The organism is Mesorhizobium sp. WSM3864 (assembly GCF_002294955.1).
In the GTDB taxonomy this organism is placed as follows: domain Bacteria; phylum Pseudomonadota; class Alphaproteobacteria; order Rhizobiales; family Rhizobiaceae; genus Mesorhizobium.
On the sequence record NZ_NSGD01000027.1, the window covers coordinates 1 to 49,126 of the forward strand.

Genomic DNA, 49,126 nt, shown 5'->3' on the forward strand with positions numbered 1-49,126 from the left:
CGTCTTGCCATGATCGACGTGGCCGATCGTGCCAATGTTCACATGCGGCTTGGTGCGCTCGAATTTACCTTTTGCCATAGTCTCTTTCCTTGGGCGGCCTTGACCTTCAGTTCAGTCGAATGCGGGGCGATTAGCGACAACGGCCGCAAAACACAAGTGCCTTGTGGTTGAGCGTTCTCTCGCTCGAGCCGAACCAATGATCTGATTTCAGGGGTATGGCGCGGATATAGGATCGCGACAGGCGAATTCAAATCCGCGCGTCTTGGCGCCTCGGCTAGCTCATTGGCGCCTCGGCTAGCTCATCGACAAGTTTCGCGCGGGTAGACGCCCGATCGGCCGGAACTGGCCCATTGCCGCCCCGATCCGGCTCTGATTTCTTCAGCCAATGCAATTCATTCCGGCAAATATCCGCGGTCCGCTGTTCATGATCGTCTCGACGGGCTCCTACCTCGTCAATGACACGATGATGAAGCTCGCGACCGCAGGGCTGCCGCCCTATGAGGTGCTGCTGCTGCGTGGCGCGGCCGCCACACTGTGGGGCATGCCGCTGCTTTTCATGCTGGGCTATGGCAGGTAGATCCCGCTGCTGTTCGAACGCAAGGTGCTGCGCCGGAACCTTTGCGAGCTGGCGGCGATCCTCTGCTACGTCGTGGCGTTGGCCAACATGCCGATCGCCGATTCGACGGCGCTCGGGCAGATCACGCCGCTCATCGTGCTGGTCGGGTCCTCGCTCCTTTTCGGCGAGAAGATCGGTGCGGTGCGAATGGCGCTGATCAGCCTAGGCTTTGTCGGCGCCGTCATGGTGGCGCAACCGACGATGCAGGGCATTTCCATCTATGCCTTGCTGGCGCTGGGCAACGCGGCCCTGGCCGCGACGCGCGACCTCGCCGGACGTAAGGTGGGCGCCGAGGTGCCCGGCATGATCGTTGCCATCTCCGCCGTGGTTGTCGTGCTGCTCGGCTCAGGTGTCGCACACCTTGTCTCGGAACAGTGGGTGATGCCGGAGGGCCGTCATCTCCTTTTGCTTGCCGGCGCCGGCCTGTTCCTGATCTTCGGTCACTTCTTCATCTTCATGGCCTATCGCGTCGGACCGACAAGCGCGGTGGCGCCCTTCTATTATTGCTTCACCGTCTGGGCGGTGATTTCCGGCCTTTTGGTGTTCGGGCAGCTCCCCAACGCGCTCGCCGTCTGCGGCATTCTCCTGGTGATCGGCAGCGGCCTCGCCATCGTCTCGCTCGACGAGCGAAGGAGGCGCTTGAGCATTGTGGCCTGAGGTCGTCCGGACTGAAAAGCTGAACGCTACAGCCCCACCCTTTTCTTCAGCGGACGTTTGGCAAGGAAACCGACGAGGTTGCGCAGCGTCCGCGCGTAGACCAGACGGCCGTTGCGAAAAGCCGTCAGATCGCCGGCGACATGCAGCGAGGACGTCTCATCGGGATCGCCTTGGGGGATGCCTCCCCATCGTGCCGGATCGTAATAGTCGACAAGGAAACCGTAGTCGTAGCGGCAGAAGCGCATCGCCCTTCTGAACGCCGCGGGGGAAAGATCCGAGGGACTGACCTTGCCCCGGGCTGCCTGCAGCCGCGGCATAGAGACTGTCTTGCCGCTGACCGTGGACAGGAAGGCGCCGACCTTGTCCATGTCCTCGAATTTGAAGACGTGCTCGAACAGGAACAGGCTGGAACCGATGAAGCGGCGTGGCGAGGCGACGTGAAAGTGGATGTCCCCTGAGCACGCGCAGTATTTTTCGATGTTGAGGATGAAGGTATCGGGATCCGGGTTGGTCGGCAGCCCAAAGCTTTCGAGCAACTCGAGGTTGGGCGAGCGTGACCGTAGGACATCGGTGTCCAATATCCTGCTGGAATAAGCCGAGAGCAGCCGCTCCAGCGGATCACGAACGATCGTGAATTTACCGCCGAGACCGTCATAGACCGGCTCGAACGGATCGGCCCAATTGGTTGCAATTTGACTGTGGACGTCGTTGTCCGGGTCAAGCAGAGTGGCTTCCTTGCCGCCGAGCGCCATCAGCGCATATTTGACGCTGCTGGTGCCGCTTTTCGGGATTGGATAATAGGTGACTGGAAGGCCTTGAATCTGGACCGCCATCGCCGTTCCGCCCCACGCCATCCAATGCCAATACGCAGCGCGGTCGCGTTCGACGACCAGCGCTCGGCTGACGATCCCACCACGGCGATCGAGCCGTGGTTTCGCCGATCGTTCGACCGTTCTACAGCGTGCGCCTGCCGGAGAACTGGTGATAAGCCCAGAGCACGACGACCGAGCCGATGACGGCGACAATCAGGCTCCAGATGTTGAGGCCGGTGACGCCCGATGCGCCGAAGGCGCTGAAGATCACGCCACCGACGATCGCGCCGACGATGCCGAGCACGATGTCCATGATCAAGCCCTGACCGGTCTTGTTGACGATCTTGCTGCCGATGAAGCCGGCGATCGCGCCGAGAATGATCCAGCTGATGATGCCCATTTCTTCCCTCCAATCCCCCCGCTGCCAATCATTTTCATATGATTGTCAAAAGCTCAAGACAGCTTGAAAATTCCCCCGGTTGAGCCATTCTGGCGCCGGGTGGACTTGGTTGATAGGAGATCCATGATGGGCCTTTTTGACAACGCCGTTCCCGGCGGCAACATCACCAAACCCCTGATGATCGCGCTCGGCGCGCTGTTGGTCGGCAAGATGCTGAGCGGCAGAAGCGAGGAACAGCCAGCCGAAGCTCAGGCCCCCGCCCCAACTCCCGCCGGAACCTCCGCCGATGGCGGCCTGCTCGGCGGACTGGGCGGGCTGCTCGACAGACTGCGAGACGCCGGCCACGGCAACGTTGCCGATTCCTGGGTCGGCACCGGCCAGAACCGGCCGATCAACGCCAACGATCTCGGCTCGGCGCTGGGGCCGGCGGTGATCCGCGAGATCGCGCAACGTACCGGTATGAACGAGCAGGAGCTGCTGCAGCAATTGTCCACGGCGCTGCCCGGCGTTGTCGACAAGCTGACGCCGAATGGCCAAGTCCCGCCACAACATCAGGTGACATCGGCTTTCAACAGCTAAGCACAAGGCGGGCCGAACACGCCGCGCGCCACGGGTGCTCGGCGTCTTTCATTTGAGGCATACGAGGAGAAAGATCTGGAGCGGGTAGCGGGAATCGAACCCGCATATTCAGCTTGGAAGGCTGCTGCTCTACCACTGAGCTATACCCGCCTGCGCTAGCATCGGAAAACAGTGGCACACTTCCGGTGCTTTTCGTTTCAGGGCTTCCGGGCCGGCAGTGGTGGAGAGGGTTGGATTCGAACCAACGTAGGCTAAGCCAACGGATTTACAGTCCGTCCCCTTTAACCACTCGGGCACCTCTCCAGTCTGCCGCCGGAGCCATGCAACGAGGCATTTCAGCCGACCCGGAGCCCGAGTAAGGATCTTCTCCGAAATCAGCGATGCGCCTTATGGCGGCAAGGCCGGTGGGTGTCAACCGGCGCGGCCAGGGTTTTTCGAGGATGTTCGGCATTCGTCGCCGCAGCCCGTATCCTTAGCCGGCCGGGACGGTTATAGAGGCCGGCATGAGCGACAACAAAAGCAGCAAACCGGGCACCCCGAAGGATACCCACTACGCCAAGCTGAGGCGCGCGCATCGCGACCAGAAGGCGGGCGGCGCGCCGGCATTCCGGCCGCGCCAACCGGTGCCGCCAGGCGAAGGCCCCGCCGACGGACTGGTGCGGCTTTACGGCCTGCACACGGTGCGGGCCGCGCTCGACAATCCGCGACGCAAGATCAGAAAGATGCTAGTGACCCGCAATGCCGCCGAGAGGCTGGCGATCGGCGATCTTTCCGCCCTGTCCTTCAAGACCGAGTTGGTCGAGCCCAAAGATATCGACAAAATCACCGGCTCGGACGCCGTGCATCAGGGCGTGTTGATCGAGGCGGAACCGCTTAAACCCAAGCGCCTTGACACGCTCGGCGACACAAAGCTGGTGCTGGTGCTCGACCAGGTCACCGACCCGCACAATGTCGGCGCTATCCTGCGCTCCGCGGTTGCTTTCGGCGCCGGCGCGCTGATCACGACGGCCCGCCACAGCCCGCAGGAATCGGGCGTGCTGGCGAAATCGGCCTCGGGCGCGCTGGAGCACATCGACCAGATCGAGGTGAAGAACCTGGCCGACGCGCTGGGTCAACTGCACGATGCCGGCTTCCAGACGATCGGGCTCGATTCCGAGGGATCGGCGGAGCTGGAAAAGAGCTTCGCCGGAGGAAAAATTGCGCTGGTTCTGGGCGCCGAGGGCAAGGGCTTGCGCCAGAAGACGCGCGAGACGGTGACGGCGCTTGCCCGCCTGGACATGCCCGGCGCCATCCGCTCGCTCAACGTGTCGAATGCCGCGGCGGTGAGCCTTTATGCGGCGCGAAAATTCATAGCGAATAGCGAATAGCGAATAGCGAATAGCGAATAGCGAAACACGGCGGCCCGTCGGCCTGCAATCCCTATTCGCTACTCCCTATTCGCTATTCGCTTCTAGGCCACTTCGTGTCCCGCCATCCGCTCTAGCGCCCTGACCAGCGCCGAGTGATCCTCCTTCGCCCCGCCGTTGGCGGCGCAGGAATTGAACAGTTGCTGCGTGGTCGAGGTGTTGGGGAGCGCAACGCCGAGCGCCTTGGCGCCTTCCAGCGCGAGGTTGAGGTCCTTCTGGTGCAGTTCGATGCGGAAACCGGGCGCGAAGGTGCGCTTGATCATGCGCTCGCCATGCACTTCGAGGATGCGCGAGGCGGCGAGACCGCCCATCAGGGCTTGGCGAACCTTTGCAGGATCGGCGCCGGCCTTTGATGCAAAGACCAGGGCTTCGCCGACCGCCTCGATGGTGAGCGCCACGACGATCTGGTTGGCGACCTTGGTGGTCTGGCCGACGCCGTTCGGCCCGACCAGCGTGATGTTCTTGCCCATCTTTTCGAACACCGGCCTGGCGCGCTCGAACGCTTTGTCCTCGCCGCCGACCATGATGGTAAGCGAGGCTGCCTTGGCGCCGACCTCGCCGCCGGATACCGGCGCGTCGAGATAGTCGCAGCCGAGATCGTTAATTTTCTTGGCGAAGTCCTTGGTGGCGATCGGCGAGATCGAGCTCATGTCGATGACGAGCTTGCCTTTCGACAGAGCTGAAGCGACGCCGTTTTCGCCGAACAGCACATCCGCCACCTGCGGCGTGTCGGGCACCATGGTGATGATGATGTCGGCGGCGCTGGCCACCGCATCGTGGCCGGTGACGGTCTTCAGCCCCTTGGCCGCGAGATCGGCCGGCGGCTTCGAGCGATGGTCGCTGGCGATGATCGGATAGCCGGCGTCGAGCAGATGGCCCGCCATCGGCCCGCCCATGATGCCGAGGCCAATGAAGCCGATGGTTTCCATTTTGCGGTCTCCTGAAGGTCTTTGTCCGAATGGATCGAAGGCTGGCGCCGCCCCTCATCCGCCTGCCGGCACCTTCTCCCCGTGAAGGACGGGGAGATAAGACAAGCTCCAGCGCTGGCGACCCCTCTCCCCGTTTTTCACGGGGAGAGGGTAAGGGTGAGGGGCAGGGGCGACGCTGGTTGAGAAGCGCCTAAGCCGCCGCACTCCCCTGCCCGGCGAACTGACGGAACCAACCGAGTCCCACCTCCGTGCCGGCCTTCGGCTTGTATTCGGCACCGATCCAGCCGGGATAGCCGAGCCGGTCGATATGGTCGTAGAGGAAGGGATAGTTGATCTCGCCGGTCCCCGGCTCGTGACGGCCGGGATTGTCCGCAAGCTGGATATGCGCGATGCGGCCAAGGTTTGCCTCGATGGTACGGGCGAGATCCCCCTCCATGATCTGCATGTGATAAATGTCGTATTGCAGGAACAGGTTCTTCGAGCCGATGCGGTCGATCAGCGCCAGCGCCTGATCGGTGTAATTCAGGAAGAAGCCCGGAATGTCGCGAGTGTTGATCGGCTCGATCAGCAGCTTGATGCTGGCCTGCTCCAGCTTTTCGGCCGCGAAAGCGAGGTTTTCGGCAAAGACGTTTTCCAAAGTAGTGCGATCGGCACCCTGCGGCGCGATGCCGGCGAGGCAGTTGACCTGCTCGCAGCCAAGCGCGTGCGCATAAGTGATCGCCTTGGCGACGCCCTGGCGAAATTCAGGCACGCGGTCGGGCAGCACGGCAATGCCGCGCTCGCCCTTTGCCCAGTCGCCGGCCGGCAGGTTGAAGAGAACCTGCGTCAGGCCGTTCTTCTTGAGGCGAGCGGCAACAACGTCCGGCGCATGGTCGTACGGCCCGATATATTCGACGCCCTTGAAGCCGGCGCGGGCAGCGGCATCGAAACGATCTAGGAATTCGTGCTCCCCGAAGAGCATCGAAAGATTGGCTGAAAAACGCGGCATTCTTTTGCTCCTTCTTTCCGCCGGACCTCAATCGAGCATCACGATCGCCGTCGGCGCATCCTCGTGGCTTTCGGCAAGCTCCTCGAATTCGGTGATCTTGTCGATTTCGGTGCCCATGGAAATGTTGGTGACACGTTCAAGGATGAATTCGAGAACGACCGGGACCTGGTGTTCCTTCATCAGCCGCTCAGCGTCTTTGAAGGCGCCGGCGAACTCTTCCGGCTTGCGCACACGAACCGCCTTGCAGCCCATCGCCTCGGCGACCGCGACATGGTCGACGCCGTAGCCGGCCTCGGGATCGTTTGCCCGGTTGACGTTCTCGAAGGCGAGGCTCACCTCGTAGTCCATCGAGAAGCCGCGCTGCGCCTGGCGGATCAGCCCGAGATAGGCGTTGTTCACGACGACGTGGATGTAAGGCAGCTTGTACTGCGCGCCGACCGCCAGCTCCTCGATCATGAACTGGAAGTCGTAGTCGCCGGAGAGCGCGACGATGGCGCGATCGGGATCCGCGGCGCGCACGCCGAGCGCGGCCGGCAGCGTCCAGCCGAGCGGGCCGGCCTGGCCGCAGTTGATCCAGTTGCGCGGCTTGTAGACATGCAGGAATTGCGCACCGGCGATCTGCGACAGGCCGATCGTGGTGACATAGGTGGTGTCGCGGGCAAAAGCCTTGTTCATCTCCTCATAGACGCGCTGCGGCTTCAGCGGCACCTGCTCGAAATGCGTCTTGCGCTTCATGGTTTTCTTGCGCTGCTGGCATTCCTTCGCCCAGCCCGACCAGTCGCGCAGCTTGCCGGCCGTACGCCACTCGGTGGCGACGTCGAGCAGCATCTTCAGCGCCGCGCCCGCATCCGAGACGATGCCGAGATCCGGCGCGAAGACGCGGCCGATCTGAGTGGGCTCGATGTCGACATGGATGAATTTCTTGCCCTTGGTGTAGACGTCGACCGACCCGGTGTGGCGATTGGCCCAGCGGTTGCCGATGCCAAAGACGAAGTCGGCTTCAAGCATTGTCGCGTTGCCGTAACGGTGCGAGGTCTGCAGGCCGCACATGCCGGCCATCAGCCGGTGATCGTCGGGGATCGCGCCCCAGCCCATCAACGTCGGAACGACCGGCACGCCGGTGACTTCGGCGAACTCGATCAGCAAATCGGAAGCATCGGCGTTGATGATGCCGCCGCCGGCGACGATCAGCGGCTTTTGCGCCTGGTTGAGCATCGCCAAAGCCTTCTCGGCCTGGGCGCGCGTCATTGCCGGCCTGAAGGGAACCAGCGGCTCATAGGCGTCGATGTCGAATTCGATCTCGGCAAGCTGCACATCGAGCGGCAGGTCGATCAGCACCGGGCCCGGTCGCGAGGAGCGCATCAGGTGGAACGCCTTCTGCAGCGCCATCGGCACCAGATAGGGTTCCATGACGGTGACGGCCCATTTGGCGACGGGTGCTGCGATCGAAGCGATGTCGACGGCCTGGAAATCCTCCTTGTTGAGGCGAGCGCGCGGCGCCTGCCCGGTGATGCAGAGGATGGGAATGGAATCCGCCGAGGCGGAATAGAGCCCGGTGATCATATCGGTGCCGGCCGGACCTGAGGTGCCGATGCAGAGCCCGATATTGCCGGCCTTGGCGCGGGTAAAACCTTCAGCCATGTGCGAGGCGCCCTCGACATGGCGCGCGAGAACGTGGCGGATGGTACCGCGCGCCTTCAGCGCCGAATAGAGCGGGTTGATCGCCGCGCCCGGCACGCCGAAGGCATTGGTGATGCCTTCCTTTTCTAGAACGAGAACCGCCGCGTCGACAGCGCGCATCCTGGCCATGTTCAGCCTCCACTTGGTTGGTTGGCTTTAGAATGCCAGCGCGTTCTCGATTTTTCAATTTTTTCAGAATATTTTTTCATTTCGATAAAAATGTTGTACCTAGCTGAATTCACTGATCTTTTCCTTTTTCAGAAAATCGCCACGGGGGGCCAGTGAAAAACTTTTTCATTGTGCTCCGCGCAAAATTGCGGAGAATGCGTGCATGGAAACCACGGAAAAACGCCAGCGCGGCCGGCCGCGTGCCTTCAACGGCCCGCAGGAAGCGGCTTCGGTGCAGTCGCTCGACCGCGCGCTGCGCATCCTGGCGATCGTCGCGGACGCCAGCGGCTTGTCCTTGAGCGAGATCGCGGAGCGCAGCGGCATCGCCGCCTCAACGGCCTACCGCATGCTGACGACGCTGGAGAACCACGGCATGGTCGACTTCGACTCGACCGACCAGCTCTGGTCGATCGGCGTCGAGACCTACCGCATGGGCGCCGCCTTCCTGCGCCGCCGCAAGCTGGTCGACCGCGCCCGCATCGTCATGCAGGAACTGATGGAAAAGACCGGCGAGACCGCCAATCTGGGCGTCGCCGAAGACGATTGCGTGGTTTTCGTAAGTCAGGTCGAGACGCATCAGGCGATCCGCGCCTTCTTCCGGCCGGGCACGCGCAGTTCCTTCCATGCGTCGGGCATCGGCAAGGCGGTGCTGGCGCATCTCGAGCCGGAGCGGGTCGCCGCCATCCTGCGCAAGGCCGGCCTGCAACGCTACACCGACAAGACGCTGTCCGACATCTCGGCGCTGGCTCACGATCTGGCGACCATCAAGCATCGCGGCTGGTCGGTCGACGACGAGGAACGCCATCCCGGCATGCGCTGCGTCGCCGCCGCCATCTTCAACGAGTTCGGCGAGCCGATCGGCGGCGTTTCCGTGTCCGGCCCGACGGTGCGGGTCACGCCGGAGCGCCTGGCAGAGATCGGCCCGCTGGTGCGCGAAGCCGCGGCCGAGGTGACGAAGATGATTGGCGGCGTGAAAGCCTACTGACTACGACAGCTTTTGTTTGCGCATGACCCCGGCGTCATGCGCCGGGCAGCGCGCTCTTGGCCGCTATCTCGAAGCGGGCCAGACTAAACGTATCGCTGTACACCGTCGGCTGATAGGCCCTGCCATCTTGCCGCGGCGTTCGAATGCATGCGAAAGGGCGGGGATGCTGAAAACGGTTCAACTCTTGCTCGCCGCTTCACTTTGCGGATGCGCCGCCACGACACCGGTGCCGGACTCCAGCGGGCAACGCGTGGATTCCATACCGGTGTCGCTCGCCCTCGAGGAGATCATTACCGCCGGCGTCCGCCAGCACTTGAAGGATCCAGTCTCGGCGAAGTTCGGGACGATGCTTGCCGGTGAGCGGACGTTGAATGGCCGCCAGGAGATCGTGGTTTGCGGCTTTGTCGACGACAAGCGCTCGGCCGGCGGCTCCAGGGACGGCAAAGCCTTCATTGCCAAGGTCTACCCGGATGCTGGAAACAGCTTCGAACTTGTCGCGATGAGCGGTGAATCGCCGAATGCCGGGCTTGCTGTTGCCGGCGCCTGCCGCAGCGCGGGATTGGCGATCGAGGCCAAGACCTCCTAGCACCAGGCGAAAAAGGGGCCGCGAAGCCCCCTTTCCGGTTGCCGAGACGGTGGCTCTCCTCTGTTTACGCAGTTCCGGACGGAAAACCGCTATGCGCTTTTCCTGGAATTGCTCAGAGGCGACAGTAATGCGGATAGCCGTCGTAGCCGATGTAGGTGTTCGAGCCCGGATCGTAGCTGGCATAGCGGGCCATGCAGCGGCGAACATGCCAGGAACCGGCGTAGCCATCCTCGACATAGACCGTGCGCGGCTGCTGAGCGAGCAGGTTGCCCAGGACGAAGCCGCCAACGCCGGCGGCGATGCCGATGCCGAGCTCGCGGCGGTGATGATGGTCGTGAGCGGCCGAAGGCTGGACGGTGCCGGCCAGCGTGCCGGCGGCGACAGAGGTGGCGATAAGGGTCGAAACGAGCGTGCGCTTGAACATGATGATCTCCTTGGTTTCCTGACCGAGGCGATCGATCCGCCTCTTGATCATCTGTCGTTGCAGCGCGGAAAAGGTTCGAAGTTTTTTTCTGATTTTTTTGAGTGGCCGGAAGCGGCTCAAATCTTTCGGAACTGCCCCTATCCTTGATTGAGGCGACCATTCGCCTCTGGCGATCAGTTGTGGCGGAGCGGCGGCAAAAGGTTCGATGGATGGGTGGATGAGTGAATGGTCGAGAAAACGCCGCCTTTCACCATTCACCATTCACTCCCCTTCACCCCATCCCCGTCACGTGCCGCAGCCAGAGGGCCAGCACGATGAAGCCGATGATCGTGGTGACGCCCGTCCAGTCGATGTTGGCCTTCTTCAGATCGCTGACGGCCTTCATCAGGAGAAGCCAGGTCACGACGATGAGCGGTAGGATGATGACGAATCTGATCATGCGACACCCCGTTCGATGCCATTGCACCCGACAGAGATGTAGGAAGCGGCGCGCCGCTTTTCAGCATGCCGACTAAGCCAAGCGGTCCATTAGCAACCCAAAACGGAGTTTTGTCTTTACTGGCGCACGAAATGTGCTACCGGAGCGCCGTGCCCTTGTAGCTCAGCTGGTAGAGCAGCGGTTTTGTAAACCGAAGGTCGCGGGTTCGATCCCTGCCGGGGGCACCATCCTTCGCTCTGCCAGCTTTCGAGCATCACTATATTCTGGCAATGCGCTATTTCCGGCAGGTGCTGCCATGTCGCGAACTCTGATCGTCATTGGCCTCAGCATAGTTGCCGCTGGCCTGCTGTGGCCATGGGTAACCAGGATCGGCCTCGGCAGGTTGCCCGGTGATATCGTGATCGAGCGCGAGAATTTCAGGCTCTACGTTCCCATCACCACGGGAATTCTGATCAGTGTCGTTCTCTCGACCATTCTGTGGCTGATCAACCGTCAGTGAGTACGTTCGGCCGCGACGCTTTGCTGAAAGCCCTCTACCTGCTCGCTCTTGATCTTCTATACGCCGATCGCAGCCACCAAGATCCGGTTCTGCCGCCTTATCGCCGCGCGCAGCTCCGGGATTTTCGCCTGGTCGCGCTTCACGAACTCGATGAACATCATGTTCATGTTGTTGAAGATCAACTCGCCCACCGCCGGGCCATCGATGTCTGACCGCACCAGGCCGATCTCCTGCAGGCGGGCGATCAGCGCCCGGATCTGTTCGGTCAAGGCGCGGTCGAGCGCGGTATAGGCCTGGCCGAAAGGGCTGTCGGGCAATTGGGTCGAGATTGCCATCGCCTGCCGCCACATCTCCTTGCTCAGGTAATTGAGCGAGTGCTCGATATAGATGCCGATCAGCCTGTCGAGCGCGTCGCCGACCTCGGCCGGCGGGCTGCCGACCACGCCTTGCCCGGCATTCAGCACCTCGCTGACCTCCATAGCGACGATGGCGCCGAGGATGTCACCCTTGTTCTGGTAGTAATTGTAGATCGTGCCGATCGAGACTTCGGCCTGCGCAGCTATGGCCTCGATCTTGGCGCCTTCATAGCCGGCCTCACGGAAAAGCTCCGTCGCCGCATCGATGATGCGGCGGTGCCTGTCCGCCTTCTGCCGTGCGCGCAATCCGCTCATATCGGCCTCTCTGCCACAAAATCATAATTGACTCAATTTTAGAATTGGTTCAACTTTTCCTCAACAAGCCAGCAAGGCAGGGAGAACACTCGATGACTGTCCGGAATCCGCTTTCCAGCCTGAAGTCCCGTCTCGGAGCCGCCTGCGCTGCTGTGGCACTGCTCGCCGCTGGCGGCGCTCAGGCCGCCGATCTCAACGCGCTGATCTGGTGCGACCACTCCGATCCGGCGCTGCTGCAGCCCTTCGAGGAGGCCAACAACGTCAAGGTCAACGTCAAGGAATTCGAGGGCACAGGCGCAGGGCTCGCGATCGTCGATCAGTCGCAGCCGGGCGATTGGGACGTGATGGTGATCGATTCCATCGACGTACAGCGCGGTGTCGAGAAAGGCCTGTTCGAGCCGCTGCCGGAGGACAAGCTGCCTTTCGCCGACCTCTTTCCGGAAGTGAAGATGGACAAGTCCACCGTGGTCGACGGCAAGCGCTACGGCATCACCGAAAAGTTCGGCTACAACACGATCGGCTTCAACAAGACCAAGGTCGATCCGGCCGACATGCAGTCGCTGGCTTCGCTGACCAGCGACAAATACAAGGGCAAGATCGCGATCTACGACTATTACCTGCCGGTCATCGGCATGGCGGCTCTGGCGATCGGCAAGAAGACCGCCGACCTCACCGAGGCAGACCTGCCCGCTCTCAAGGCCGAGCTGCTCAAGATGAAGGCCAACGCCAAGCTGGTCGGGGAAGTCACCGCCAGCCAGACCGCGCTTGCGACCGGCGAGGTGGACGTCCTTGTCGGCGGCGGCGAGTGGGTGACTGCGGGGCTCGCCAAGGAAAACCCGGCGCTCGACTTCTCGATCCCCAAGGAAGGCGCGGTGCTGTGGTCGCAGTCGCTCGCCATGTTCAAGGATTCCAAGAACAAGGACATGGCGCTAAAATTCATTCAGTACATTCTGAGCCCGGAAGGCCAGGCGCGCCTTGCCACCTCCTCCTGCTACTGGGGCATGCCGTCCAACAAGAAGGCAGCGCTCACCGACGAGCAGAAGAAGATCCTGCGCTTCGACGAGCAGCCCGGCTTCCTTGCCCGCGCCCAGGCCTATCCGGCGCCGAACGCCGATCTCGACAAGAAGATGCAGGACATGTGGACCGAAATGCTGCAGGCGCAGTAATCGGCCAATGAGCGGTTCCGGAGGCAGCCCGCGTGCCCTGCCCTGGGCGCTGGTCACGCCGGCGCTGGCGTGGACGCTTCTGTTCTTCGTGCTGCCCTTCGTCGCCATGGGATTGTCGAGCCTGACGGCGCATGAAGGCGGCGGCTTCACTTTGGCCAATTACAGCCAGTTCTTCACCGATCCATCCTATTGGCGGGCGATGGTGAACTCGCTGCAGGTGACCGCAATCGTCACCGTGATTTCGATCCTGCTCGCCTATCCCTTCGCCTGGATCCTCGCCGAGCAAGTACCGGAGCGCTGGCAGCGGTTGGCACTGATGCTCGCCGTACTGCCGTTCTGGACGTCTTACGTCGTACGCTCCTATTCCTGGCTGCTCGTGCTGGCGCAGAACGGCGTCATCAATCGGGCGCTCACCGGCATCGGCTTGGTCACCGAGCCGCTGCAGCTTGCGAACACTCGGCTCGCCACCGTCACCGGCTTCGTGCACTTCTTCGTCATGCTGCTGACGCTCACCATCTTCGCCAATCTGAAACAACTCAGCCCGAGCTATCGCAAGGCGGCCGCCGACCTCGGTGCCGGGCCGGTGCGGACCTTCCTGCATGTCGTGCTGCCGCTGACCCTGCCCGGCATCATGGTCGGGGCTTTCCTCACCTTCGTGCTTTGCATCGGCGACTACATCACGCCGCAGATCCTCGGCGGCAACAACGAGTTGGTCATGCCGCAGCTGGTCATGATGCAGATCGGCCGGCGCGGCGATTTTCCGCTGGCCTCGGCGCTTTCGATCATCCTGATGGCCGTCGTCACCGTCGCCTATCTCGCCTGCGCCCGCTGGCTGAAGATCGAGCGGGCTTGACCATGCGTGCTGCCGTCCGCCTCGCTGCCTGGCTCTACGCGATCGCCGTCTACGGCTTCATCTTCCTGCCGGTGGTCGTGCTGATACTGTTCTCGCTGCAGGCGACCTCTTTCCCCATCCCGCCTTTCACCGGCCCGTCGCTGCGCTGGTACCAGGCGGTGCTGTCCGATGCGCGGCTGACGTCCGCGCTGGTCAATTCGCTGCTGGTGGCGGTGCTGTCCTCGCTCGCATCCGTCACGCTCGGCTTCCTTTCCGCCTGGGGTTTCGCGCGCTTCGTGCTGCCGGGCTCGGCCCTGCTGCGCGGGCTGATCACGCTGCCGCTCACCGTCAGCTATCTGATCATCGGCATGGGGCTGCTGGTGCTGTTCAACTGGGCCGGCGTGCCGAAATCGCTCATCGCCGTCGGCATCGGTCATGTGGTGATCAACCTGCCGCTCTGCTTCGCCATCATCTACAGCCAGATGGGCGACCACCAGATCAACATCGAGCGCGCCGCGCGCGACCTCGGCGCTGCCGAATGGAAGGTGCTGCTGATGATCACGGTGCCGGTCATGGCGCCGGCGATCTTCGCCGGCTTCTTCCTGTCGATGACCTTCTCCTGGGACGAGTTCGTCATCTCCTTCCTGCTCACCCGATTCGAGACGACGCTCCCGGTCGAGATCTGGAACCTCTTGCGCTCCGGCCTCAATCCCAAGACCAATGCCGTCGGCTCGCTGGTCTTTGCGGTTTCCATTGTGCTCGTGGTGCTGTTCGAATTGACCCTGCTGCGGAGAAAGCCGGCATGAGCGCCCCATTGGTCGACATCCGCAACGTCTCGCATCATTTCGGCCACCTTCGCGTTTTGAAGAACGTCTCGCTCGCGATCGAGCCCGGCAGCTACACGATCCTCCTCGGCCCGTCCGGCTCCGGCAAGACGACGCTGCTTTCGATCCTTGGCGGCTTCGTCACCCCCAGCGAAGGCAAGGTGTTCATTCGCGGCGCGGATTGCACCGCCGTGCCGCCGGCCAAGCGCCCGACGACGACCGTCTTCCAGGACTACGCGCTGTTCCCGCATATGAGCGTCGGTAAGAATGTCGGCTTCGGGCTGCGCATGCAGGGCGTCGATGGCGCGACGCGGACGGCAAAGGCACGCGAAGCGCTCGCCCTCGTCGGGCTTGCAGACTCCTTCGACAAGAAGCCGCACCAGCTCTCCGGTGGCCAGCGCCAGCGCGTGGCGTTGGCGCGTGCGCTGGTCATCGAGCCGGCGGTGCTGTTGCTCGACGAGCCGCTCGGCGCGCTGGATCTTAAGCTGCGCCGGCAGATGCAGGACGAGTTGAAAGCGATCCAGAAGCGGGTCGGCACCGCTTTCGTCCATGTCACGCACGACCAGGAAGAAGCGATGGCCCTGGCCGGCCATTGCGTGGTGATGAATGATGGGCGCATCGAGGACGAAGGACCGCCCGAGCGAGTCTATGCGCGGCCGAAGACTCGCTTCTCGGCGACCTTCATGGGCGAAAGCACGATTCTTGCCGGCAAAGCCGGCGAAACACAGGATGGACGCGTCGCAGTGGCGACCAGGCTCGGGCCGATCTCGCTGCCCGGCACGGCGCCGGCTGGCGCGGCTGTGGCGCTTGCCATCCGGCCCGAGCACCTCATCCTTGCGGGAGCGAAAGGCGACGTTGCGCTCGGCACCGCCAGAGTGAGCGACGTCGTCTTCCAAGGGAGCTTCAAGCGGGTGCTCGCTACCTCGGTGCAGGATCCTGCATTGCAGTTCATCGCCAAGGCACCAGCTCCCGCGACCGTCCAGGCCGGCGACACGGTCGCGGTTTCATGCGACGCTCAAGACATCATCCTGCTGGCGGACTGATCCAATGAGCATGCTTCCGGTCATCGAGGCTCCGGACTGGTACGAGAGCATCCGCATGAGCGACGACGTCACGCTCATCCATGAGCCATGGATAAAGCCGTTCTTCCGCTGCAACATCTGGCATGTGCGCGGCCGCGACGGCGATCTTTTGTTCGATACCGGCCTCGGCCATTTCAGCCTGCGGCGCCATGTGCCGCTGGTCACCGAACGCAAGCTTGTCTGCGTCGCCAGCCACACGCATTTCGACCACATCGGCTGCCACCACGAATTTCCGGATCGCTGCGTGCATTCGGCTGAAGCCCAGATCCTCGCCGATCCGCGCAACGAGCGGACGGTCGCCGACCGCTACGCGACTGACGATATGTTCGACGGCATGCCCGACGGATGGGATACGGCCAGCTACCGCATCCCGCCTGCGCCGGCCAACCGGCTGCTTGAGCATGGCGACGTTGTCGATCTCGGCGATCGTGCCTTCGAGGTCATCCACACGCCTGGCCACTCACCCGGCGGCATCGCGCTCTACGAGCGAAAGACCCGCATCCTCTTGTCCGGCGACATCGTCTATGACGGGCCGCTGATCGACGACGTCTACCACTCCGATATCGGCGACTATGTCGAGACGCTGCTTGCCATGCGCGACCTCGACGTCTCGGTCGTGCATGGCGGCCATTTCCCGAGCTTCGGCAAGGTGCGCTACCGCCAGTTGATCGACGAGTATCTTGCGCAGAAGCGGCAGGCGGGCTGTCACCTGCTGCAGAACCGCTAGCGCTTCAAAGCGCCCTTTGCGGACAAGGCATCCCGGCGGCGTCGCCGCAGCGGGAGGCCGTCGGATGCGGCCGCTGGCTCATCTCCTCCGAGTGGCGCACAAGCTCGGCGAACATGAGGGCGAAACTTCCCATCATCAGGAAGACTATGATCAGACGCGTCACTGGCAATAGATAGGTCTCTCGACTGGCCAGCCCCCGCCAACCCATCCACTGCCGGCTAACATGATCGATCCGGCTTTACGAGTGTTTAAGCCTGGTCTTAACCATTGCAGCCATCACATTCGTTGCATGGCTGTCACGAAGCGCGAGCGCCAACGCCTATCCGCATGGCGGGGCGCACCGCCCTTTGCAGATGCGGTCGGCGCATGCTACGCCGTCGCCTGCGCGACCGGCAGGCGGTAGCGGTCGCCGTTCGGGATCCATGAGCAAAGAAACCAGCCGTTTCGCCTTCGTCTCTTCCGACACCGACGACGCCCGCGCGGCGCTGGAAACCCTGTCGGCGCGCTATGGGCAAATACCTGTCGCCGAGGCGGAGATCATCATCGCGCTCGGCGGTGACGGCTTCCTGCTGCAGACGCTGCGCGACACGATGAGCACGGGCAAGAAGGTCTACGGGATGAACCGTGGCACCATCGGCTTCCTGATGAACGAATATCGCGCCGGCGGTCTCGATGAACGCATTTCGAAAGCGGTATCCGAGACGATCCGCCCACTGGAAATGCAGGCGGTGACTCACGAGGGCGAAACGATCTCGGCGCTGGCGATCAACGAAGTGGCGCTTTGGCGCCAATCCTATCAGACCGCGAAAATACGCATCACCGTCGACGAGCAGGTGCGGCTGGAGGAATTGAACTGCGACGGCGTCATGATCGCGACACCCGCTGGTTCGACAGCCTACAATCTGTCGGCGCACGGGCCGATCCTACCGCTCGACGCGCCGCTTTTGGCGCTGACGCCGGTGAGCCCCTTCCGGCCCCGGCGCTGGCGCGGCGCGCTGCTCTCCAACAAAGCGATCGTGCGCTTCGACATATTGGAGTCGGAAAAGCGCCCGGTGAACGCCGCCGCCGACCACACCGAGGTCAAGGCGATCGCCTCTGTCACGGTGCGGGAATCGCCGACCGCGACGGCGACGTTGCTGTTCGATCCCAATCATTCATGGAACGAGCGTATTCTTGCCGAGCAATTCCGCTATTGAGCCGGTAGAAGACAATAACCCCGATTAAGCATCGCAATTAAGGTTACGTGTTCACAATCCGCCGGATTCCCGGCCGTTTCTGTTGACAAATCGCGGACTTGCGCCTAACTGCAACCCGATCTTGCAGGCGCGCGGCGCCCGCCGCAACGCGTGTTGCGATTTTTCCCGAACCAGCCAAAGACAGCCACAACTTGTCCGCAGACACTCAGACCGCTCAAGAAGCGTTGACGTTCACAGACCTCGGCCTGTCGCCGAAGGTCCTCTCCGCAGTCACCGATGCCGGCTACACCAAGCCTACCCCGATCCAGTCCGGCGCCATTCCGCATGCGCTGCTTGGCAAGGATGTGTTGGGCATTGCCCAGACAGGCACCGGCAAGACCGCTTCCTTCGTGCTGCCGATGCTGACCCGGCTGGAAAAGGGCCGTGCGCGTGCCCGCATGCCGCGCACGCTGATCCTCGAGCCGACACGCGAGCTCGCCGCCCAGGTCGAGGAAAACTTCGTCAAATACGGCAAGAACCACAAGCTCAACATCGCGCTGCTGATCGGCGGCGTCTCCTTCGAGGAGCAGGACAAGAAGCTGGAGCGCGGCGCCGATGTGCTGATCGCCACGCCCGGCCGGCTGCTCGACCACCGCGAGCGCGGCAAGCTCTTGCTCAACGGCGTCGAGATCCTCGTCATCGACGAGGCCGACCGCATGCTCGATATGGGCTTCATCCCCGATATCGAGCGCATCTGCGAGATGATCCCGTTCACGCGCCAGACGCTGTTCTTCTCGGCGACCATGCCGCCGGAAATCACCAAGCTCACCGAAAAATTCCTGCATGCGCCGGTGCGCGTCGAGGTATCCAGAGCCGCTTCCACCGCGACCAGCATCACGCAGCGCCTGGTGAAGTCAGGCTCCAAGCCGTGGGACAAGCGCGAGACGCTTCGCAATCTCATGCGGGCCGAAGAGACCGATCTGAAGAACGCCATCATCTTCTGCAACCGCAAGGTCGAAGTGTCGGAGCTTTTCCGCTCGCTGCTGAAGCATGATTTCGACGCCGGCGCGCTGCATGGCGACATGGATCAGCGCGCCCGCATGCAGATGCTTGCCAATTTCCGCGATGGCAAGCTGCGCTACCTCGTGGCCTCGGACGTCGCCGCCCGCGGCCTCGATATTCCAGACGTCAGCCACGTCTTCAACTACGACGTGCCGATCCATGCAGAGGATTATGTCCACCGTATCGGGCGCACCGGCCGGGCCGGCCGCTCCGGAAAATCCTTCACCATCGCGACGCGCTCCGACACCAAACATGTCGACGCCATCGAAAAGCTGATTGGCACCAAGATCGAATGGCATGACGGCGACCTGTCGACGGTCGCCGAGAGCGAAGGCGAAGAAGCGCCTCGCCGTGGCCGCGGCGCGCCGGTCGCAAGGACGAGGACCGCAAGGGCCGTGGCGAGCGCAAGAAAAGCGCGGACCGCCACGCCAGGCACCGCGACGACGAGACGCCGGAGACACCACGCGAAGAGCAGCCGGTGGCCGAGATTGCCGATATTGCCGAGCGCCGCGCCCGCAAGGATGCGATCCGTTCCGAGAACGACCGCAAGGGTTCCGACAACCGCAACGAGCAGCGCGGGGCTTCCCGTCCTCAGCGCGACCACAGCCGCCCTGGCCGCCACCGCCATGAAGAGGACGACGCGACCGTCGGCTTCGGCGATGACGTGCCCGCCTTCATGCGCATCGTCGCGAAGGTCTGACCTCAATACAGCGTCGGCAACAACGAGGCGGCCCCGAATGGGGCCGTTCCTCTACTGCCGGTTCGCTCGAAGGAAGCGCTTTGCCGGGATTGTCCTGCTGCCGCTTACATCGGCCCGGGCATCATCTTGGTCGGCTTCTCCAGCATCGGAAACTCGGCGTCGCTGCATTTCACCTTCGGGTTCGTCGGGCTGAACATGCCGTTCGGATTGTCCCTGAACAGCCAGGCGTGAAGATCGTAATGGACGAACTCCTTCGGGATGAGCGGATAATGCCCCTCCATCGGACCCATGAATTTCTGGCCAAATAGGCTCGGTGGTTCCTTGACATCCGGGGTCAAGGGCACCAGCCATTCTACGGCGACCAGCTTCAAGCCTTTCTTGGTCGGTTCGTAAATGAGCACGTTGGGCTTCATCGGGTCGAGCTTCTGGCCGACGCTCGGAACGTTGACGAAATGGATGCCCATGGCGCCCTTCGGATATTCCATGGTGCCCGGAATCTTCTCGCCCGAGTAATAGACGCAGCCGACGGTCGACAGATAGAGGTCGCGAACGGCGGCCGTGTAGTCCTCATATTTGGCCAGCGATTTTTTCAGAGCTTCGATGTCGGCCTTGTTGGCGTCTTCGGCCCGGGCCGTGGCGGCTCCAACCCATGCGCCCAAGAGGCCAGTCAAAACGAGGACGCCGCAGCGCCCAAGACGAGTCGTTCTTGTCATGCATTCCTCCCAGATTCTTGAACTGGCCGTGCAAGACCGAGGCGGAAAAATGCTGATTGCGCGGCCGGTTGTACCGCCTCGTCCCCGCTGGACAGCGTCGATGCTAGTCCTTTCCAAGGCGATGGAAAGGCATCAATTAGAACTAGCTAAGGCCCCGATGCCTTTTCCCATCTCGAGGTCAAAAACAAAACGGCCCTCGCGGGGCCGTTTTGCATAGTAGAGTAGTTCTCCTGGCAGCAGCTTCTATCAGGTCAGCGGCGACAGCTGGATCTCGACGCGACGGTTCTGGGCGCGACCGGCAGCCGTCGCGTTGGAAGCAACCGGACGTGTCTTGCCGAAGCCGGTGACGGCGAAGCGGCGGGAATCGACGCCCTGGCCCGACAGGTAGTTGGCGACGGCCAGCGCACGGCGCTGTGACAGGTCGAAATTGTGCTCGTCGCCGCCGGTCGAGTCGGTGTGGCCGAAGACGTCGACGGTCGTCTGGCGGAACTTGTTCAGCACCAGCGCCACCGAGTTCAGCACCGGATAAAAGCCCGGCTTCACCGCGTCCTGGTCGACGTTGAAGGTGATGTCGGACGGCATGTTGAGAATGATCTGGTCGCCGCTGCGGGTGACGCTGACGCCGGTGCCCTGCAGCTGACGGCGAAGCTCGGCCTCGTTCTGGTCCATCGTCGCGCCGATCGCGCCGCCGGCAAGGGCGCCAATGCCCGCACCGATCAGCGCGTTGCGGCGGTCGTTGCCGCCGGCCAGCAGACCAAGGCTGGCACCCGCCAACGCGCCGAGGCCGGCGCCGGCCGCGGTGTTGGAGATCTTCTGGTCGCCGGTATACGGATCGGTGGTGGTGCAGGCGCTCACGAGCACAGCCGTCGCCACGGCGACGAGCACGGTCTTCTTCATAAGATTGTCCCTCTCCAAATCGCGGCCGTTGCAGCCGCGCCAAATCAGCCCTTCCGCACGCGTTGTACCATGAATTGCGGCAAAAAGCGGAACGGCAAAGCTACCAGAGGTTCTTGCCGTCGATCACCACCACTTCGACGCTGTCCAGGTCGAAGTCGTCGAACAGGCGAGAGTTGACGCTGATCCTCGGGTTGTCGAAGTCGGGCTGGCCCGTCGACCAGTCCGGCGTTTCGGTGAAGGTGCCGCAGCCGCAGGTCGAGCAGAAACCATGCTTTATAGTTTTCGAGCCCCAGCGGTAGAAGGAGACGTTCTCAGGCGGGCTGGTGAGCTTGAATTGCGACGGGACGTAATAGGCCCAGAGCGACCCGCGCTTGGAGCAGAATGAGCACGTGCATTGCGTCACCGTCTGCGGCGCCTCGGAGACTTCGAAAGTCGTGGCCTTGCAGTGGCAGCTTCCCTTGATGATCATGGATCTCTCCGTTGTCCGCCGCCCGCCCCGCACAGTTCCGTGCGGAAGACGCCGCGGAACTTCCGTGGCAGCAAGGCAACATAAAGACGTCGTCCTGACAACCGTTCGTCAGCAGGCGCAGTAGCGCCCGGTCGAGAGGCTCACATGCTTTCGGCACTGCCTGGCCGCGGCAATCCTAGTAAGAGGGCGGCGGCACGAACAGGCAGATGGTCTTGCCGGCGTCCAATCCGGCCTGGTGCGCGCACCAGTGATATTCGCCATCAGGCGAATCCTTGACCCGCTTGTCGCTGTAGGCGACCACCTCGCCCGTGCCTTTTATCACATAGCCTTCCGGCCGCTCGCCGATCGATGTCTGTGGCACCTCCTTGCAGTCGTAGTTGGCGCAGCAGGCAAAGGGATAGCTCCAGGCTTGCGGAAGCACCGCCGTAGGTTTGGCGTCGTGCGCGACGGCAGTAGCGGTCAGCATCATGGTCCCGAAGGTGGCGAACAGGGAAAACAGGAGCCGGCCGGCCGGGCGAACGGCTCGGGCCGATCTTGACTTGGCAGCAGACATCGAAGCGTTCCTTTCGAGCATCAAGCGTTTTGTCGCTTGCCCGTTCCCGGAACGTGTCTTCCCAGTGGCCGGATCGTCAGTCGCAGATATGCCGCGTCCGGCCATACATGCTTCTATACCCAGCCCGAATGCTGGGCTGATTCCTTGGCCGGCGCAAGAACTGGGCGTGCCCTCGGAATCGCACCGGGGTTCAGCAGCGGCCGCAGAAAAGGGTGCGCCGACTTGGTTAACAATAACTACGACAAGCCTGCGACCAGGGGTGCCTAAGAACGAAATTCTGCCGACGGAAGTTCCGACCGTCAGCCGGTGACATGTTCACGATATTGCGGCAGGTCGTCCGTAATCGTGAACCATTGCGCCTTGGAACCGACGAAGATATGTGCACTTGGGCGAATGCTCGGATCGCCCGTCAGGGTCCCCATGGCAACATGGACGTAGGCACCCTCCCGCACCAAGGAGTAGAGCAGGGAGCCGCACTGCCCGCAATGCGCGTCGTGGCCGCCGGCATCGCCATAGATCAGCAGCCTGTCGTCGCCCGCGGTGAGATGAAACTTGTCGCGCGCGATGCCGGCAATGGGCTTGAAAGCCGACCCTGTGGTACGGCGGCAGTTCGAGCAATGGCAATTCACCGCGTAGGCGAATTCATCGGTCACCTCGTAGCGGACGGTGCCGCAGAAGCATTGCCCGGCAAGCGTACGAGCACCTGCCTTTTCCGGATTTGCCAAGGTCTCACCCCCTGCCAGCCGCCACCCGGCGGAAAGTTTTCGGAATACCTAGTCGAGGTCCGCCACCGCCTCACCTGCACCGCCCTCGATGCGATGCGACAGCGAGGCCTCCATGAATTCGTCGAGATCGCCGTCGAGCACGCTTGACGGGCTGGTGTTTTCGACGCCGGTGCGCAGATCCTTCACCAGCTGATAGGGCTGGAGGACGTAAGAACGGATCTGGTGGCCCCAGCCGATATCGCTCTTCGACGCCTCGGTGGCGTTCGCCACGGCCTCGCGCTTTTTCAGCTCTTCCTCGTAGAGCCGCGAGCGCAGCATCTCCCAGGCCTTGGCCCGGTTTTTGTGCTGCGAGCGTTCGGCTTGGCAAGCAACTGCGATGCCGGTCGCGAGGTGGGTGATACGCACCGCCGAGTCGGTGGTGTTGACGTGCTGGCCGCCCGACCCGGACGAACGGTAGGTGTCGATGCGCACGTCGGATTCCGAAACGTTGATCTCGATCGTGTCGTCGATGACGGGATAGACCCAGACGCTGGCGAAGGAGGTATGGCGGCGCGCATTGCTGTCGTAAGGCGAGATGCGCACCAGGCGGTGAACGCCGGATTCCGTCTTCAGCCAGCCATAGGCGTTGTGCCCCTTGATAAGCACGGTGGCCGACTTGATGCCGGCCTCTTCGCCTTCATGGACTTCCAGCACCTCGACCTTGAAGCGGCGCCGCTCGGCCCAGCGCGTGTACATGCGCAAGAGCATCGACGCCCAGTCCTGGCTCTCGGTGCCGCCGGCTCCGGCATGGATTTCAAGATAAGTGTCGTTGGCGTCCGCCTCGCCCGACAGCAGGGTCTCGACCTGACGGGCCTTGGCCTCGCCCTGCATCGAACGCAGCGCCGCTTCGGCTTCCGCGACGACGCCCTCGTCGCCCTCTTCCTCGCCGAGTTCGATCAGGCCGATATTGTCCTCGAGCGCCTGGGTCAGGCCTTTGACCGCCGCGATTCCCTCATCGAGGCTCTGGCGCTCCCGCATCAGCTTCTGCGCTTCCGCGGGGTCGTTCCAGAGGCTGGAATCCTCCGCGCGCGAGTTCAGATATTCAAGCCGCTTGAGGGCCGGATCCCAGTCAAAGATGCCTCCTCAGCAGGGTTATCGCCTGCCTGATCTCGTCGACAATGTTCTGCGTTTCCGCGCGCATGGCTCTTCGTTCTGTCCTGTTCTTGTCGTTTTTTGGAATCGGCGCGATACATAGGCACGGCACCGCCGCCTGTAAAGCGAAATGGGCCGGCGTTAAGCTGCCGGCCCATTCGAAACCTGGGGAAGTCAGTAAAGGCCGCCGCCACCGTCCTGGATGGCCTGATTGGCCTGCGGCGACAGCGCGCCGCCGGCACCATTGGAGCCGTCCGCGCCCATGCCGATGACCCAATAGCTGTCGGCCGGGCCGGTGCCGGGCTTGAACGCCTCGATGATGGTGTTGGGGTCGCCTTCGGCCGCGCGCATGCCGGTCTTGCGGTTGATGGCGATCAGCTTCATGCCTTCCGGAACCTGGAAGTCGACATTGGGCGTGCCGTCGAGCGCGACGCGCATGAAGTCCTTGAAGATCGGCGCGGCGAGGCCACCACCCGTGGCCCCCTTGCCCAGGCCGCGCGGCGTATCGTAGCCCATATAGAGGCCGACGACGAGGTTCGGCGTGAAGCCGATGAACCAGGCGTCCTTCTCATCATTGGTGGTTCCGGTCTTGCCGGCGATATGGCGGCCGAGTTCGGCGATGGTGGCGCCGGTGCCGCGCTGCACCACGCCCTCCATCATGGAGGTGATCTGGTAGGCGGTCATCGGATCGAGCACCTGCTCGGAATTGTCGACCAGTTCCGGCTCGGGCTGGTTCTTCCATTCGGCGGCGTTGCAGCCCTCGCAGCCGCGTTCGTCCTGCTTGAACACGGTCTTGCCGTAGCGATCCTGGATGCGGTCGATCAGCGACGGTTTGATCGACTTGCCGCCATTGGCCATGATCGAATAGGCCGACACCATGCGCATGACCGTCGTCTCGCCGGAGCCTAGAGCCATCGGCAGATAGGGCGCAAGATGATCGTAGACGCCGAAGCGCTCGGCATATTCGACGACCAGCTTCATGCCCATGTCGTTGGCCAGCCGCACCGTCATCAGGTTGCGCGACTTCTCGATGCCCGAGCGCAAGGTGGCCGGGCCGGCGGCCGTGCCGTCATAGTTCTTCGGCGTCCAGGTCGTGTTGCCGCTCTGGATGGTGATCGGCCCGTCCATGATCACGGAAGCCGGCGTGTAGCCGTTGTCGAGCGCCGCCGAATAGACGATCGGCTTGAACGAGGAGCCCGGCTGGCGCATCGCCTGGGTAGCGCGGTTGAACTCCGACTGCGCGTAGGAGAAGCCGCCGACCATGGCCAACACACGCCCGGTATGCGGATCCATGGCAACCAGGCCGCCTTCGACCTCGGGCACCTGGCGCAGGCTATAGGCGTTGTCGGAGCCCTCGTTCTTCTGCACGAAGATGACGTCGCCGGGTTCAAGCACTTCCGCCGGAGATTTCGCCCTGACGGACTTGCCGTTGACGAAATGGCGCATGGCGAAGCCCATGTCGTCCTTGCTGACGGTGCCCTCGACGCGGTCCTTGACGAGGTCGCCGGAGACCTGACGCGCCGGCTGAATGCCGATCGTCAGCCCGTCGGCAGAACTGTCGAGCACGACGGCGAGCGTCCACTCCGGCACGTCCTCCAGCCCCTTGACCGCGCCGAGCGGCACGCCCCAGTCGCCGGAAACGTCGATATGGGTCACCGGTCCGCGATAGCCGCGCAGCGTGTCGTATTTCAGCAATCCGTTCTGCATCGCCTTGCGGGCGATGAGCTGGATTTTCGGATCGAGCGTGGTGCGCACCGACAGGCCGCCCTCATAGAGCGCATTCTCGCCGTAGCGGGCGATGATCTGGCGGCGCACCTCCTCGGTGAAATACTCGCCCGCGAACAGGTAGGAGCCGTTGCGGCGCGGCTTCACGCCGAGCGGCTCGGCCTTGGCCTTGTCGCCCTCCTCGCGCGTGACGTAGCCGTTCTCGACCATCTGGTCGATGACCCAATTGCGGCGCTCGATCGCCCGGTCGGCATGCTTGAAGGGATGATAGTTGTTGGGGCCCTTGGGCAGCGAAGCAAGGTAAGCGGCTTCAGCGACGGTGAGTTCGTTGACCGACTTGTCGAAATAGGTCAGCGCAGCGCCGGCAACGCCATAGGCGCCGAAGCCGAAGAAGATCTCGTTGAGATAGAGCTCGAGGATGCGGTCCTTCGAATAGGCCTGCTCGATGCGGAAGGCCAGGATCATCTCCTTGATCTTGCGCTCATAGGTCTGGTCGGAGGTCAGCAGGAAGTTCTTTGCAACCTGCTGCGTGATCGTCGAGGCGCCGACCTGACGCCTGCCCGAGCCGAAGTTCTGCAGATTGACGATGATGGCGCGGCCGAGGCCGGTGATGTCGATGCCGGGATGGTTATAGAAGTTCTTGTCCTCGGCCGACATGAAGGCAGCCTTGACGCGGTCCGGGATCGCCTGGATCGGCAGGTAAAGGCGCCGCTCGCGAGCATATTCGGCCATCAGCGAGCCATCCGAGGCATGGATGCGCGTCGTCACCGGCGGCTCATATTTGGCCAGAACCTCGTAGTCGGGCAGATCCTTCGTCAGATGGCCGATGTAGATGGCAAGGCCCGCAGCGACCAGCAGCGCCAGCGTCGTGCCGATGCCGAAGAAATAGCCGATGAGACGAATCATGCCCGCTCCAGTCCGAGGTCCGGGATTTCCTAAACGAAGCCGACAGTCGCGCAAGCTTCAGGGGCGGTCCCAATCCGCAATGGAAACCCATTGTCGCGACCATGTGGACAAAATACGGCAGCACGAAGTTTCAGGAACTCCGTCCGTCAAATAATAACGCCACGTGTTGTCGTCGCGCAACGCTGCTTGCGGTTGTAGGACGGCTCAAGGTTGTGGGCGGGTTCGGTCCCCGTCAGCCCCCAGCCCTGGCTCCCGCTTTCGCCGCGGCAAACAGGGCAACGGCATTGGTTATGCTCTGAGCCGCCTTGCCGCGCCAGTCGGCGCTGAGCAATTGCGCCTCGTCCTTGCTGTTGGAGAGGTAACCAAGCTCGACCAGAACCGAGGGCACGTCGGGCGCCTTCAGCACCTTGAAGCCGGCCGAGCGCTGCGGATTGTTGATCAGACCGACGCTGGTCGACAACTGGCCGACCAGCGTGTGCGCAAAGCTCATCGAAAAGCCGTGGGTCTCGCGGCGGATCAGGTCGATCAGGATGTCGGTGACCTCCTTGTTGTCGTCCTCGATCTTTAGGCCGGCGAACTGGTCGGAGAGGTTTTCACGATCGGCGAGCGCCTGAGCCTCGGGATCGGAAGCCTTGTCCGAGAGCGTGTAGACCGTGGCGCCGCGGAGACCTCTGACGGCGATCGTATCGGCATGGATGGAGATCAAGAGATCGGCTTCGTGCTGGCGGGCGATGCGCACGCGCTCGTCGAGCGGCAGGTACACGTCACTATCCCGTGTCATATAGACATCATAGCTGCCGACCGCGGCCAGCTTGTCACGTAGTTCGGTCGCAAAGGCGAGCGTGACGTTCTTCTCGACCGTGCCGCCGGCGCTCTCCGCGCCGCCGTCGACGCCGCCATGACCCGGATCGATGACCACTGTGAAGCGGTGCCCAGGCGCCGAAATCGGCCCTGTGCCGACACGGCCGCCCTTGTCGGTAGAAACGGTCGAGCCGGTCGTCAGCGATTGGTTGGCCAAAGCCTCGTCGAATTCTCTTTCCGATGCGGCCGACATGTCGATGGTGACGCGATAGCCGCTGCCATCGTCATTCTTCAGCACCTCGAGCTTGTCGACGGCAAACGGTCCCTTGCCGGTCAGGATCAGCCGCGAGCCTTTGCCCTGATCGCCGTAGCGAACGGCGCGCACCAGCCCGCGCGGCTTCACGTCCTTGGCGTTGAGGGCGAATCGCGTGCGCGGCAGGTCGACGACAAGGCGGCTGGGACCGCGCAGCAGGAACCACTTCACGTCCGGTTCTCGGTCGAAGGTCACGACGATGCGCATCTTGGTCGCGTCGCCGGCCATCTTGTAGCCGGTGGCGCCAAGCAACCCGTCGGCCCGCGAGGCGGCGGTCGCGCCAAGCAGGATCACCAGCAGGAAAACAGTCCTTGCCATGAGCCGCAGATATCCGGCGGCGCCACGCTCCTTGTCTGCGGTGCCTGCCAGTCCCATCTCTATTCCAGTCGCTCCCCGTTAGGCGCCTCGCGCCGGCCTGTTTGGCAGAACGGCCTGTCTGGCGGCCAACCCGATTAACGATTGGTATCCAGAGAAGGTTAACCAAGCCTTTCATGCAGCAGGTGGAGCGCCACCTTCCCCTGCGGAAGCGCTTTTTGCCGGCATCCGAAATCGGGGTTGCCTTCCAACCCGCCAAATCATAAAAGCGACATTGGATCACTGCAATCCTGGAACCGCCCGCCCTGCAGCTTCCCGCCAGGGTAAGATGTGCAAGGCGCTTCCGGGTTTCAGATGATCGCGACGATTTTCGCAGGCGTGCTCCCGTGGCGGGGGAATCGCTTGCGCGATGAAAACGGCCGGGATCTCCCGCGCCGGCTCTGTGCGAGCAAACAAGCTGGTCCGGCCAAGCCCGGGCTTTGGTTCAAAAGGTTCTGCTGGGTGCCGATGGCTTCAAGCGCAATCATGGAAAGGTCCGCATCGAACCGCGCCATTGTGGCTGCGGGCGGCACCGCCATCGCGCTCAAGCTCCGGCCGGCGGACATTCAATTATCCGGCAGCCACACAAATCCAGGCACACAGCGGCGGGGTCTGCCTCGCCAGCTGCGGCTGATGGCTGCCGGGAGGAAACGAAATAATGCCCAACAAGATGCTGATAGACGCCTCCCACCCGGAGGAAACACGCGTTGTTGTCGTTCGCGGTAACCGCATCGAAGAATTCGACTTTGAATCCCAGGACAAGAAGCAGCTCAAAGGAAACATCTATCTCGCCCGCGTAACCCGCGTCGAACCTTCCCTTCAGGCAGCCTTTGTCGAATATGGCGGCAACCGTCACGGTTTTCTCGCCTTCAGTGAAATTCACCCCGACTATTACCAGATCCCGGTCGCCGACCGTCAGGCCCTGCTGCGCGCCGAAGCGCAGGAGGCGGACGACGAAGAGGACGAGGAGGCCGAGACCGGCGAGGAACAGCAGGCGCGCGATCGCGGCGGCCGCCGCAACCGCCGGCGCGGCGGCAAGAACCGCGACCGGGCCGAGCAAAAGCGCGGTTCCGATGCTGCCGGTGCCGACGAAGGCGGCGAAAGCGCCGATGAGGTCGCAGCTTCCAGCGCTTCCGCTGATGAGCCCGGCGATGCGGCCGATACCTCGACCGAAGCCACCGAAGGCTCCGAAACCGTTGAGACCGTAGCCGAGGCAGCCGGCGAAGAGGAGAACAAGGCCCCCGAAGCCGGCAGCGACACCGAAGAAGCCGATGCGACCGACAGCGAGAATCGCCAGCCTTCCGAGGGCGGCCCCACTTCGATCGCCGCGAGCATCGATGCGGATGTGATTTCGGAACCGGTGCCGGCCGAATCCACCAGCGAGGTCGCTCCGGCCGAGGAAGCCGCTCCAAGCGACGATGATCGCGGCATGCTCGAAGAGGTTTCGTCCGCGCATTCGGACGAACACGAAATCGAATCGGTCGGCGCCGAGGATGCGCTTGAAGAGGTCCGCAACCGCCGCAAGCCGGTGCGCCGCCAGTACAAGATCCAGGAAGTCATCAAGCGGCGCCAGATCCTGCTGGTCCAGGTCGTCAAGGAAGAGCGCGGCAACAAGGGCGCGGCGCTGACCACCTATCTGTCGCTCGCCGGCCGCTATTCGGTCTTGATGCCGAACACGGCGCGCGGCGGCGGCATCTCGCGCAAGATCACCAATGCCCAGGACCGCAAACGGCTGAAGGAGGTCGTCGCCGATCTCGAGGTGCCGCAGGGCATGGGAGTCATCCTGCGCACCGCCGGCGAAAGCCGCACCAAGGCCGAGATCAAGCGCGACTACGAATATCTGATGCGGCTTTGGGAGAATGTCCGCAACCTCACGCTGCAGTCCACGGCCCCTGCCCTGGTCTATGAGGAAGGCAGCCTGATCAAGCGCTCGGTTCGCGACCTCTACAACAAGGATATCGACGAGATCCTGGTCTCCGGCGAGGACGGCTACCGCGAGGCCAAGGACTTCATGCGCATGCTGATGCCGAGCCATGCCAAGGTGGTGCAGCCCTACCGCGACACCACGCCGATCTTCGTGCGCAACGGCATCGAGGCGCAGCTCGACCGGATGCTGCAGCCGCAAGTGACGCTGAAGAGCGGCGGCTACATCATCATCAACCAGACCGAGGCGCTGGTCTCGATCGACGTCAACTCCGGCCGCTCCACCAAGGAGCATTCGATCGAGGACACCGCGCTCCACACCAATCTGGAGGCCGCCGAGGAAGTCGCGCGGCAGCTCAGGCTGCGCGACCTTGCCGGCCTGATCGTCATCGACTTCATCGACATGGAGGAGAACCGCAACAACCGCGCGGTCGAGAAGCGGCTGAAGGATCACCTCAAGAACGATCGCGCCCGCATCCAGGTCGGCCGCATCTCGCATTTCGGCCTGATGGAGATGTCGCGCCAGCGCATCCGTGCCAGCGTGCTGGAATCGACGATGAAGCCCTGCCCGCATTGCGGCGGCACGGGCCATGTGAGATCGGACTCCTCGGTGGCGCTGATGGTGGTGCGGGCAATCGAGGAATTCCTGCTCAAGGATTCGCGCAGCCACATCACAGTGCGCACGCCGGCGGCGACCGCGCTTTATGTGCTCAACCACAAGCGCGCCAATCTGGTCGAGCTCGAGGCCCGGTTCGGCCTGAGCATCACGCTCGAAGCCGACGAGACGCTGGGCGCGCAACACTACGCGATCTTCCGCGGCGCGGTGGCTGAGAAGCCGGAAGGCTTCGTCGAGGTGCGCAGCCTGCCGACCTATGTCGAGCCGGAAGAACCCGAGGACGAGATCGTCGTCGAGGAGGAAGAAGAGGTATCGGTCCAGGCCGAACAGCCGCGCCATCCACAGCAGGGACAGCATCCGCAGCGGTCCGAGGACGGCGAAGGCGGCCGCAAGCGCCGCAAACGCCGTCGGCGGCGCGGCGGTAAGGATCGCGACCGCGAGCATCAAGGCCATGGCGATGCCGTCTCGGCCCCCGGGCCGGCGGATGCCACAGCGACGACAGGCGAAGCAGCCGAGATAACGGCTGAAGCGCCGGCCGGGGCAGAAGCAGCCGAAGAGGGGCAGGGCAAGAAGCGCCGTCGCGGCAAGCGCGGCGGCAAGCGCAATCGCCGCGAGGAAGGCGAAATCGCTGCCGATGCCGATGCCGGCGATGGTCTCGAAGGCGAAGAAGCGGAAGTCGAAGCTCCCGACGGCGCGCCGCCGGTCGCTGCAGCCGAAGAGCAGGCCGCGCCCTCGCCCGCCAATGACGATGTCGCGGAGACCGAGAAGCCGAAGAAGCGACGTGCGTCGCGATCGAAGAAGGCCGCCGAGGAAACCGTCTCCGAAAAAGCGCCCGAGCCGGCGGCGGAACTTCCCGCTGAACCTGTGGCGGCCGAACCGGAGCTGGCAGCGGCCGCTGCTGCTCCGAGCGAGGCTGAAGCATCCGTCAATGCCCATCCAACGCGGCGCAAACCGCAGTCGATCGACACGCCGGCTGTCCCCGTCGTTTCGTCCAACGTCAGCGAGGAAGCCAAGACCGAAGAAAAGCCGAAGCGTGCCGGCTGGTGGCAGCGGAAGGGTTTTTTCTAAGCTCTGTCAGCTCATTAGGCTTAGTTGTTAAACAGAAGATCCCGTGCCGCCCGGCGCGGGATTTTCGTTTTCTGGCCTTCCAATCTTGCGCCCCAGCACCTGCTAAGGCGCGAAGATCGACCAGTTCATCATCCTGGCGAGCTTCTCAAGCGCTATGGAGCCGAGCTTGGAATTGCCGTTCTCGTTGAGGCCGGGGGACCAGACGGCGAGCGAGGCGACGCCCGGCACGATGCCAAGAATACCGCCGCCGACGCCACTCTTACCCGGAATGCCGACACGGAAGGCGAAATCGCCGGAGCCGTCATAGTGGCCGCAGGTCAGCATCAGCGCGCCGATGCGGCGCGCACGCTCGGTCGACACTACCGACAGCCCGGTCGCCGGGTTCCGACCGCCATTGGCGAGGAAGCGGCCGGCCATGGCGAGCTGCCGGCAGCTCATGGCGATGGCGCAATGATGGAAGTAGACGCCCAGCGCCAGCTCCGGCTCATGGTCAAGATTGCCAAAGGACTTCATGTAATTGGCCAGAGCGAAGTTGCGGTAGCCGGTAGCGCGTTCCGAGGCTGCGACCTCGCGGTCGATGATGATCGTGTCGTCGTCGGCCAGGAATTGGACGAAGCGCAGGATCTCGCCGATCGCCTCGCGCGGCTGGTGGCCGGCAAGCAGGATGTCGGATACGACGATGGCGCCGGCGTTGATGAACGGATTGCGCGGAATGCCGCTCTCATGCTCGAGCTGGACGATCGAGTTGAACGGATTGCCCGACGGCTCGCGGCCGACACGCTGCCACAACGCATCGCCGACCTTGCCCAGCGCCAGGGTCAGCGTGAACACCTTCGAGACGCTCTGGATCGAAAAGGGCTGATCGGCATCGCCGGCAAGGATGATGCGCCCGTCATTGGTCACGGCGGCAATGCCGAATTTCTTCGGATCGACCTTGCCGAGCTGCGGGATATAGGTGGCGACATCGCCGCGATCGCTGCGCTCGGTCATTTCGGCGGCCACTTCCGCCAGCGCCTGTTCAAGCTCGGGCATAGCGTCTATTTCAGCCAACTTTCGATGCGCGCCAGCGCCTCGACCATGTCGTCATGGCTGCCGGCATAGGAAAAGCGCATGGTGCGATGGCCCTGGAGCGGATCGAAATCACGGCCGGGCGTGGCCGCCACATGCGCCTCGGCCAGCATCTTGCGCGCGAAGGCCATGCTGTCATTGGTGTGCCGCGTGACATCGCAGAAGGCGTAGAACGCGCCGTCCATGGGCGCCGCGAGCGGGAAGCCCAGCTCCGGCAGACGCTTCATCAGCAGGTCGCGGTTCCAGGCATAGCGCGCCTTCACCGCTTCCAGCTCTTGCGTGGCATTGAAGGCCTCGACCGCCGCGACCTGCGACAGTTCCGGCGGCGAGATGTAGAGGCTCTGCGCGATGCGCTCGACCGGCCGCACCAGTTCGTCCGGCAGCACCATCCAGCCGATGCGCCAGCCGGTCATGCAATAGTATTTCGAGAAGGAGTTGATCACCGTGACGCCGGCGCCACAGGCAAGTGCAGTGACGTCGGGCGCGGCATAGGCCAACCGGTGATAGATTTCGTCCGAGATCACCGCGATGCCAAGCTCGTCCGCGGTCTTCACCAACGCGGAAAGCTCGTCGGCTGGAATGACCGCGCCGGTCGGATTGGCTGGACTGGCAAACAGCACGCCTTTCAACGGCTTCTCGCGGTGTGCGCTCTTCAGGTGGTCGGCATGCAGATAGGCGTCCGAGCCAAGCTCGATCTCGACGATTTCGATGCCAAGCGCGGCCATGATGTTGCGGTAGGCCGGATAGCCGGGCGCGGCGATGGCGACGCGGTCGCCGGGATCGAACATCGCCAGGAAAGCCAGGTTGAAGGCGGCCGACGAGCCGGTAGTGACGGCGATACGGGCGGGCGCGACATCGATTCCGTAATGCTCGCCATAGTGCGCGGCGATCGCCTTGCGCAGCTCCGCCAGGCCAAGAGCATCGGTGTAGCCGATGCGGCCGTGCTTCAGCGCGAGAGCGGCGGCTTCACGGACGCCGACCGGCGCCGGGTCCGACGGCTGGCCGACCGCCATCGACACCACGGGAATCCCGGTCGCCTTCAGCCGGTTGGCCTCGGCCAGGATATCCATGGCGTGGAACGGCTCGACCTCGCCGCGGCGTGAAAGCGAAACGACCATCTGACTCTTCAGCCTGCCTTTGGTTGGCAAATCCACAGGCAAACCATCGCTCGCTTGCCCTGGAACTGCCGGGAGTTCGACGGCAGCGCCGCACAAATGCCCGATTGGTGTGGGGATCACAAGCGCGCAGGAAGTTATCGGCGCCGACTTTTCATCCTTCGCCCGCTCGTCTACCAGTGGACCTGTCATGTTGAGCCGACCCGAACGATGATCGATAGATCGACCGCAATAGGGCGAACCGCGCGCGGGTTCGCGACGCTCCTGCTTGCCGCCGCCGTCGCGGTGTCCACTTCGCTGAGCGCCTTCGCGCAAGGCGTGCCGGTGGTGCGCGACGCCGAGATCGAGGCGCTGGTGCGCGACTATGCCCGACCGATTTTCAAGGCGGCGGGCCTTGCCAATGACGGGATCGACATCGTTCTCGTCAACGACCAGAGCTTCAATGCGTTCGTGACCGGCCGCCGCCTGTTCATCAACACCGGCGCGCTGGTGACGGCCGAGACGCCGAACGAGATCATCGGCGTCATCGCGCACGAGGCCGGCCATATTGCCGGCGGCCACCAGCAGAAGCTGCGCGATCAACTCGATCGCGCCAAGACCATGGCCATCATCGCCACGCTGCTCGGGGCGGGCGCGATCGTGGCCGGCGCCACCACCAACAGCCGCGGCCTTGCCGGCGCCGGCATGGGCGTCGCGGCCGGCGGCGGCGAGATGGCGCAGCGCAGCATCCTTGCCTATCAGCGGGGCGAAGAAATCACCGCCGACCGCTCGGCGATCACCTACCTGAATGCCACCGGCCAGTCCGGCATGGGCATGCTGAAGACCTTCGGGCGATTCCAGAGCGCGCTTTCGCTGTCGGGCACCCAGCTCGATCCTTACCGGATCAGCCATCCGATGCCCCGGGAGCGCATCGCCAATCTCGAGGTGCTGGTCAAGGCGAGCCCTTATGTCAGCCAGGTCGACGCGCCGGCGCTGCAGCAGCGGCATGACATGATGCGCATCAAGATCGCGGCCTATATGCAAGGCCAGGCGGCGGTGGCGCGGCTGATGCGCAAGAACCCGACCAGTCTGGCCTCGCGCTACGGCGACGCGCAGCAGACCTATCTCTACGGCAACCCTGGCACCGCGCTGACGAAAACCGCGGCGCTGATCAAGGAACAGCCGAAAAACCCCTATTTCCAGGAACTTCGCGGCGACATCCTGATGAAGGCCAACAGGCCCAAGGACGCCGCGGATGCCTATGCCAAAGCGGCGAGCCTCGACGCGGCGCGGTCCGGCTTGCTGCTGGTCTCGCTCGGCCAGGCGCTGATGGCGGTCGGCACGCCGGACTCAATCAACAAAGCGGTGGCGCAGCTCAACAACGGGATCGGGCGCGACAAGGAAAACGCCGTAGCCTACCGCTATCTGGCTCAAGCCTATGGCGAATTGGGGCAAATCCCGGCCGCCGACCTTGCGACGGCGGAGGGCCATTTCTATTCGGCCGACTATAAGAACGCGAAGATCTTCGCCATGCGCGCTCAACAGAAATTGAAGCGCGGCGAGCCCCGCTGGCTTCGCGCGCAGGATATCATAAACTACACGCCATCTAACAAACTCAAGTGAACCTCCCGGGCGCGCGCGGCGACCAGGTTGGACCGGGACAGGCAGAAGGAACTGATCATGAACAAGGCAATCCTGCTCGGCAGCGCCGGCGTGGCGGTGGCGCTCGGCATGCTGGCATTCGGCTTCGTGGCAGGAAGCCCGCAGGCCGCTAGGGCCGACACGACGCAAGCCATCCAGGTGGCCTCGGCGGACAGCAAGATCGACCGCAAGGAGGTCGAAGGCATCATCCGCGACTATCTGTTGAAAAACCCCGAGGTCCTGCTCGAGGTCCAGGACGCGCTCGAGGCCAAGCAGAAGGAAGAGCAGCGGCTCGCCGCACTCGGCGTCATCAAGGACGCGAAGGACGAGATCTTCAACTCCACCTTCGACGGCGTGGTCGGCAACCCTAAGGGCAAAGTCACCATCGTCGAGTTCTACGACTACAATTGCGGCTTCTGCAAACGCGCCATTGAGGACATGAAGGCGCTGACCAAGGCCGATCCGGACCTGCGCTTCGTGCTCAAGGAGTTTCCAATCCTCAGCCCGGATTCGCAAAAGGCCAGCGTGGTCTCGATGGCCTTCCATCTGATGATGCCGGAGAAGTACAGCGAGTTCCACACTGCGTTGCTCGGCAGCCAGGGCCGTGCCACCGAATCCACCGCCATGAAGGTCGCTGTTTCGCTCGGTGCCGACGAGGCGAAGCTGCGCGAGAAGATGAAGGATCCGAGCATCAACGAAGCGCTCTCGCGCACCTACGATCTCGCCACCAAGCTGTCGATCACCGGCACGCCGTCCTATGTGGTCGGAAATGAGGTGGTGTTCGGCGCGCTCGGACAGCAGGTTCTGGCGGAGAAGATCGAGCAGGCCAAGAGCGCGCTCTAGGCTTTGAGCATGATCTTTTCCGAAACCGCTGCACAGTTTTCGGGATCATGCTCTAAGCGATTGCGGGTCGCGATCACAGGCGGTTTTCCGCCGGTTGTGGACAGCGAAAGAACGTACTTGCGCTCTTTTCGCGGGCGGCTATGCCCATTATAGAGGTCCGGCGCGCCGGCTTGAGGCCGGCGCCGAAGAGGTCGGCATATTTGAAAACGATTTTCGTCCTGAACGGTCCCAATCTCAATGCACTCGGCAAGCGCGAGCCGGGGATCTATGGCGGCAAGACGCTCGCCGCCATTGCCGAGGATTGCAAGGCCGCTGGCACGGCGCTCGGGCTCGAGATCGATTTTCGTCAGTCCAATCACGAAGGTGATCTCGTCGACTGGATCCAGGAAGCCGGTGAAAAGGCCGCAGGCATCGTCATCAATCCCGGCGCCTACAGCCATACCTCGATTGCCATTCACGACGCCATCCGCGCGATCGCGCCGCTGCCCGTCGCTGAAGTCCATCTTTCCAATATCCACGCGCGGGAGCCTTTCCGTCACGTCTCCATGGTCGCGCCGGTCGCTGTCGGCATAATCTGCGGGTTCGGGCCACTCGGCTACACGCTTGCGCTGCAGGCACTGGCGGCGCGCCTGTGACCGGCTCCCAAACAGAAGGCTCGAAAATGTCGATAAAGAAGAACGGTGTTGACCAGCAGCTGATCCGCGACCTGGCGGGCATACTGAACGACACCAACCTGACCGAGATCGAGGTCGAGCTCGGCGACCTGAAGGTGCGCGTGTCGCGTCAGTCGCAGGCCGTCCACGCGGTCGCTGCTCCGCTTCCTATGCCGTCCGCGGCGGTTGCCGCGCCGGCTCAGGCGGCAGCGGCCGCGCCCGCGACGGCAGCCGATCCTTCCAAGAACGCCGTGCCCTCGCCGATGGTCGGCACCGCCTATCTCGCGCCCTCGCCCGACGCCAAGGCGTTCATCGAGATCGGCCAGAAGGTCAAGGAAGGCCAGACGCTGCTCATCATCGAAGCGATGAAGACGATGAACCAGATTCCCTCGCCGCGCGCCGGCACGGTGACGGCGATCCTGATCGAGGACGCCCAGCCGGTCGAATACGGCATGCCGCTCGTGGTCATCGAGTAGAGCCGGGAACAGCGGGCAGATGTTCCAAAAAATCCTCATCGCCAATCGCGGCGAAATCGCGCTTCGGGTGCTGCGCGCCTGCAAGGAGCTCGGCATCCAGACGGTGGTGGTCCATTCGACGGCCGATTCCGATGCCATGCATGTGCGGCTTGCCGACGAAAGCGTCTGCATCGGCCCGCCGCCGTCACGCGAAAGCTATCTCAACATTCACCAGATCGTCGCCGCGTGCGAGATCACCGGCGCCGACGCCGTGCATCCGGGCTACGGCTTCCTGTCGGAAAACGCCAAGTTCGCCGATATCCTCGCCGCCCATAACATCACCTTCATCGGCCCTTCGGGCGACCATATCCGCATCATGGGCGACAAGATCGAAGCCAAGCGCACGGCAAAGCGCCTCGGCATCCCGGTGGTGCCTGGGTCGGACGGCGCGATCAGCGACGAGAAGGAAGCAAAGCGCATTGCCGCCGCGATCGGCTATCCGGTGATCATCAAGGCTTCGGCCGGCGGCGGCGGCCGCGGCATGAAGGTGGCCCGCATCGAGGCCGACCTCGAAGTGGCGCTGCAGACGGCCAGATCCGAAGCCGGCGCCGCCTTCGGCGACGACGCCGTTTACATCGAGAAATATCTGGAAAAGCCGCGCCATATCGAATTGCAGGTATTCGGCGACGGCGCCGGACGCGGCGTGCATTTCGGCGAGCGCGACTGCTCGCTGCAACGCCGCCACCAGAAGGTGTGGGAGGAAGCGAACTCACCGGCCCTCAACGCCGAGGAACGTGCGCGCATCGGCGGCATCTGCGCCAAGGCGATCGCCGATCTTGGCTATTCCGGCGCCGGCACGATCGAATTCCTCTACGAGAACGGTGAATTCTATTTCATCGAGATGAACACACGCCTGCAGGTCGAGCATCCGGTGACCGAAGCGATCACCGGCATCGACCTCGTGCATGAACAGATCCGTGTCGCCTCCGGCGGCGGACTGTCGGTCAAGCAGGAAGACATCAAGTTCAACGGCCACGCCATCGAGTGCCGCATCAACGCCGAGGATCCGCGCACGTTCACGCCGTCGCCCGGTACGATCACGCATTTCCACACGCCGGGCGGCCTCGGCATCCGCGTCGATTCCGGCGTCTATTCCGGCTACCGGATCCCGCCCTATTACGACAGCCTGATCGGTAAGCTGATCGTGCATGGGCGCAACCGCGTCGAATGCATGATGCGGCTGCGCCGGGCGCTCGACGAATTCGTCGTCGACGGCATCAAGACGACGCTGCCGCTGTTCCGCGACCTCGTCGGCAATCCGGATATCGCCAACGGCGACTACGACATCCACTGGCTCGAGAAATATTTGGCCAAGGAGGAATAGGATCTTGCGGTTATAATGGCGCAATGACTCGTCCCTACGCGCCCGGCTACCGCATCCCAACCGACCTGCTGCTGAAAGCCTATGCCTCGGGCGTGTTCCCGATGGCAGAGAGCGCCACCGACCCGGAAGTGTTCTGGGTGCGGCCGGAGACGCGCGGCATCATCCCGCTCGACGGATTCCACACGCCACGCAGTCTGAAGAAGACGATCCGCAGGCACCCTTTCGACATCCGCTACGATTTCGACTTCGAGGCGACGATCGACGGCTGCGCGGAAAGGCGCGACGAGCGCCGCTCGACCTGGATCAATGCGCCGATCCGCGAAGCCTATGTCGAGCTCTATCGGCTGGGCCACTGCCATTCCGTCGAGGCGTGGCGCGAGGGCCGGCTGGCCGGCGGTCTCTATGGGGTGTCACTCGGGCGCGTCTTCTTCGGCGAAAGCATGTTCGCCCGGGAAACCGACGCCTCGAAGACTTGCCTCTATTATCTGGTCGAGCGGCTGAACGAACGCCGTTTCGCGCTGCTCGACACGCAGTTCACCACCGAGCACCTGAAGCGCTTCGGCGCCATCGACGTGCCGCGCAGCCGCTACGAAAAAATGCTGGCCGAGGCCCTGAAGGGCGACGCGGTCTTTTATCCCTGAGGTAAGCGGTCACCCGCTCGCAGTTTCGATTGGCGTCTGGGAATGAAACATCATCTTCCAGCCATCGGCGCGATGAACATAGCCGGTGCTGACGAGAGCGGCATAGCGCTCGCCGTTTTCCCGCGTCGCGCGCGCCTCGTAGGTTAGCATGACGATATCGCTGCCGGGTTCGACCATGCCTTTCAGCCGAATGTCGAGATCGCGCCAGCGATTGGGCTTGGTGGCGGTCTTGGCCAGATCGGCATTGGTCATCGCCTGCGCCATCTCCGGAAAGGCGACGAGGCAATCCACATCGGCGTGGGCCGCGAAATAGGCGGAATCGCCAGTCCAGAAGCCTTTCTCGATATCGAGAAGCTCTTTCTTGCTGGCAGTGATCGGCCTGATCGTTGCCATGGAAATCTCCCGTCGCCATCACCGTTTATCCAACGGATTGCGAAAAAGAGGGTTCCGAGAGTTCCGAGATCAGTTCGTGTCTGTGGTGTCGGCGCCATCCGGCGCGGGCGCCGCGTCCGACGGCTCAGGCGCTGCCTCGGCAGGCGGCTTCGGCTTGGCGGTATTCGTCTTCGGCTTGCCCGTATCGGCCTTGGCGGCGGTCGGCGGCGGCACGTCCGATTTTTGCTTGCAGCCCTTCAGCCAGACGTCATAGACGGCGTGCTCGACCGCGTTGAGACCGGGGCTTTCGGCGAACATCCAGCCGGTAAAGATACGGCGGATCTTGCGATCGAGCGTGATCTCGTCGACCTCGACGAAGGAATCGGTCTTCGGCTGTTCGGTCTCGGGCCGAGAGTAGCAGACGCGCGGCGTCACCTGCAGGGCGCCGAACTGCACCGTCTCGTCGATATAGACGTCGAAGGTGATGATGCGGCCGGTGATCTTGTCGATGCCGGCGAATTCGGCGACCGGATTGGTGATGCGGTCGGAAACCGCAGGCGCCGCCGGTGTCTGCGCGGCGGCGAACCCTGCCGTCGAGGCAGCCAGAACGGACGCTGCCGCAAACAGTCCCGTCGAGAGTCGGCCGAAAGAGTTCATGCAGGGATACCGGTGGTTGCGCCCGGGTGATTCTCTCAATCGCCCAAGGCTAGTCAGGGCTGCGCTATCAGCAAGCAGCTAAACGCCAATTGTGGCGACAAAAGACCGAAAACGCGTTTACGAACCGGGCGTCCAAGCGTCGTAGTCGCCAGTGACCTGCGGGCGCTGCTGGTTGGTCAGAATGGAACCTTGCGGGCGATAGGCGCCCGGCGTTCCTGTGAGGTTGGGCCGGTGCGGCTTCTGCCAATCACGAGCCTTATAGCTTTCGCTAGACGGAGGCGTGTCGACGCGATGATGCATCCAGCCATGCCAGCCCGGAGGGATCTTCGAGGCTTCGGAATAGTCACGATAGATGACCCAGCGGCGGGTGCGACCTTCCGAATCGATGCCGCCCTCGTAATAGACGTTGCCGACCTCGTCCTCGCCGACCTTGTTGCCGAAGCGCCAGGTGTGGAAGCGCGTGCCAAGTGTCTGGCTGTTCCACCAGGTGAAAAACTGCAGCAGGAAAGTCTTCATCCAGATCCTCGTTGCGGCTGCGGCCGCGCGGTTTCCTGCTTATGGCGTCACGTCAACGCGAAGGCAAGGGTTTTGCCCTGCCTGCGATGTAAATGCTTCGTGCGCTAAATCGATACACGCGTGGAGATATCGCCACCTCGGCTTGCCAAGCGTTTGCGCAGTTTCTAAAGCTCGCACGCCCGGCAAGCGGGCGGCCGGCCCGCGCCGGTTGAGGGAGGTGACGATTGGCCCCAGAACGGTCCACCGGCAATCGGATCGGCGCCGAAGACATTCGCCGCCGCAAGGGCGGCGTGCCGATCGTCTGTCTCACCGCCTATACCTATCCGATAGCCCGCATGCTCGATCCGCATGTTGACCTGCTTCTGGTCGGCGACAGCGTCGCCATGGTGCTGCATGGCCATGCCACGACGCTCGGCGCTTCGCCGGAGATGATGATCGCGCACGGACAAGCGGTGATGCGTGGCTCCGCAAAGGCCTGTGTGGTGGTCGACATGCCGGCAGGCAGCTACGAGGCCTCGGTGGCGCAAGCTGTTGCCTCGGCAAGGCTCATCGTCGGCGAGACGGGCTGCCAGGCGGTCAAGCTCGAGGGTGGGGTCGACATGGCCGCGCAGATCGCGGCAATCGTCGCGGAAGGCATCCCGGTCATGGGCCATATCGGCCTGCAGCCGCAGTCGGTGGACAAGGACGGCGGCTACAAGATCAAGGGCAGGAGCAGGGAAAACATCGCCGCCCTTTTTCGCGACGCCGAAGCGGTTGAAAAGGCCGGCGCCTTCTCGGTCGTCATCGAGGGCACGGTCGAGGCGGTGGCTTCGGATCTCACCCGCCGGATCGCGATCCCGACCATCGGCATCGGCGCCAGCGGCGACTGCGACGGCCAGATCCTGGTGGTAGACGACATGATCGGCATGACCGTCGACCGCGTGCCGAAATTCGTCAAGGAATACGCAAAGCTGCGCGACACCATTGCGGATGCGGCGGCGCGTTACGCCGACGAGGTGCGCAGCCGCGCATTTCCCGGACCTGACCACGTTTTTTCGGCGGCATCGGGCAAGGACCAGGCATGAGCGGGCCAATCGTCGTCGAGAGCGTTGCGGCCCTTCGCGCGCAGATCCGGGATTGGCGCCGGGCTGGCCTCAAGATCGCCATGGTGCCGACCATGGGCGCGCTGCATGACGGCCACATCTCGCTGGTCAGGATCGCGCTCAAAAAGGCGGAGCGCTGCGTCGTCTCCGTCTTCGTCAATCCGACCCAGTTCGCGCCGACCGAGGACCTGGACAAATATCCGCGCCAATTGGCCCGCGATCTCGACCAACTGCGGGAAGCAGGCGTGCATCTGGCCTTCACGCCAGGCGTGGCGGAAATGTACCCGGCCGGCTTCGCCAGCAAAATCTCGGTCGGAGGCCCCTCCTCCGGCCTGGAGACGGATTTTCGGCCCGCCTTCTTCGACGGCGTCGCCACTGTCGTGGCCAAGCTTTTCCTGCAGGCAGCGCCCGACTGTGCCGTGTTCGGTGAGAAGGACTACCAGCAGCTTTGCGTTGTCAGGCAGCTGTGCCGTGATCTCGATCTGCCGGTCGAGATCGTCGGCGCGCCGACCGTGCGTGATTCCCACGGCCTCGCCATGTCGTCGCGCAACGCCTATCTGGGCGCGGCCGAGCTCGAGATCGCGCGCAAATTCAACGTGGTTCTGCGTCAGACCGCGGCCGAGCTCGCATCCGGCGCGGATGAGGCACGTGCGGTGAATGCGGCTGCCGAAGCGCTCGTCAGCGCGGGCTTTCGGAAGGTCGACTACATCGCCGCGCGGGAGGCCGCAGCGCTCGCGCCCTGGCGGCGGGACCGCGACGGGCGCTTGCTCGCGGCGGCCTGGCTCGGCACCACCAGGCTGATCGACAATGTGGAAATCCCTGCCGCTCCGCCGGCGCTTTAGCCGAGCCGCTTCTCCAGGATGAGCGCGGGCCATCCCGAACTGCCGCCGCAATCCGCTGTCCTGCCTGCCGTCCGAAATCCGTTCGCCTCGTAGAAGGCGATCGCCACCGCATTCGCCTGCTCAACCTCCAGACGCAGCGTCCGCATCTGCGGAAAACTGGCCTCGACTTCGTCGAGCAGCGCCTGGCCGATCCTTTGCCGCTGACAATCCGGAGATACGTAGAGCTGGTTCAGAAGGACGATCCTCGGGTCGGCAGTCGCGGCCGCGAAAGCCATGCCGCCAAGCCGCTTGCCATCGTCAGCGACCAGGAATTCGGAATTCGGCCGGGCCAGTTGCGCCTTGAGCGAAGCAAGAGAATGCCAATCGTCGGTGATCGCCGTTACATCCTCGGCGCCGTAGATGGCGTCATAGGTCGCATGCCACGTCTCAACCAGCAGCGCGCGGATCGCAACAAGATCGCGCTCGCTGGCGGTGCGGACGAACATCGCTCTATTCGATGCCGAGCTTGGCCTTGACCAGCTCGTTGACCGCCTGCGGGTTCGCCTTGCCGCCGGTGGCCTTCATCACCTGGCCGACGAACCAGCCGGCCATGGTCGGCTTGGCGCGCGCCTGCTCGGCCTTGTCCGGATTGGCGGCGATGACCTCGTCGACCGCCTTCTCGATGGCGCCGGTGTCGGTCACCTGCTTCATGCCGCGGCTTTCGACGAGGTGGCGCGGATCACCGCCCTCGTTCCAGACGATCTCGAACAGATCCTTGGCGATCTTGCCGGAGATCGTGCCTTCCTTGATCAGGTCGACGACGGTACCGAGCTGCTCAGGCGAAAGCGGAGCGTTTTCAATATCTTTGCCAGCCTTGTTGAGAGCCCCCAGCAGGTCGTTGATGACCCAGTTGGCGGCAAGCTTGCCGTCGCGCCCCGAGGCCACCTGCTCGAAATAGTCGGCGATCGGCTTTTCCGAGACCAGCACCGAGGCGTCGTAGGGCGATAGGCCTAGCGAGCCGATCAGCCGCGCCTTCTTCTCGTCCGGGAGTTCCGGCAGATGCTGTGCCAGATCATCGACATAGGCCTGGTCGAACTCCAGCGGCAGAAGGTCGGGGTCGGGGAAATAGCGGTAGTCATGCGCCTCTTCCTTGGAGCGCATCGAGCGCGTCTCGCCCTTGTTGGGGTCGAATAGGCGCGTCTCCTGCTCGATCGAGCCGCCGTCTTCGAGGATGGCGATCTGACGGCGCGCTTCGGACTCGATGGCCTGGCCGATGAAGCGGATCGAGTTGACGTTCTTGATCTCGCAGCGCGTGCCGAACGCGTCGCCCGGGCGGCGCACCGAGACATTGACGTCGGCGCGCAGCGAACCCTCGTCCATGTTGCCGTCGCAGGTACCGAGATAGCGCATTATGGTGCGCAGTTTGCTGACATAGGCCTTGGCCTCGTCGGCAGAGCGCATGTCCGGCTTGGAGACGATCTCCATCAGCGCAACGCCGGACCGGTTGAGGTCGACATAGGACATTGTCGGATGCTGGTCGTGCATAGACTTGCCGGCATCCTGCTCCAGATGCAGGCGCTCGATGCCGACCTCGATGTCCTCGAACTCGCCCTGCCGGTCCGGTCCGACCGAGACGATCACCTTGCCTTCGCCGACGATCGGCTGCTTGTACTGCGAGATCTGATAGCCCTGCGGCAGGTCCGGGTAGAAATAGTTCTTCCGATCGAAGACCGACTTGTGGTTGATCGCGGCCTTCAAGCCCAGCCCAGTGCGGATCGCCTGCTTGACGCATTCCTCGTTGATCACCGGCAGCATGCCGGGCATCGCCGCGTCGACCAGGCTGACATTGGCGTTGGGCGCCGCGCCGAAAGAGGTCGAGGCGCCGGAGAACAGCTTTGCCTCGGACGTCACTTGCGCATGCACTTCGAGCCCGATGATGATTTCCCAGTCGCCGGTGGCGCCGGAGATCAGGCGTTTCGGGTCGGGCGTGCGGGTATCGATGATGCTCATGGAGGCCTATGGGTCGCATTCGTTGGCTGGCGCGATTTTGCTATCGCGTCGCGAAAATCGCATCACTCGCTAGTGCAAACCGTTCCTTGAGACAAGTCCAAAGCCGCGCGCAGGCCTCCAGGCAGCTTGCGCTTGTAAGCCCACGGGCTGTGCTGGCGGCACCTTCCCGCCTGTATCAGGCGGTGGCGATGTAGGCCCGGATCTCCTCAGCCTCGCGCTCGACATCCTCGATCCGGCGCTTGACCACATCGCCGATCGACACGATGCCGTCGAGCATCCCGTCCTTCTCCACCGGCAGGTGGCGGAAGCGACCCTTCGTCATGATCTCCATGACCTCGTTGACCGTGTGGTTCTCGTTGCAGATCTTGACCTTCGGCGTCATGGCCGATCGGACCGGAATATCGAGCGCGGCCGCGCCCTCCCTGGCCAGCACTCGCACGATGTCACGCTCGGAAAGGATGCCGACGATCTTGCGGTCGCCATTGGTGATGACCAGCGCGCCGATCCTATGCTCGGTCAGGATGCGAATAGCTTCGCTCAGCTTTTCATTAGGCCCGAGTGTGAACACGTCATGGCCTTTTTGCTCAAGAATTGCCTTCACAGTCATGGCGTCCTCCTGTGCCTTGCCCGCCGGCTCCTGCCCTGACCGGCATTCACGTTCCGGTGAACATGGTGCGCCGTGATTGGTTGCATTTCAAGTGCGCCGCAGGGCTACTCGGACGGCTGGGGCCGATCGAAAAAACGCACGCCGAAAAAGCCTGCGACAAAGCCGCCGATATGGGCTTCCCAGGCGATCTGTCCTTCGATCCCCGGCGCAAAGCCGAGAAGGCCGGTCGCGAGGTTGATCACCATCCAGACGCCGAGGAACGTCATGACGCCGCGCGAACGCAGCACGATTGCGATCGGCAACGGCTCGCCGGCGAAGGCCGCCTGGCCTGACGAGCGATCGATCCGGAAGCCGTAGCGCGCCGCCGCTCCCATCATGCCCGAGATCGCGCCCGAAGCGCCGACCAGCGGCATCTCGCCATAAGGGTGCATGGCCCAGAACAGCGCGACCGAAGCCAGCCCGGTCACGGCGTAGAACACCGCAAATCGGGCCGCGCCGAAACGATTGGCGAGCGGTGAGCCGAAAGCGGCAAGCCAGACCATGTTGACGGCAATGTGGGCGAGGCCCCCATGCATGAAGGCATAGGTGAAGGGGCGCGTGAACAAGAACCAGTCGAAGCCGTATTGACCGGTGTAGAGCACCGGAATGAAGGCTCCGTCGTAGAGCAGCGTTATTTGCTGGTCGTCGTTCAGCACATATCGCTCCAGCAGGAAGACGATCCCGCAGATCCCCATCACCGCCAGCACAATTGGCGGCAAGTTGAACACCGGCTCGCGGCGCGGCTCCGGCGCTTCGTCGTCTGGTTGCATTTCGGATTCGGTCGGTGTTACCGGCTCGCTCATGGCCTCTTCGCAGCTGGCTGGAGACTCGATTTCGGCCGAGCATGTAGTTCACGCCTGATCGAATCACAAATCGCGAATCGCTCAAGCTGAATCGGATAGGGCTTGGATCGGCGACGCGAATCAAAAGAAAGCCGTCCAGGTTTCCCTGAACGGCCGCTCGAGTCCCCTGCTCCCCGAAAACTGACTGAAGTGCTGCCGATCGCTGCTGAAACGACCGTTTTGGAGTGTTTTTGATGTGCCACAGGCCCCAACGGCGTGCAACGTAAACCACTTGTTAACCTTAACGACCCCGAGACGTGAACAAACGTTAACGATGCTGGCACGCATCCTGCTCCGCACCGCATGAAAGTCATCGGAGGGCGCCCTGTCTGTTCGCCGATGGGACAACAAGAAAGACAGATTGCCGGAGCGGAATGGAAATGAATCAGAACGGATCAATCGCGCTGTTCCAATATTGGAACCGGCTGCGTGATGGCCGCCCGGCTCCGAAACGCTCGGAAGTGGAGCCGGCGGACATCAAGACGCTCCTGGCCGATACATTCATCCTGGAGCGCGACACACGCGCCGAAGCCGTGTTCCGGCTGGCCGGCACCAGGCTCTGCGCCTATTACGGTCGCGAGCTCAAAGGGTTTTCCTTCCCCTCGCTCTGGCGCGAGAAGGACCAGCGGCTTATGTCGCGTCTTATCCACGGCGTCTTCGATCAGAAGTCGGTGCTGCTTCTGACTTATGAAGGATTCAGCCGAAACGGTCGTTCCAGCAAGTTCGAGCTGCTGGCGCTGCCGCTCGATGGCGGCGTCGAGAGCCCTCGCTGCCTCGGCATCGTCAGCGCCGCGGATCGGCCGTTCTGGCTTGGTGCCGACCCGCTCGCCGACGCCCTGATCGACGCGATCCGGGTCATCGATCCCGACAAGGACCCGATGTTCCTGAAGAACCGGCCGGCGATCGATGTTCCGTCGCTCGTGCCGACGGAGTTCGACGCGCCCGAGACCATTTCGGCGCTCGGCCGCGTACGCCGGATACGGCATCTCGTCGTCTTCGACGGCGGGCGCAACGAGTAGAGCGGATCGCGAGATTTTGCCGCGATCTGGTCCAGGCCTTTGCTTGCGTGGCGGGCCGCCCCCAACCCATTTGGGCCGGCTTTTTCCCGTTTGTTAACCTGCTTTGCTGTAGCTTTTTCCGGTGAAATTCCTCGCACGTCGCGCGGAATGCCAACGGGGTGTAGGCAGTCATGAGGTCAGCGGCGGAATTTGCGCCGTCCCGTGTGGAGCGGCGCAATTTTCAGCGTGTCCGGGTGAAAATCTACGGACGCTTCATGCTGGAGGACCGCACGGAACACGCGTGCCAGGTGATAGACATGTCGCCAGGCAATGTCGCCTTGCGCACCGATCGCGTCGGCATGCCGGGGGAAAAGGTCATTGCCTATATCGATCACATCGGTCGCATCGAAGGCATCGTGACGCGCACCTCGCAGGACGGTTTCGCCATGACCGTCATCGCTTCGGACCGCAAGAAGGACAAGCTCGCCGCGCAGCTCACCTGGCTTGCAAACAAGCATGAGCTCGACCTGCCGGAAGACCGTCGCCACGAGCGCGTCGCGCCGCGCAACCCGATGAGCGTGCTGCAGCTCACCGACGGGCGACAGTATCAGTGCCGCATCATCGACCTGTCGCTCTCGGGCGCGGCGATCGAGATCGACGTCAAACCAGCAATCGGCGTGCAGGTCATGCTGGGAACGATGCGCGGCCAGGTTGTGCGTCACTTCGAGGACGGCGTCGCCATTGAGTTCGCCGTCATCCAGCGGCCGGAAACCTTGGATTCGGAATTCAACGCGCCGCGGACCTGACCGCTTAGAATGCGGACATGCATCCAACCGGCCCCCAGCGGCCGGTTTTTTGTTGGCCGGATCAGCGCCTTCCAGCAGCCGGGCGGCATGTCGAGACGCCACGTGATCCGGGTGCGGCGGCCGGTTTAGATTCTCAACAATCCGCAGTCGAGATAGTTCAAATTTTATATTTAATCTACGGGCGTTTTACTCAATCTCTACTTCCGGTTTTTGCGTCAAATAAATCCCAACGTGGCACAGTCTCTCTCAAACGGGGAGACTACCATAATGAAAATGACGAGGGGCAAGCTGTTGCTCTTGGCAATGGCGATGCAGCTTTCCGCCTGGGGCACGGCAAGCGCGGGACCGCTGTTCATGCATACGGGTGGCCGCACCACCCAGCCCGTCGGCCATTATGAACTCTGCCAGCGTATCCCCATCGAATGCCATGAGACGACGCCGAATGGGTCTCCTGTCGAGCTGACCCGCAAGCTGTGGGCGACGATGATCAAGGTCAACAATTCGGTCAACACCCGCGTCAAGCCACGTACCGATATGGAGATCTACGGGGTCGAGGAATACTGGGCCTATCCCGACAACGGTTTCGGCGACTGCGAGGACTACGCGCTGGAGAAGCGCCGCGAATTGATGGCCGCCGGTGTCCCCGCGGGCGACCTTTTGATGACGGTCGTGCGCCAGCCGAACGGCGACGGCCACGCGGTGCTGACGGTGCGCACCAGCCTCGGCGAGTTCATCCTCGACAATCTCGAGCCGAAAGTGCTCGCCTGGAACGACACGGTCTACACCTACCTCAAACGTCAATCGACGGAGAATTCAGGCGTTTGGGTTTCGATCAACGACGGCCGCGAGGACGCGGTCGCCAGCGTCCGCTAGGACCCCAATGCATGCTGCCCCAAGATGCGCAGGGCTTTTGGGCAACGGCACACACGAAGAGATTAAGCACGCCGCATTCATATGGCGTGCCTAGAAAAAGCCCGGTCGAGTCCCCACCCTCCC

The 49,126-nt window shown here is 63.1% G+C and carries 51 protein-coding genes, 3 tRNA genes and 2 pseudogenes; 27 read left to right on the top strand and 29 right to left on the bottom strand.

Going from position 1 to position 49,126, the window contains the following annotated elements:
• Positions 1-78: pseudogene (locus tag CK215_RS28085) on the bottom strand (elongation factor Tu); the annotation flags it as partial.
• A gap of 307 nt (positions 79-385) precedes the next feature.
• Here CK215_RS28085 and CK215_RS32110 point away from each other — a divergent pair.
• Positions 386-577, top strand: coding sequence for a hypothetical protein (locus CK215_RS32110; RefSeq protein ID WP_245418857.1), 192 nt, complete (start codon positions 386-388; stop codon positions 575-577).
• 24 nt (positions 578-601) lie between these two features.
• Entirely contained in the window at positions 602-1,273 is a 672-nt protein-coding gene (locus CK215_RS28090) for a DMT family transporter (RefSeq protein ID WP_245418858.1), read from the top strand.
• A 26-nt stretch (positions 1,274-1,299) separates the two neighbouring features.
• On the opposite strand, the gene CK215_RS28095 is transcribed toward CK215_RS28090, so the two are convergent.
• Positions 1,300-2,106, bottom strand: a complete 807-nt coding sequence (locus tag CK215_RS28095) for a sulfotransferase family 2 domain-containing protein (protein WP_095832873.1) — start codon at positions 2,104-2,106, stop codon at positions 1,300-1,302.
• A gap of 121 nt (positions 2,107-2,227) precedes the next feature.
• Positions 2,228-2,485, bottom strand: a complete 258-nt coding sequence (locus tag CK215_RS28100) for a GlsB/YeaQ/YmgE family stress response membrane protein (RefSeq protein ID WP_066989559.1) — start codon at positions 2,483-2,485, stop codon at positions 2,228-2,230.
• 126 nt (positions 2,486-2,611) lie between these two features.
• Here CK215_RS28100 and CK215_RS28105 point away from each other — a divergent pair, with 126 nt between their 5' ends.
• Complete coding sequence (locus tag CK215_RS28105; protein WP_095832897.1) at positions 2,612-3,064, top strand: YidB family protein; 453 nt, start codon at positions 2,612-2,614, stop codon at positions 3,062-3,064.
• 76 nt (positions 3,065-3,140) lie between these two features.
• Here the strand turns inward: CK215_RS28105 and CK215_RS28110 are convergent.
• Positions 3,141-3,214, bottom strand: a tRNA-Gly gene (locus CK215_RS28110).
• 68 nt (positions 3,215-3,282) lie between these two features.
• Positions 3,283-3,367 (bottom strand) — tRNA-Tyr (locus CK215_RS28115).
• 200 nt (positions 3,368-3,567) lie between these two features.
• On the opposite strand from CK215_RS28115, the gene CK215_RS28120 reads away from it, so the two are divergent.
• Entirely contained in the window at positions 3,568-4,431 is an 864-nt protein-coding gene (locus CK215_RS28120) for an RNA methyltransferase (protein ID WP_095832874.1), read from the top strand.
• Positions 4,432-4,514: 83 nt separating this feature from the next.
• Here the strand turns inward: CK215_RS28120 and CK215_RS28125 are convergent, their stop codons facing one another.
• The 3 genes from CK215_RS28125 to gcl form a co-directional block, all read right to left on the bottom strand.
• Positions 4,515-5,399: a 2-hydroxy-3-oxopropionate reductase gene (locus CK215_RS28125; RefSeq protein WP_095832875.1), complete on the bottom strand. Its 885-nt coding sequence runs from the start codon at positions 5,397-5,399 to the stop codon at positions 4,515-4,517.
• A 190-nt stretch (positions 5,400-5,589) separates the two neighbouring features.
• Positions 5,590-6,387: a 2-oxo-tetronate isomerase gene (gene otnI, locus CK215_RS28130; RefSeq protein ID WP_095783294.1), complete on the bottom strand. Its 798-nt coding sequence runs from the start codon at positions 6,385-6,387 to the stop codon at positions 5,590-5,592.
• Between the two features lie 27 nt (positions 6,388-6,414).
• Positions 6,415-8,196 (bottom strand): glyoxylate carboligase, encoded by a 1,782-nt coding sequence (gene gcl / locus CK215_RS28135; RefSeq protein WP_095832876.1) that lies wholly within the window; start codon positions 8,194-8,196, stop codon positions 6,415-6,417.
• A 202-nt stretch (positions 8,197-8,398) separates the two neighbouring features.
• Between gcl and bhcR the strand changes: the two genes are divergently transcribed.
• Positions 8,399-9,220, top strand: a complete 822-nt coding sequence (bhcR, locus tag CK215_RS28140) for an HTH-type transcriptional regulator BhcR (RefSeq protein WP_095832877.1) — start codon at positions 8,399-8,401, stop codon at positions 9,218-9,220.
• Positions 9,221-9,383: 163 nt separating this feature from the next.
• Complete coding sequence (locus tag CK215_RS28145; protein WP_095832878.1) at positions 9,384-9,806, top strand: hypothetical protein; 423 nt, start codon at positions 9,384-9,386, stop codon at positions 9,804-9,806.
• Positions 9,807-9,918: 112 nt separating this feature from the next.
• Here the strand turns inward: CK215_RS28145 and CK215_RS28150 are convergent, their stop codons facing one another.
• Both CK215_RS28150 and CK215_RS28155 read right to left on the bottom strand, forming a co-directional pair.
• Positions 9,919-10,281, bottom strand: coding sequence for a BA14K family protein (locus tag CK215_RS28150; protein ID WP_245418859.1), 363 nt, complete (start codon positions 10,279-10,281; stop codon positions 9,919-9,921).
• 220 nt (positions 10,282-10,501) lie between these two features.
• Positions 10,502-10,669: a hypothetical protein gene (locus tag CK215_RS28155; RefSeq protein WP_095832879.1), complete on the bottom strand. Its 168-nt coding sequence runs from the start codon at positions 10,667-10,669 to the stop codon at positions 10,502-10,504.
• 151 nt (positions 10,670-10,820) lie between these two features.
• Between CK215_RS28155 and CK215_RS28160 the strand changes: the two genes are divergently transcribed.
• A tRNA-Thr gene (locus CK215_RS28160) sits at positions 10,821-10,896 on the top strand.
• A 68-nt stretch (positions 10,897-10,964) separates the two neighbouring features.
• A complete protein-coding gene (locus CK215_RS28165; protein ID WP_067321527.1) occupies positions 10,965-11,168 on the top strand; it encodes a DUF2905 domain-containing protein in 204 nt (67 codons plus the stop codon).
• A gap of 56 nt (positions 11,169-11,224) precedes the next feature.
• On the opposite strand, the gene CK215_RS28170 is transcribed toward CK215_RS28165, so the two are convergent.
• On the bottom strand, positions 11,225-11,839 hold the full coding sequence (locus CK215_RS28170; RefSeq protein ID WP_095832880.1) for a TetR/AcrR family transcriptional regulator: 615 nt from the start codon (positions 11,837-11,839) through the stop codon (positions 11,225-11,227).
• Between the two features lie 92 nt (positions 11,840-11,931).
• On the opposite strand from CK215_RS28170, the gene CK215_RS28175 reads away from it, so the two are divergent.
• The 7 genes and pseudogenes from CK215_RS28175 (at position 11,932) to CK215_RS28210 (ending at position 19,407) form a co-directional block, all read left to right on the top strand.
• Entirely contained in the window at positions 11,932-13,005 is a 1,074-nt protein-coding gene (locus CK215_RS28175; RefSeq protein WP_095832881.1) for a spermidine/putrescine ABC transporter substrate-binding protein, read from the top strand.
• Between the two features lie 7 nt (positions 13,006-13,012).
• Positions 13,013-13,858 carry an ABC transporter permease gene (locus CK215_RS28180; RefSeq protein WP_095832882.1) on the top strand — a complete coding sequence of 282 codons (846 nt, stop codon included), beginning with the start codon at positions 13,013-13,015 and terminating at the stop codon, positions 13,856-13,858.
• Between the two features lie 2 nt (positions 13,859-13,860).
• Positions 13,861-14,643 carry an ABC transporter permease gene (locus tag CK215_RS28185; RefSeq protein WP_095832883.1) on the top strand — a complete coding sequence of 261 codons (783 nt, stop codon included), beginning with the start codon at positions 13,861-13,863 and terminating at the stop codon, positions 14,641-14,643.
• Positions 14,640-15,704 carry an ABC transporter ATP-binding protein gene (locus CK215_RS28190; RefSeq protein WP_095828511.1) on the top strand — a complete coding sequence of 355 codons (1,065 nt, stop codon included), beginning with the start codon at positions 14,640-14,642 and terminating at the stop codon, positions 15,702-15,704. The genes CK215_RS28185 and CK215_RS28190 overlap by 4 nt, the downstream gene beginning before the upstream one ends.
• A 4-nt stretch (positions 15,705-15,708) precedes the next feature.
• On the top strand, positions 15,709-16,470 hold the full coding sequence (locus tag CK215_RS28195) for an MBL fold metallo-hydrolase (RefSeq protein WP_066989531.1): 762 nt from the start codon (positions 15,709-15,711) through the stop codon (positions 16,468-16,470).
• Between the two features lie 422 nt (positions 16,471-16,892).
• Complete coding sequence (locus CK215_RS28205) at positions 16,893-17,666, top strand: NAD kinase (protein ID WP_067321550.1); 774 nt, start codon at positions 16,893-16,895, stop codon at positions 17,664-17,666.
• Positions 17,667-17,857: 191 nt separating this feature from the next.
• Positions 17,858-19,407: pseudogene (locus CK215_RS28210) on the top strand (DEAD/DEAH box helicase).
• Between the two features lie 104 nt (positions 19,408-19,511).
• On the opposite strand, the gene CK215_RS28215 reads toward CK215_RS28210, so the two are convergent.
• The 9 genes from CK215_RS28215 to CK215_RS28260 all read right to left on the bottom strand — a co-directional run bounded on the left by CK215_RS28215 (position 19,512) and on the right by CK215_RS28260 (position 28,560).
• Positions 19,512-20,120 carry a hypothetical protein gene (locus CK215_RS28215; protein ID WP_066989524.1) on the bottom strand — a complete coding sequence of 203 codons (609 nt, stop codon included), beginning with the start codon at positions 20,118-20,120 and terminating at the stop codon, positions 19,512-19,514.
• Between the two features lie 246 nt (positions 20,121-20,366).
• The gene (locus CK215_RS28220) at positions 20,367-21,017 is read right to left on the bottom strand and encodes an OmpA family protein (protein WP_095783284.1); all 651 of its coding nucleotides are present in this window, start codon (positions 21,015-21,017) and stop codon (positions 20,367-20,369) included.
• A gap of 100 nt (positions 21,018-21,117) precedes the next feature.
• The gene (locus CK215_RS28225; RefSeq protein WP_095783283.1) at positions 21,118-21,486 is read right to left on the bottom strand and encodes a GFA family protein; all 369 of its coding nucleotides are present in this window, start codon (positions 21,484-21,486) and stop codon (positions 21,118-21,120) included.
• Between the two features lie 175 nt (positions 21,487-21,661).
• Positions 21,662-22,039, bottom strand: coding sequence for a hypothetical protein (locus CK215_RS28230; protein WP_066989898.1), 378 nt, complete (start codon positions 22,037-22,039; stop codon positions 21,662-21,664).
• Positions 22,040-22,338: 299 nt separating this feature from the next.
• Positions 22,339-22,764 carry a GFA family protein gene (locus CK215_RS28235; protein WP_095778679.1) on the bottom strand — a complete coding sequence of 142 codons (426 nt, stop codon included), beginning with the start codon at positions 22,762-22,764 and terminating at the stop codon, positions 22,339-22,341.
• Between the two features lie 48 nt (positions 22,765-22,812).
• A protein-coding gene (prfB, locus tag CK215_RS28240; protein ID WP_127246966.1) for a peptide chain release factor 2 occupies positions 22,813-23,944 on the bottom strand; the annotation gives its coding sequence in 2 pieces (ribosomal slippage) (positions 22,813-23,877 and positions 23,879-23,944; 1,131 coding nt in all).
• Between the two features lie 125 nt (positions 23,945-24,069).
• Entirely contained in the window at positions 24,070-26,526 is a 2,457-nt protein-coding gene (locus CK215_RS28250; RefSeq protein WP_066989516.1) for a penicillin-binding protein 1A, read from the bottom strand.
• 232 nt (positions 26,527-26,758) lie between these two features.
• A complete protein-coding gene (locus CK215_RS28255) occupies positions 26,759-28,015 on the bottom strand; it encodes an N-acetylmuramoyl-L-alanine amidase (protein WP_095832884.1) in 1,257 nt (418 codons plus the stop codon).
• A gap of 290 nt (positions 28,016-28,305) precedes the next feature.
• Positions 28,306-28,560 carry a hypothetical protein gene (locus CK215_RS28260; RefSeq protein WP_066989511.1) on the bottom strand — a complete coding sequence of 85 codons (255 nt, stop codon included), beginning with the start codon at positions 28,558-28,560 and terminating at the stop codon, positions 28,306-28,308.
• A 92-nt stretch (positions 28,561-28,652) separates the two neighbouring features.
• Between CK215_RS28260 and CK215_RS28265 the strand changes: the two genes are divergently transcribed.
• Positions 28,653-31,601, top strand: a complete 2,949-nt coding sequence (locus tag CK215_RS28265) for an Rne/Rng family ribonuclease (RefSeq protein WP_095832885.1) — start codon at positions 28,653-28,655, stop codon at positions 31,599-31,601.
• Between the two features lie 102 nt (positions 31,602-31,703).
• On the opposite strand, the gene CK215_RS28270 is transcribed toward CK215_RS28265, so the two are convergent.
• Complete coding sequence (locus CK215_RS28270; protein ID WP_164746708.1) at positions 31,704-32,633, bottom strand: glutaminase; 930 nt, start codon at positions 32,631-32,633, stop codon at positions 31,704-31,706.
• Between the two features lie 5 nt (positions 32,634-32,638).
• Positions 32,639-33,787: an aminotransferase class I/II-fold pyridoxal phosphate-dependent enzyme gene (locus tag CK215_RS28275; protein WP_095832886.1), complete on the bottom strand. Its 1,149-nt coding sequence runs from the start codon at positions 33,785-33,787 to the stop codon at positions 32,639-32,641.
• A gap of 207 nt (positions 33,788-33,994) precedes the next feature.
• Between CK215_RS28275 and CK215_RS28280 the strand changes: the two genes are divergently transcribed.
• From CK215_RS28280 to aat, 6 genes are all read left to right on the top strand, one after another.
• Positions 33,995-35,386, top strand: a complete 1,392-nt coding sequence (locus CK215_RS28280) for a M48 family metalloprotease (protein WP_095832887.1) — start codon at positions 33,995-33,997, stop codon at positions 35,384-35,386.
• 57 nt (positions 35,387-35,443) lie between these two features.
• Positions 35,444-36,247 (top strand): DsbA family protein, encoded by an 804-nt coding sequence (locus CK215_RS28285; protein WP_067321649.1) that lies wholly within the window; start codon positions 35,444-35,446, stop codon positions 36,245-36,247.
• Between the two features lie 200 nt (positions 36,248-36,447).
• Positions 36,448-36,882 carry a type II 3-dehydroquinate dehydratase gene (gene aroQ, locus CK215_RS28290; RefSeq protein WP_095832898.1) on the top strand — a complete coding sequence of 145 codons (435 nt, stop codon included), beginning with the start codon at positions 36,448-36,450 and terminating at the stop codon, positions 36,880-36,882.
• 26 nt (positions 36,883-36,908) lie between these two features.
• Complete coding sequence (gene accB / locus CK215_RS28295) at positions 36,909-37,376, top strand: acetyl-CoA carboxylase biotin carboxyl carrier protein (RefSeq protein ID WP_095832899.1); 468 nt, start codon at positions 36,909-36,911, stop codon at positions 37,374-37,376.
• A gap of 19 nt (positions 37,377-37,395) precedes the next feature.
• Positions 37,396-38,739: an acetyl-CoA carboxylase biotin carboxylase subunit gene (gene accC, locus CK215_RS28300; protein ID WP_095832888.1), complete on the top strand. Its 1,344-nt coding sequence runs from the start codon at positions 37,396-37,398 to the stop codon at positions 38,737-38,739.
• A 23-nt stretch (positions 38,740-38,762) separates the two neighbouring features.
• Positions 38,763-39,380 carry a leucyl/phenylalanyl-tRNA--protein transferase gene (gene aat, locus CK215_RS28305; RefSeq protein ID WP_066989498.1) on the top strand — a complete coding sequence of 206 codons (618 nt, stop codon included), beginning with the start codon at positions 38,763-38,765 and terminating at the stop codon, positions 39,378-39,380.
• Positions 39,381-39,389: 9 nt separating this feature from the next.
• On the opposite strand, the gene CK215_RS28310 is transcribed toward aat, so the two are convergent.
• The 3 genes from CK215_RS28310 to CK215_RS28320 form a co-directional block, all read right to left on the bottom strand.
• The gene (locus tag CK215_RS28310; RefSeq protein ID WP_095832889.1) at positions 39,390-39,773 is read right to left on the bottom strand and encodes a hypothetical protein; all 384 of its coding nucleotides are present in this window, start codon (positions 39,771-39,773) and stop codon (positions 39,390-39,392) included.
• A 69-nt stretch (positions 39,774-39,842) separates the two neighbouring features.
• A complete protein-coding gene (locus CK215_RS28315; protein WP_095828519.1) occupies positions 39,843-40,409 on the bottom strand; it encodes a DUF2155 domain-containing protein in 567 nt (188 codons plus the stop codon).
• A gap of 117 nt (positions 40,410-40,526) precedes the next feature.
• Positions 40,527-40,925 carry an NADH:ubiquinone oxidoreductase subunit NDUFA12 gene (locus tag CK215_RS28320; RefSeq protein WP_095832890.1) on the bottom strand — a complete coding sequence of 133 codons (399 nt, stop codon included), beginning with the start codon at positions 40,923-40,925 and terminating at the stop codon, positions 40,527-40,529.
• 224 nt (positions 40,926-41,149) lie between these two features.
• Here CK215_RS28320 and panB point away from each other — a divergent pair, with 224 nt between their 5' ends.
• On the top strand, positions 41,150-41,989 hold the full coding sequence (panB, locus tag CK215_RS28325) for a 3-methyl-2-oxobutanoate hydroxymethyltransferase (protein ID WP_095832891.1): 840 nt from the start codon (positions 41,150-41,152) through the stop codon (positions 41,987-41,989).
• The gene (panC, locus tag CK215_RS28330; RefSeq protein ID WP_095832892.1) at positions 41,986-42,849 is read left to right on the top strand and encodes a pantoate--beta-alanine ligase; all 864 of its coding nucleotides are present in this window, start codon (positions 41,986-41,988) and stop codon (positions 42,847-42,849) included. Before panB ends, panC begins: the two co-directional genes overlap by 4 nt.
• On the opposite strand, the gene CK215_RS28335 is transcribed toward panC, so the two are convergent.
• From CK215_RS28335 to CK215_RS28350, 4 genes are all read right to left on the bottom strand, one after another.
• Positions 42,846-43,334 (bottom strand): GNAT family N-acetyltransferase, encoded by a 489-nt coding sequence (locus tag CK215_RS28335; protein WP_095832893.1) that lies wholly within the window; start codon positions 43,332-43,334, stop codon positions 42,846-42,848. The genes panC and CK215_RS28335 overlap by 4 nt on opposite strands.
• Before the next feature lie 4 nt (positions 43,335-43,338).
• On the bottom strand, positions 43,339-44,838 hold the full coding sequence (gene gatB, locus CK215_RS28340) for an Asp-tRNA(Asn)/Glu-tRNA(Gln) amidotransferase subunit GatB (protein ID WP_095832894.1): 1,500 nt from the start codon (positions 44,836-44,838) through the stop codon (positions 43,339-43,341).
• 175 nt (positions 44,839-45,013) lie between these two features.
• Positions 45,014-45,445, bottom strand: coding sequence for a CBS domain-containing protein (locus tag CK215_RS28345; protein WP_066989480.1), 432 nt, complete (start codon positions 45,443-45,445; stop codon positions 45,014-45,016).
• A 104-nt stretch (positions 45,446-45,549) separates the two neighbouring features.
• A complete protein-coding gene (locus CK215_RS28350) occupies positions 45,550-46,287 on the bottom strand; it encodes a rhomboid family intramembrane serine protease (protein WP_095832895.1) in 738 nt (245 codons plus the stop codon).
• 419 nt (positions 46,288-46,706) lie between these two features.
• On the opposite strand from CK215_RS28350, the gene CK215_RS28355 reads away from it, so the two are divergent.
• The 3 genes from CK215_RS28355 (at position 46,707) to CK215_RS28365 (ending at position 49,003) form a co-directional block, all read left to right on the top strand.
• Complete coding sequence (locus CK215_RS28355; RefSeq protein WP_067321654.1) at positions 46,707-47,345, top strand: PAS domain-containing protein; 639 nt, start codon at positions 46,707-46,709, stop codon at positions 47,343-47,345.
• Between the two features lie 170 nt (positions 47,346-47,515).
• Positions 47,516-48,130, top strand: coding sequence for a PilZ domain-containing protein (locus CK215_RS28360; RefSeq protein ID WP_095778666.1), 615 nt, complete (start codon positions 47,516-47,518; stop codon positions 48,128-48,130).
• 267 nt (positions 48,131-48,397) lie between these two features.
• Complete coding sequence (locus CK215_RS28365; RefSeq protein WP_095832896.1) at positions 48,398-49,003, top strand: transglutaminase-like cysteine peptidase; 606 nt, start codon at positions 48,398-48,400, stop codon at positions 49,001-49,003.
• Positions 49,004-49,126: the final 123 nt, after the last annotated feature.

Bases quoted from the DNA above. Each gene is read 5' to 3' on its own strand.
- CK215_RS32110 (WP_245418857.1), top strand. From the start codon at position 386: ATGCAATTCATTCCGGCAAATATCCGCGGTCCGCTGTTCATGATCGTC.
- CK215_RS28095 (WP_095832873.1), bottom strand. From the start codon at position 2,106: ATGGCGGTCCAGATTCAAGGCCTTCCAGTCACCTATTATCCAATCCCG.
- CK215_RS28100 (WP_066989559.1), bottom strand. From the start codon at position 2,485: ATGGGCATCATCAGCTGGATCATTCTCGGCGCGATCGCCGGCTTCATC.
- CK215_RS28105 (WP_095832897.1), top strand. From the start codon at position 2,612: ATGGGCCTTTTTGACAACGCCGTTCCCGGCGGCAACATCACCAAACCC.
- CK215_RS28120 (WP_095832874.1), top strand. From the start codon at position 3,568: ATGAGCGACAACAAAAGCAGCAAACCGGGCACCCCGAAGGATACCCAC.
- CK215_RS28125 (WP_095832875.1), bottom strand. From the start codon at position 5,399: ATGGAAACCATCGGCTTCATTGGCCTCGGCATCATGGGCGGGCCGATG.
- otnI (WP_095783294.1), bottom strand. From the start codon at position 6,387: ATGCCGCGTTTTTCAGCCAATCTTTCGATGCTCTTCGGGGAGCACGAA.
- gcl (WP_095832876.1), bottom strand. From the start codon at position 8,196: ATGGCCAGGATGCGCGCTGTCGACGCGGCGGTTCTCGTTCTAGAAAAG.
- bhcR (WP_095832877.1), top strand. From the start codon at position 8,399: ATGGAAACCACGGAAAAACGCCAGCGCGGCCGGCCGCGTGCCTTCAAC.
- CK215_RS28145 (WP_095832878.1), top strand. From the start codon at position 9,384: ATGCTGAAAACGGTTCAACTCTTGCTCGCCGCTTCACTTTGCGGATGC.
- CK215_RS28150 (WP_245418859.1), bottom strand. From the start codon at position 10,281: ATGATCAAGAGGCGGATCGATCGCCTCGGTCAGGAAACCAAGGAGATC.
- CK215_RS28155 (WP_095832879.1), bottom strand. From the start codon at position 10,669: ATGATCAGATTCGTCATCATCCTACCGCTCATCGTCGTGACCTGGCTT.
- CK215_RS28165 (WP_067321527.1), top strand. From the start codon at position 10,965: ATGTCGCGAACTCTGATCGTCATTGGCCTCAGCATAGTTGCCGCTGGC.
- CK215_RS28170 (WP_095832880.1), bottom strand. From the start codon at position 11,839: ATGAGCGGATTGCGCGCACGGCAGAAGGCGGACAGGCACCGCCGCATC.
- CK215_RS28175 (WP_095832881.1), top strand. From the start codon at position 11,932: ATGACTGTCCGGAATCCGCTTTCCAGCCTGAAGTCCCGTCTCGGAGCC.
- CK215_RS28180 (WP_095832882.1), top strand. From the start codon at position 13,013: ATGAGCGGTTCCGGAGGCAGCCCGCGTGCCCTGCCCTGGGCGCTGGTC.
- CK215_RS28185 (WP_095832883.1), top strand. From the start codon at position 13,861: ATGCGTGCTGCCGTCCGCCTCGCTGCCTGGCTCTACGCGATCGCCGTC.
- CK215_RS28190 (WP_095828511.1), top strand. From the start codon at position 14,640: ATGAGCGCCCCATTGGTCGACATCCGCAACGTCTCGCATCATTTCGGC.
- CK215_RS28195 (WP_066989531.1), top strand. From the start codon at position 15,709: ATGAGCATGCTTCCGGTCATCGAGGCTCCGGACTGGTACGAGAGCATC.
- CK215_RS28205 (WP_067321550.1), top strand. From the start codon at position 16,893: ATGAGCAAAGAAACCAGCCGTTTCGCCTTCGTCTCTTCCGACACCGAC.
- CK215_RS28215 (WP_066989524.1), bottom strand. From the start codon at position 20,120: ATGACAAGAACGACTCGTCTTGGGCGCTGCGGCGTCCTCGTTTTGACT.
- CK215_RS28220 (WP_095783284.1), bottom strand. From the start codon at position 21,017: ATGAAGAAGACCGTGCTCGTCGCCGTGGCGACGGCTGTGCTCGTGAGC.
- CK215_RS28225 (WP_095783283.1), bottom strand. From the start codon at position 21,486: ATGATCATCAAGGGAAGCTGCCACTGCAAGGCCACGACTTTCGAAGTC.
- CK215_RS28230 (WP_066989898.1), bottom strand. From the start codon at position 22,039: ATGTCTGCTGCCAAGTCAAGATCGGCCCGAGCCGTTCGCCCGGCCGGC.
- CK215_RS28250 (WP_066989516.1), bottom strand. From the start codon at position 26,526: ATGATTCGTCTCATCGGCTATTTCTTCGGCATCGGCACGACGCTGGCG.
- CK215_RS28255 (WP_095832884.1), bottom strand. From the start codon at position 28,015: ATGGGACTGGCAGGCACCGCAGACAAGGAGCGTGGCGCCGCCGGATAT.
- CK215_RS28260 (WP_066989511.1), bottom strand. From the start codon at position 28,560: ATGTCCGCCGGCCGGAGCTTGAGCGCGATGGCGGTGCCGCCCGCAGCC.
- CK215_RS28265 (WP_095832885.1), top strand. From the start codon at position 28,653: ATGCCCAACAAGATGCTGATAGACGCCTCCCACCCGGAGGAAACACGC.
- CK215_RS28270 (WP_164746708.1), bottom strand. From the start codon at position 32,633: ATGCCCGAGCTTGAACAGGCGCTGGCGGAAGTGGCCGCCGAAATGACC.
- CK215_RS28275 (WP_095832886.1), bottom strand. From the start codon at position 33,787: ATGGTCGTTTCGCTTTCACGCCGCGGCGAGGTCGAGCCGTTCCACGCC.
- CK215_RS28280 (WP_095832887.1), top strand. From the start codon at position 33,995: ATGATCGATAGATCGACCGCAATAGGGCGAACCGCGCGCGGGTTCGCG.
- CK215_RS28285 (WP_067321649.1), top strand. From the start codon at position 35,444: ATGAACAAGGCAATCCTGCTCGGCAGCGCCGGCGTGGCGGTGGCGCTC.
- accB (WP_095832899.1), top strand. From the start codon at position 36,909: ATGTCGATAAAGAAGAACGGTGTTGACCAGCAGCTGATCCGCGACCTG.
- accC (WP_095832888.1), top strand. From the start codon at position 37,396: ATGTTCCAAAAAATCCTCATCGCCAATCGCGGCGAAATCGCGCTTCGG.
- aat (WP_066989498.1), top strand. From the start codon at position 38,763: ATGACTCGTCCCTACGCGCCCGGCTACCGCATCCCAACCGACCTGCTG.
- CK215_RS28310 (WP_095832889.1), bottom strand. From the start codon at position 39,773: ATGGCAACGATCAGGCCGATCACTGCCAGCAAGAAAGAGCTTCTCGAT.
- CK215_RS28315 (WP_095828519.1), bottom strand. From the start codon at position 40,409: ATGAACTCTTTCGGCCGACTCTCGACGGGACTGTTTGCGGCAGCGTCC.
- CK215_RS28320 (WP_095832890.1), bottom strand. From the start codon at position 40,925: ATGAAGACTTTCCTGCTGCAGTTTTTCACCTGGTGGAACAGCCAGACA.
- panC (WP_095832892.1), top strand. From the start codon at position 41,986: ATGAGCGGGCCAATCGTCGTCGAGAGCGTTGCGGCCCTTCGCGCGCAG.
- CK215_RS28335 (WP_095832893.1), bottom strand. From the start codon at position 43,334: ATGTTCGTCCGCACCGCCAGCGAGCGCGATCTTGTTGCGATCCGCGCG.
- gatB (WP_095832894.1), bottom strand. From the start codon at position 44,838: ATGAGCATCATCGATACCCGCACGCCCGACCCGAAACGCCTGATCTCC.
- CK215_RS28345 (WP_066989480.1), bottom strand. From the start codon at position 45,445: ATGACTGTGAAGGCAATTCTTGAGCAAAAAGGCCATGACGTGTTCACA.
- CK215_RS28350 (WP_095832895.1), bottom strand. From the start codon at position 46,287: ATGAGCGAGCCGGTAACACCGACCGAATCCGAAATGCAACCAGACGAC.
- CK215_RS28355 (WP_067321654.1), top strand. From the start codon at position 46,707: ATGAATCAGAACGGATCAATCGCGCTGTTCCAATATTGGAACCGGCTG.
- CK215_RS28360 (WP_095778666.1), top strand. From the start codon at position 47,516: ATGAGGTCAGCGGCGGAATTTGCGCCGTCCCGTGTGGAGCGGCGCAAT.
- CK215_RS28365 (WP_095832896.1), top strand. From the start codon at position 48,398: ATGAAAATGACGAGGGGCAAGCTGTTGCTCTTGGCAATGGCGATGCAG.